This window comes from Enterobacter sp. 6722112, assembly GCF_058661685.1.
This window is the reverse complement of the sequence record NZ_JBZWGR010000007.1, coordinates 3,091,113-3,148,783: the sequence shown is the minus strand read 5'-3', so window position 1 is coordinate 3,148,783 and position 57,671 is coordinate 3,091,113. Positions and strand designations below refer to the sequence as shown.

At 55.1% G+C, this 57,671-nt stretch carries 53 protein-coding genes and 2 pseudogenes (1 of these 55 only partly in view); 42 read left to right on the top strand and 13 right to left on the bottom strand.

Translation table 11 applies throughout. The features are described 5' to 3' along the window. Positions 1-265: 265 nt before the first annotated feature. The 5 genes and pseudogenes from rpoE to AC4OVU_RS16405 form a co-directional block, all read left to right on the top strand. Entirely contained in the window at positions 266-841 is a 576-nt protein-coding gene (gene rpoE, locus AC4OVU_RS16425; protein WP_006176728.1) for an RNA polymerase sigma factor RpoE, read from the top strand. A gap of 31 nt (positions 842-872) precedes the next feature. Next, positions 873-1,523, top strand: coding sequence for an anti-sigma-E factor RseA (rseA, locus tag AC4OVU_RS16420; RefSeq protein WP_015572138.1), 651 nt, complete (start codon positions 873-875; stop codon positions 1,521-1,523). After that, entirely contained in the window at positions 1,523-2,476 is a 954-nt protein-coding gene (rseB, locus tag AC4OVU_RS16415; protein ID WP_003860717.1) for a sigma-E factor regulatory protein RseB, read from the top strand. The genes rseA and rseB overlap by 1 nt, the downstream gene beginning before the upstream one ends. Continuing rightward, entirely contained in the window at positions 2,473-2,949 is a 477-nt protein-coding gene (rseC, locus tag AC4OVU_RS16410) for a SoxR-reducing system protein RseC (RefSeq protein WP_006811609.1), read from the top strand. The genes rseB and rseC overlap by 4 nt, the downstream gene beginning before the upstream one ends. Positions 2,950-3,427: 478 nt before the next feature. Continuing rightward, positions 3,428-3,889 (top strand): annotated as a pseudogene (locus AC4OVU_RS16405) (phage tail fiber protein); the annotation flags it as partial. Here the strand turns inward: AC4OVU_RS16405 and AC4OVU_RS16400 are convergent. After that, positions 3,855-5,015, bottom strand: coding sequence for a tyrosine-type recombinase/integrase (locus AC4OVU_RS16400; protein ID WP_258364715.1), 1,161 nt, complete (start codon positions 5,013-5,015; stop codon positions 3,855-3,857). The pseudogene AC4OVU_RS16405 and the gene AC4OVU_RS16400 overlap by 35 nt on opposite strands. Before the next feature lie 377 nt (positions 5,016-5,392). Here AC4OVU_RS16400 and AC4OVU_RS16395 point away from each other — a divergent pair, with 377 nt between their 5' ends. Beyond that, on the top strand, positions 5,393-5,941 hold the full coding sequence (locus AC4OVU_RS16395; RefSeq protein ID WP_129541656.1) for a recombinase family protein: 549 nt from the start codon (positions 5,393-5,395) through the stop codon (positions 5,939-5,941). 116 nt (positions 5,942-6,057) lie between these two features. Further along, positions 6,058-6,480, top strand: a complete 423-nt coding sequence (locus AC4OVU_RS16390; RefSeq protein WP_006811569.1) for a hypothetical protein — start codon at positions 6,058-6,060, stop codon at positions 6,478-6,480. Positions 6,481-6,666: 186 nt separating this feature from the next. Here the strand turns inward: AC4OVU_RS16390 and AC4OVU_RS16385 are convergent, their stop codons facing one another. Beyond that, complete coding sequence (locus tag AC4OVU_RS16385; RefSeq protein WP_487249846.1) at positions 6,667-6,759, bottom strand: hypothetical protein; 93 nt, start codon at positions 6,757-6,759, stop codon at positions 6,667-6,669. A gap of 479 nt (positions 6,760-7,238) precedes the next feature. On the opposite strand from AC4OVU_RS16385, the gene AC4OVU_RS16380 reads away from it, so the two are divergent. From AC4OVU_RS16380 to acpS, 10 genes are all read left to right on the top strand, one after another. Further along, a complete protein-coding gene (locus AC4OVU_RS16380; protein WP_110292911.1) occupies positions 7,239-9,251 on the top strand; it encodes a flagellin N-terminal helical domain-containing protein in 2,013 nt (670 codons plus the stop codon). Positions 9,252-9,395: 144 nt separating this feature from the next. Beyond that, complete coding sequence (locus AC4OVU_RS16375; protein ID WP_491928751.1) at positions 9,396-10,097, top strand: RNA-guided endonuclease InsQ/TnpB family protein; 702 nt, start codon at positions 9,396-9,398, stop codon at positions 10,095-10,097. 830 nt (positions 10,098-10,927) lie between these two features. After that, a complete protein-coding gene (locus tag AC4OVU_RS16370; protein ID WP_165768118.1) occupies positions 10,928-11,101 on the top strand; it encodes a hypothetical protein in 174 nt (57 codons plus the stop codon). A 204-nt stretch (positions 11,102-11,305) separates the two neighbouring features. Then, positions 11,306-13,111, top strand: a complete 1,806-nt coding sequence (lepA, locus tag AC4OVU_RS16365) for a translation elongation factor 4 (protein WP_003860714.1) — start codon at positions 11,306-11,308, stop codon at positions 13,109-13,111. Between the two features lie 15 nt (positions 13,112-13,126). After that, positions 13,127-14,101 carry a signal peptidase I gene (lepB, locus tag AC4OVU_RS16360; protein ID WP_006811565.1) on the top strand — a complete coding sequence of 325 codons (975 nt, stop codon included), beginning with the start codon at positions 13,127-13,129 and terminating at the stop codon, positions 14,099-14,101. 223 nt (positions 14,102-14,324) lie between these two features. Further along, the gene (gene rnc, locus AC4OVU_RS16355; protein ID WP_003860711.1) at positions 14,325-15,005 is read left to right on the top strand and encodes a ribonuclease III; all 681 of its coding nucleotides are present in this window, start codon (positions 14,325-14,327) and stop codon (positions 15,003-15,005) included. Then, entirely contained in the window at positions 15,002-15,907 is a 906-nt protein-coding gene (era, locus tag AC4OVU_RS16350) for a GTPase Era (protein WP_003860709.1), read from the top strand. Before rnc ends, era begins: the two co-directional genes overlap by 4 nt. A 17-nt stretch (positions 15,908-15,924) precedes the next feature. After that, positions 15,925-16,632 carry a DNA repair protein RecO gene (recO, locus tag AC4OVU_RS16345; RefSeq protein ID WP_015572142.1) on the top strand — a complete coding sequence of 236 codons (708 nt, stop codon included), beginning with the start codon at positions 15,925-15,927 and terminating at the stop codon, positions 16,630-16,632. A gap of 75 nt (positions 16,633-16,707) precedes the next feature. Beyond that, entirely contained in the window at positions 16,708-17,439 is a 732-nt protein-coding gene (gene pdxJ / locus AC4OVU_RS16340; RefSeq protein ID WP_047745893.1) for a pyridoxine 5'-phosphate synthase, read from the top strand. Further along, a complete protein-coding gene (gene acpS / locus AC4OVU_RS16335; protein WP_015572144.1) occupies positions 17,439-17,819 on the top strand; it encodes a holo-ACP synthase in 381 nt (126 codons plus the stop codon). The genes pdxJ and acpS overlap by 1 nt, the downstream gene beginning before the upstream one ends. On the opposite strand, the gene AC4OVU_RS16330 is transcribed toward acpS, so the two are convergent. Together AC4OVU_RS16330 and AC4OVU_RS16325 are read right to left on the bottom strand one after the other, a co-directional pair. Further along, positions 17,816-18,076 carry a YfhL family 4Fe-4S dicluster ferredoxin gene (locus AC4OVU_RS16330; protein ID WP_110292909.1) on the bottom strand — a complete coding sequence of 87 codons (261 nt, stop codon included), beginning with the start codon at positions 18,074-18,076 and terminating at the stop codon, positions 17,816-17,818. The two genes, acpS and AC4OVU_RS16330, sit on opposite strands and share 4 nt — an antisense overlap. A 56-nt stretch (positions 18,077-18,132) precedes the next feature. Then, the gene (locus AC4OVU_RS16325; RefSeq protein WP_110292908.1) at positions 18,133-18,981 is read right to left on the bottom strand and encodes a MurR/RpiR family transcriptional regulator; all 849 of its coding nucleotides are present in this window, start codon (positions 18,979-18,981) and stop codon (positions 18,133-18,135) included. A 118-nt stretch (positions 18,982-19,099) separates the two neighbouring features. On the opposite strand from AC4OVU_RS16325, the gene murQ reads away from it, so the two are divergent. The 4 genes from murQ to tadA are packed head-to-tail and all read left to right on the top strand — an operon-like array spanning position 19,100 to position 22,573. Next, complete coding sequence (gene murQ / locus AC4OVU_RS16320) at positions 19,100-19,996, top strand: N-acetylmuramic acid 6-phosphate etherase (RefSeq protein ID WP_015572145.1); 897 nt, start codon at positions 19,100-19,102, stop codon at positions 19,994-19,996. A 9-nt stretch (positions 19,997-20,005) separates the two neighbouring features. After that, positions 20,006-21,370 (top strand): PTS transporter subunit EIIC, encoded by a 1,365-nt coding sequence (locus AC4OVU_RS16315; RefSeq protein ID WP_015572146.1) that lies wholly within the window; start codon positions 20,006-20,008, stop codon positions 21,368-21,370. Between the two features lie 3 nt (positions 21,371-21,373). Further along, the gene (gene yfhb, locus AC4OVU_RS16310; protein WP_017383550.1) at positions 21,374-22,009 is read left to right on the top strand and encodes a phosphatidylglycerophosphatase C; all 636 of its coding nucleotides are present in this window, start codon (positions 21,374-21,376) and stop codon (positions 22,007-22,009) included. Positions 22,010-22,033: 24 nt separating this feature from the next. Further along, positions 22,034-22,573, top strand: a complete 540-nt coding sequence (gene tadA / locus AC4OVU_RS16305) for a tRNA adenosine(34) deaminase TadA (protein WP_022649032.1) — start codon at positions 22,034-22,036, stop codon at positions 22,571-22,573. Here tadA and mltF read toward each other — a convergent pair. Continuing rightward, a complete protein-coding gene (gene mltF, locus AC4OVU_RS16300; protein WP_110292907.1) occupies positions 22,461-24,011 on the bottom strand; it encodes a membrane-bound lytic murein transglycosylase MltF in 1,551 nt (516 codons plus the stop codon). The genes tadA and mltF overlap by 113 nt on opposite strands. Before the next feature lie 267 nt (positions 24,012-24,278). Between mltF and purL the strand changes: the two genes are divergently transcribed. The 5 genes from purL (at position 24,279) to glnB (ending at position 32,634) form a co-directional block, all read left to right on the top strand. Beyond that, positions 24,279-28,166, top strand: a complete 3,888-nt coding sequence (gene purL, locus AC4OVU_RS16295; RefSeq protein WP_110292906.1) for a phosphoribosylformylglycinamidine synthase — start codon at positions 24,279-24,281, stop codon at positions 28,164-28,166. A 532-nt stretch (positions 28,167-28,698) separates the two neighbouring features. Beyond that, entirely contained in the window at positions 28,699-30,132 is a 1,434-nt protein-coding gene (gene qseE / locus AC4OVU_RS16290) for a two component system sensor histidine kinase QseE/GlrK (RefSeq protein WP_003860691.1), read from the top strand. Next, entirely contained in the window at positions 30,129-30,881 is a 753-nt protein-coding gene (gene qseG / locus AC4OVU_RS16285) for a two-component system QseEF-associated lipoprotein QseG (protein ID WP_015572149.1), read from the top strand. Before qseE ends, qseG begins: the two co-directional genes overlap by 4 nt. Next, on the top strand, positions 30,878-32,215 hold the full coding sequence (gene glrR, locus AC4OVU_RS16280; RefSeq protein ID WP_015572150.1) for a two-component system response regulator GlrR: 1,338 nt from the start codon (positions 30,878-30,880) through the stop codon (positions 32,213-32,215). Before qseG ends, glrR begins: the two co-directional genes overlap by 4 nt. 80 nt (positions 32,216-32,295) lie before the next feature. Continuing rightward, positions 32,296-32,634, top strand: coding sequence for a nitrogen regulatory protein P-II (gene glnB, locus AC4OVU_RS16275; protein ID WP_003860685.1), 339 nt, complete (start codon positions 32,296-32,298; stop codon positions 32,632-32,634). Positions 32,635-32,714: 80 nt separating this feature from the next. Here glnB and hmpA read toward each other — a convergent pair whose 3' ends face one another. Further along, complete coding sequence (gene hmpA / locus AC4OVU_RS16270) at positions 32,715-33,905, bottom strand: NO-inducible flavohemoprotein (protein ID WP_017383546.1); 1,191 nt, start codon at positions 33,903-33,905, stop codon at positions 32,715-32,717. Between the two features lie 304 nt (positions 33,906-34,209). Here hmpA and glyA point away from each other — a divergent pair, with 304 nt between their 5' ends. After that, positions 34,210-35,463, top strand: a complete 1,254-nt coding sequence (gene glyA / locus AC4OVU_RS16265; RefSeq protein WP_110292905.1) for a serine hydroxymethyltransferase — start codon at positions 34,210-34,212, stop codon at positions 35,461-35,463. Positions 35,464-35,516: 53 nt separating this feature from the next. On the opposite strand, the gene AC4OVU_RS16260 is transcribed toward glyA, so the two are convergent. Next, the gene (locus AC4OVU_RS16260; RefSeq protein ID WP_032649105.1) at positions 35,517-35,939 is read right to left on the bottom strand and encodes a DoxX family protein; all 423 of its coding nucleotides are present in this window, start codon (positions 35,937-35,939) and stop codon (positions 35,517-35,519) included. Between the two features lie 172 nt (positions 35,940-36,111). Between AC4OVU_RS16260 and AC4OVU_RS16255 the strand changes: the two are divergent. Further along, positions 36,112-37,289: pseudogene (locus tag AC4OVU_RS16255) on the top strand (3-phenylpropionate MFS transporter). Here the strand turns inward: AC4OVU_RS16255 and csiE are convergent. After that, positions 37,290-38,567 (bottom strand): stationary phase inducible protein CsiE, encoded by a 1,278-nt coding sequence (gene csiE / locus AC4OVU_RS16250; RefSeq protein ID WP_032649100.1) that lies wholly within the window; start codon positions 38,565-38,567, stop codon positions 37,290-37,292. 125 nt (positions 38,568-38,692) lie between these two features. Here csiE and AC4OVU_RS16245 point away from each other — a divergent pair, with 125 nt between their 5' ends. Both AC4OVU_RS16245 and AC4OVU_RS16240 read left to right on the top strand, forming a co-directional pair. After that, a complete protein-coding gene (locus tag AC4OVU_RS16245) occupies positions 38,693-39,331 on the top strand; it encodes a DUF1007 family protein (RefSeq protein ID WP_110292904.1) in 639 nt (212 codons plus the stop codon). Next, positions 39,322-40,302 carry a nickel/cobalt transporter gene (locus tag AC4OVU_RS16240; protein WP_017692914.1) on the top strand — a complete coding sequence of 327 codons (981 nt, stop codon included), beginning with the start codon at positions 39,322-39,324 and terminating at the stop codon, positions 40,300-40,302. The genes AC4OVU_RS16245 and AC4OVU_RS16240 overlap by 10 nt, the downstream gene beginning before the upstream one ends. Positions 40,303-40,363: 61 nt before the next feature. Here the strand turns inward: AC4OVU_RS16240 and suhB are convergent, their stop codons facing one another. Further along, positions 40,364-41,167 carry an inositol-1-monophosphatase gene (gene suhB / locus AC4OVU_RS16235; protein WP_003860668.1) on the bottom strand — a complete coding sequence of 268 codons (804 nt, stop codon included), beginning with the start codon at positions 41,165-41,167 and terminating at the stop codon, positions 40,364-40,366. Between the two features lie 132 nt (positions 41,168-41,299). On the opposite strand from suhB, the gene trmJ reads away from it, so the two are divergent. The 11 genes from trmJ to sseB all read left to right on the top strand — a co-directional run bounded on the left by trmJ (position 41,300) and on the right by sseB (position 50,095). Continuing rightward, positions 41,300-42,025 (top strand): tRNA (cytosine(32)/uridine(32)-2'-O)-methyltransferase TrmJ, encoded by a 726-nt coding sequence (trmJ, locus tag AC4OVU_RS16230; protein WP_058685888.1) that lies wholly within the window; start codon positions 41,300-41,302, stop codon positions 42,023-42,025. 236 nt (positions 42,026-42,261) lie between these two features. Beyond that, a complete protein-coding gene (gene iscR / locus AC4OVU_RS16225; RefSeq protein WP_022649018.1) occupies positions 42,262-42,753 on the top strand; it encodes a Fe-S cluster assembly transcriptional regulator IscR in 492 nt (163 codons plus the stop codon). A 117-nt stretch (positions 42,754-42,870) separates the two neighbouring features. Then, positions 42,871-44,085 carry a cysteine desulfurase gene (gene iscS, locus AC4OVU_RS16220; protein WP_110292902.1) on the top strand — a complete coding sequence of 405 codons (1,215 nt, stop codon included), beginning with the start codon at positions 42,871-42,873 and terminating at the stop codon, positions 44,083-44,085. Between the two features lie 24 nt (positions 44,086-44,109). Next, the gene (iscU, locus tag AC4OVU_RS16215; RefSeq protein WP_003860661.1) at positions 44,110-44,496 is read left to right on the top strand and encodes a Fe-S cluster assembly scaffold IscU; all 387 of its coding nucleotides are present in this window, start codon (positions 44,110-44,112) and stop codon (positions 44,494-44,496) included. Between the two features lie 13 nt (positions 44,497-44,509). Beyond that, complete coding sequence (gene iscA, locus AC4OVU_RS16210) at positions 44,510-44,833, top strand: iron-sulfur cluster assembly protein IscA (RefSeq protein WP_003860659.1); 324 nt, start codon at positions 44,510-44,512, stop codon at positions 44,831-44,833. 76 nt (positions 44,834-44,909) lie between these two features. Continuing rightward, positions 44,910-45,425, top strand: a complete 516-nt coding sequence (gene hscB, locus AC4OVU_RS16205; RefSeq protein WP_110292901.1) for a co-chaperone HscB — start codon at positions 44,910-44,912, stop codon at positions 45,423-45,425. 14 nt (positions 45,426-45,439) lie between these two features. Then, the gene (hscA, locus tag AC4OVU_RS16200) at positions 45,440-47,290 is read left to right on the top strand and encodes a Fe-S protein assembly chaperone HscA (protein ID WP_023295152.1); all 1,851 of its coding nucleotides are present in this window, start codon (positions 45,440-45,442) and stop codon (positions 47,288-47,290) included. Between the two features lies 1 nt (position 47,291). Further along, a complete protein-coding gene (gene fdx / locus AC4OVU_RS16195) occupies positions 47,292-47,627 on the top strand; it encodes an ISC system 2Fe-2S type ferredoxin (protein WP_003860652.1) in 336 nt (111 codons plus the stop codon). Position 47,628: 1 nt separating this feature from the next. After that, positions 47,629-47,829, top strand: coding sequence for a Fe-S cluster assembly protein IscX (iscX, locus tag AC4OVU_RS16190; protein ID WP_003860650.1), 201 nt, complete (start codon positions 47,629-47,631; stop codon positions 47,827-47,829). Between the two features lie 61 nt (positions 47,830-47,890). After that, positions 47,891-49,177 (top strand): aminopeptidase PepB, encoded by a 1,287-nt coding sequence (pepB, locus tag AC4OVU_RS16185; RefSeq protein WP_039270192.1) that lies wholly within the window; start codon positions 47,891-47,893, stop codon positions 49,175-49,177. A 141-nt stretch (positions 49,178-49,318) separates the two neighbouring features. After that, positions 49,319-50,095 carry an enhanced serine sensitivity protein SseB gene (gene sseB / locus AC4OVU_RS16180; protein WP_023325069.1) on the top strand — a complete coding sequence of 259 codons (777 nt, stop codon included), beginning with the start codon at positions 49,319-49,321 and terminating at the stop codon, positions 50,093-50,095. 17 nt (positions 50,096-50,112) lie between these two features. Here the strand turns inward: sseB and AC4OVU_RS16175 are convergent, their stop codons facing one another. The 4 genes from AC4OVU_RS16175 to AC4OVU_RS16160 form a co-directional block, all read right to left on the bottom strand. Continuing rightward, positions 50,113-50,883 carry a MurR/RpiR family transcriptional regulator gene (locus AC4OVU_RS16175; RefSeq protein WP_017692918.1) on the bottom strand — a complete coding sequence of 257 codons (771 nt, stop codon included), beginning with the start codon at positions 50,881-50,883 and terminating at the stop codon, positions 50,113-50,115. Next, positions 50,883-51,728 (bottom strand): 3-mercaptopyruvate sulfurtransferase, encoded by an 846-nt coding sequence (gene sseA / locus AC4OVU_RS16170; protein ID WP_017383536.1) that lies wholly within the window; start codon positions 51,726-51,728, stop codon positions 50,883-50,885. The genes AC4OVU_RS16175 and sseA overlap by 1 nt, the downstream gene beginning before the upstream one ends. 89 nt (positions 51,729-51,817) lie before the next feature. After that, positions 51,818-53,185 (bottom strand): 6-phospho-alpha-glucosidase, encoded by a 1,368-nt coding sequence (locus AC4OVU_RS16165; RefSeq protein ID WP_032671866.1) that lies wholly within the window; start codon positions 53,183-53,185, stop codon positions 51,818-51,820. A 12-nt stretch (positions 53,186-53,197) separates the two neighbouring features. Further along, positions 53,198-54,742: a PTS transporter subunit EIIC gene (locus AC4OVU_RS16160; protein ID WP_110292900.1), complete on the bottom strand. Its 1,545-nt coding sequence runs from the start codon at positions 54,740-54,742 to the stop codon at positions 53,198-53,200. A 286-nt stretch (positions 54,743-55,028) separates the two neighbouring features. Between AC4OVU_RS16160 and AC4OVU_RS16155 the strand changes: the two genes are divergently transcribed. Next, positions 55,029-57,671, top strand: the 5' portion of a protein-coding gene (locus AC4OVU_RS16155; protein WP_110292899.1) for an alpha-2-macroglobulin family protein. The gene runs 2,310 nt beyond the window's last position; only the first 2,643 of its 4,953 coding nucleotides appear in the window; it begins with the start codon at positions 55,029-55,031; its stop codon lies beyond the right edge, outside the window.

The following is a 57,671-nucleotide window of genomic DNA, read 5'->3' as shown; positions in this document are numbered from 1 at the left end:
TCAGATTTTGTGGTGAAATAAAGCCTGTGTTGCGTTACTCTTCTGACGATAAAGTTGATGATTCTTGTCAGAAAGCGGGTGCGTATCGTGAACAGACTTATAATGAGAGAAAATGAACGGTCTGCGGCGCGATGAACAAAAACAAAGGCGTTACGGAACTTATTGAAGAACAGACACTCTAATTCGGTGCTTGCTCAAAGTGCAATGTTGTTAGAGTGGCGTTTCGATAACGCGTGGAATTTGGTTTGGGGAGACATTACCTCGGATGAGCGAGCAGTTAACGGACCAGGTCCTGGTTGAACGGGTCCAGAAGGGAGATCAGAAAGCTTTTAACCTACTGGTGGTGCGCTACCAGCATAAGGTAGCGAGTCTGGTTTCCCGCTATGTACCGTCAGGCGATGTTCCTGATGTGGTGCAAGAGTCTTTTATTAAGGCCTATCGCGCGCTGGATTCATTCCGGGGGGATAGTGCTTTTTATACCTGGCTGTATCGTATTGCAGTCAATACGGCTAAGAATTATTTGGTTGCTCAGGGCCGTCGTCCGCCTTCAAGTGACGTTGACGCTATCGACGCAGAAAACTTCGAAAGTGGCGGCGCGCTGAAAGAAATTTCGAACCCTGAGAACTTAATGTTGTCAGAAGAACTGAGACAAATCGTTTTTCGCACGATCGAGTCGCTCCCGGAAGATTTACGCATGGCAATTACGTTACGGGAGCTGGATGGCCTAAGCTATGAAGAGATAGCCGCCATCATGGATTGTCCGGTCGGCACGGTTCGTTCACGAATTTTCCGTGCGCGAGAAGCCATTGATAATAAAGTTCAACCGCTTATCAGGCGTTGACGATAGCGGGATACTGGAAAAGGTATTAGGCATGCAGAAAGAAAAACTTTCCGCTTTAATGGATGGTGAAACGCTGGATAATGAGCTGCTCGATGAGTTGTCTCATTCTCCCGAAATGCAACAGACCTGGGAGAGCTATCATCTTATCCGCGACTCTCTGCGCGGTGATACCAGCGAGGTTCTCCATTTCGATATCTCAGCACGCGTTATGGCGGCCATTGAGAACGAACCTGTTCATCAGACCACGCCGCTGATTCCTGAAGCGCAGCCTGCACCTCACCAATGGCAGAAAATGCCGTTCTGGCACAAGGTGCGTCCATGGGCCAGCCAGCTCACCCAAATGGGGGTCGCTGCGTGCGTATCGCTTGCAGTTATCGTTGGGGTCCAGCACTATAATACTCAGTCTGAAGCCAATCAGCAGCCTGAAGCGCCAGTGTTCAATACGCTGCCGATGATGGGTAAAGCCAGCCCGGTTAGCCTGGGCGTACCGGCAGATGCCTCCGCAAGCGGCGGACAGCAACAGCAGGTACAGGAGCAGCGCCGTCGCATTAATGCGATGTTGCAGGATTACGAGTTGCAGCGCCGTCTGCACTCCGAGCAGCTTCAGTTTGAGCAGGCCCAAACCCAGCAGGCTGCTGTGCAGGTGCCAGGAAACCAAACTTTAGGAACGCAATCGCAGTAATGAAGCAACTTTGGTTCGCCATGTCTTTGATGGCGGGTAGCCTGTTCTTCTCTGCTAACGCCTCGGCTGATGTTTCATCCGGGGCGTTGTTGCAGCAAATGAATCTGGCCAGCCAGTCACTCAATTACGAGTTGGCATTTATCAGCATCAATAAGCAGGGTGTCGAATCGTTACGCTATCGCCACGCCCGCCTTGATAACCAGCCGCTCGCCCAGCTTTTACAGATGGATGGCCCGCGTCGGGAAGTGGTCCAGCGTGGGAACGAAATCAGCTATTTCGAGCCTGGCCTTGAGCCGTTTACGCTCAATGGTGACTACATCGTTGACTCCCTGCCGTCGCTCATTTACACCGATTTTAAACGTCTCGCCCCCTACTATGATTTTATCTCGGTGGGGCGAACGCGTATTGCCGACAGGCTGTGCGAAGTGATCCGCGTTGTTGCGCGGGATGGGACACGTTACAGCTATATCGTCTGGATTGACGCAGAGACGAAGCTGCCGATGCGCGTTGATCTGCTCGATCGCGACGGTGAGACGCTGGAGCAGTTCCGCGTGATCTCCTTCGATGTGAACAGTCAGGTTGGCAACAGCATGCAGAATCTGGCCAAAGCCAGCCTGCCGCCTTTGCTTTCCGTGCCTGCCGGCGATTCTGTCAATTTTAACTGGGTACCATCCTGGATCCCGCAAGGGTTCAGCGAAGTTTCCAGCAGCCGTCGCCAGCTCCCAACCATCGAAACACCAGTTGAGTCGCGACTCTATTCCGATGGGCTGTTTAGCTTCTCGGTGAATATCAATCGCGCTACGGCGAACAGTTCCGAACAGATGCTCCGTACCGGTCGCCGGACGGTCAGCACGACGGTGCGCGATAATGCGGAAATTACCATTGTCGGTGAATTACCGCCGCCAACGGCAAAACGTATTTCAGACAGCATTAAATTCAGGGCTGCGCAATGATTAAAGAGTGGGCCACGGTCGTATCCTGGCAGGATGGCGTAGCGCTTGTCAGCTGTGACGTTAAAGCATCATGCAGCAGCTGCGCTTCGCGAGCCGGTTGCGGCAGCCGCGTGTTGAATAAGCTGGGGCCGCAAACGTCGCACACTATTGCTGTGCCGAGCGATCAGCCGCTGGTGGCAGGGCAAAAAGTGGAGCTGGGCATCGCTGAAGGTAGCCTGCTCACTTCCGCCATGCTGGTTTACCTTTCTCCGCTGGCAGGTCTGTTCGTGATGGGCGGGGTTTTCCAGATGCTGTTCGGCACAGATTTGGCCGCCATGTGCGGTGCCGCTTTGGGCGGCGTGGGCGGGTTCTGGCTTGCTAAAGGCGTTTCCCCAAGGCTTGCCGCCCGGGAAGCGTGGCAGCCCGTTATCCTCAGCGTTGCACTGGCACCCGACCAACTTCGTGTTGAGACGCTCTCTTCTGAGGCCCGGTAATCTGCCGGGCTTTATTATTATTTACATCGCAATAAAGAAAACGCCGTCTCTTCGCGCTATACCTGGCTCTAAGTGCATTTCCAGCTGACGAGGATGTAGTGTAGAATGCTGCGTTTTCGCACTGAAAAACGTCGGTTTGGGAACATCGGCAACTAAAGATGTAGGAATAGAAAACGGGCAAGTGCTTACGTCAAGTTATGACGGCACCGGTTGCTTTGGTGCCGGAGCTCTTACTGTTCTGAACGGAGATGCCAATATTGTTAATTTCGGTCGATACAATTTTTACAGGCAGTCAGGAGCGGCAGGTTACAACTATTTTGGAAACTGGGGAGTAGGCTTAGGGTTAACGTACAGCTCTGATGGTACAGGTTCTAATACAACAAGATTTAATATGTTTATCCGCACTGATGGTGAAATTCACTTTAACAAAATAAACAATTCTAGCCAGCAGTGGCGCGCAATAGTAAAGACCTCACTTAACACAACAGTCGATAGCAATGGGTTCCTCAAAACGGCCTCACCAGTCGTTAAGGTTTTCAGCGACGGTAGATATCAGACTAATCTCGAATCAGAAGGCTGCACCGTAACCCGTCTGGCCACAGGTGAATATCTGGTAGAAGGCTGTGAGGGGCTGAACTCCGACGCTGCATGGGGCGGCATTGACGGCGGTTTTGACATACCTACCGACCGCAACAAGCAGCCCCTCATCTGGCTCGATTATGAGGTTCATGCTGACGGTTCGGTGTTAGTGAAAACATATCACCGCACGCATCCTGTAGCGCCAGAGTTCGCCAGGAACGAGCTGCAGGGTATCAATGAAGGCGACCCTGTCGACATCCCTTCTGACCAATTTGTCTCTGTACGTGTTCAAATGCCGCAAAACAGCATCTGGAATCAGTGTGCGGCTATGGCTGAAGTTCCTGACTCATCCGCTGATTAAAGGCAGAATCATTAGGCATATCCAGGCGAACATCGATCCAGCTGTTCACCGGTACGTCCATCGGTTCCCCTTTCGTTTTGACGATCTCCCCGTCATCGCCCAGCAGGTATTTTCGCTTAAACAGGCGGATTGTCAGCCCGCCGCTGTCGGTTTGCTCGTCCTCAACCACGCCCAGTTCTCCCATGCCGCCGGGGTCCATCGGTGGCAGTAGCTGCCATCCCTCGGATGCCAGGCCTGCCGAACCAGCCAGCACGTAAACGCCCACCTCGAGGCGAGAAATGGTTATTCCCTCTGCCTCAGCGTTCGCCGTCCCACAGCCGCACCAGAAAAAACCGTCCTCTGCTATATCAGCGCGCTGACATTCATCCTGGCTTTTCACAACACGGGCAACCGGAGAAGCGGCTTTTAACGTGCACGCCCATATCAGTGACAATTTATAGAGGATCTTGTTTCGCTCAATGAGTCGGGAATCCTCAATGGCTCGCCAGACAATCGCCAGTTCTTTACGGTCCAGGGTTCGCTCACCCATTTGTTTCTGGATGCCGAAATCACGCCCAGACATTTCTGACAGCGGGTTAACTTCCAGCAGCTGCCGTTTCACTGCCCAGGAATAACACTGTCGGCCGTTGCTGATCACGCGCCGGGTGATCTCGCTGTAACCCTGGGCCAATCTGTCCAGGACAGTGAGCCAGTTGTGTAACGTGAGCTGATGCGCAGGGTATTTCCCGAGCTTGGGGAAAACGTGCAGTTCAAACGAGCGGAGGACCTGCCCGGCTGATTCTTTCTGAATGCAGACCATTGAGTGCCATTCACGGAACAGCTCTTCGAAGGTGTACTGGCTATTAATCTTGGCTTTGTCGAGGCTTTGCCTGATCCTTGGGTTTTCGCCACGGGCAAGAATAGCGGCCCACTTAGCCACTTCATCGCGCGCAGCCTTTAAACCGAACTCCGGATAGCTGCCGATCGTCATCTTGTCCTGTTTACCCAGGAAGCGGAATCGGTAGAAAAAAGTAACGGCCCCCTTTTTGGAGATACGTACCCACAGACCATCACGGTCTGCCTTTTCTTCAACTTTGTCTCGTTCGCGCCCAAGGCACGACTTTAGATAACTATCTGAAATAGCCATGATTTGTCCCTGCGTGTGTCCATCAGAACGGGGGGTTATGTGTCCATCATAGGATATGGACGCACTGGTGGACACAAAAACCATGACTTATGATGTCGTAGGTTGACTGTACATGCAAACAGTATAATTTTTGGAAAGGCTGATTTGATGGGGATCTTGAGGCGTTTTTGTCGGAGGTTTGCGGAGGCTGGCGGGGTATCAATTATCGATGTGAGCAATGATCGAAAAGTTACGTATGTTCTTCATATAGTTAAATAATTATGCCTTACGAATTCCTGGAGGCCGCTGTTCTTAGCCTGACGTTTTATAGATTGCCACGAGGCGGCATGGCCGATAACTTCACCTGATTTTTTTGCAGAATTTATTGGGTGAAAAATATGCAAATTGGCTATGTAAGGGTGTCAACAAATGAGCAAAATACTGATCTTCAGCGGCAAGCACTCGAACGCGCAGGATGTGAACAGATTTTCGAAGAAAAAATGAGCGGAACAGTGGCAAACCGGCCAGCACTCAAAAAGCTTCTTAGGGCATTGAATGAGGGGGATACGCTGGTGGTCTGGAAGCTGGATCGCCTTGGGCGCAGCATGCGAAATCTGGTGCTGCTGGTGGACGAACTCCGGCAGCGCGGTATCCACTTTAAGAGCCTCACGGACAGTTTTGATACATCAAGCCCGATGGGGCGCTTCATTTTTCATATCATGTCAGCCCTGGCCGAGATGGAGAGGGAGTTAATCGTGGAACGCACCCGGGCAGGACTGGCGGCAGCCCGGGAGAAAGGGCGCATAGGCGGCAGAAGGCCGAAGTTAACCCCTGAGCAATGGGCGCAGGCTGGCAGGCTGATCGCAAACGGAATGGACAGAAAGCAGGTGGCGATTATTTACGACGTTGCGGTGTGCACCTTGTATAAAAAATTTCCGGCGCGGTAGGGGTAGAGGAAAAAAATATTGAACATTTAATCCAATTTTCGTAATAAAGTATTGAAATAATGTAATAAAGTTGTTGAAATTTTGGTAAGCGGTTGGGTTGAGCATTGGGGGTATTCATGGCAAAAACAGATTCTATTACACCTGAAGAGTTTAGGGCTATTCACTTTGAATTGTCTAAAATCTCATCAACATGGGCAGACTTATGGTTAACATTGTTTTCTCTCCGTGCTGAAGGCAGCAGGGTGATTACTATTAGATATTCCGATATCGAAGATGACATGCTGCACTTGGCTGGAACTCCAAAATTTGAGCCACGAACAATTAGATTAAATTTATTGCTTTCTAAGTTAATTGCGTACAGAAAGGATTGCAATCCTTCTGATATTTATGTTTTCCAGAGTAGATCAAATCGAGTTAAAGGGTTAGCTAGGCCTGTGACTGTAATAGCAATGAATAATGCCTTAAAACAAGCATCCAAATATGTAACAAGGAAAAACATCACCATGAAAAGTGCTTTAAGGGTAATCGGAAGGAACTAGTTGGACGAGGGTTCATACACTAAATACCCACCTGTTTATGGAAAGTTAGGACGATGGTCAATGATCACGTCCTTTATCAAGTCATTATTCTCCCTGATGATTTTCGATTTACTACTCGATTGGATGTAAGATATGTACATGCATGAATCTTAGGAGGGATTTCGAGTAAGTAAAATGAGATCCTGATCAGAATAAATCAAACCTGGCATTGAGTAGAGTAAATAATAAAGCAGCGCATGCAAGATTTAATAGTATAACAAAACGGGCAGAAACATTCACTGAACAAATCTCCTGATCATGTATTAGACAGAGAATGACTGTAATGTAAAACCATCTTACATACACCTACTAAAAAAGACAGATAAAACAAGGTGCCATCCGATGAGATAGCTAAGCATTTGCGCCTTGGATAGGTCTTACCATCGGAGCATCGGGTTATGCTCGCTTGTTGAGTGCTGAGAAATGAAGAGATTAGAGGTTTATAAGAGGGAGCCAGTTTGTCAAACGAGATAGTTTATTTACGATGCTCAACTTATTGAATTATATGGCTTTATTATGGTGGATTGAAGGGCGTTAAGACGAACTTATCACAAGCATACAGTTCTGTTTTGCTTGGGGCCTGAAAGCAGATGGGGACGGTTTTCACTTTTTCTTCTAAAGGTCCAGAATACTTTGCCGATAGTGAACATAGCGGCGCAGGAGCCAAATGGTGGAAGCCGTAAACTTAATTTAAGTTCAGTCAAATAGGAATTACTATCATGGCACAAGTCATCAATACCAACAGCCTCTCGTTGCTCACTCAGAACAACATCAACAAAAACCAGTCTTCAATGTCTACTGCCATTGAGCGTCTGTCTTCCGGTCTGCGTATCAACAGCGCAAAAGATGATGCTGCTGGCCAGGCGATTGCCAACCGCTTCACCTCTAACATCAAAGGTCTGACTCAGGCTGCGCGTAACGCCAACGACGGTATCTCCGTTGCACAGACCACTGAAGGCGCATTGTCTGAAATCAACAACAACTTACAGCGTATCCGTGAGCTGACTGTTCAGTCTTCTACTGGTACTAACTCTGAATCCGATCTGAACTCAATCCAGGACGAAATCAAATCCCGTCTGGACGAAATTGACCGCGTATCCGGCCAGACCCAGTTCAACGGCGTGAACGTGCTGGCAAAAGACGGTTCCATGAAAATTCAGGTTGGTGCGAACGATGGTGAAACCATCACAATTGACCTGAAAAAAATTGATTCCTCTACTTTAAACCTGACTGGATTTAACGTTAACGGTAAAGGTGAAGTAGCGAATACCAAAGCAACAGCTGACGATCTGAAATTAGCTGGTTTTACTAAAGGCACTACAGATGCGAATGGTGTGACTGATTATAAGAACACCATTGCTAACAGTAAGGCATCAGCTTCTGATTTATTAGCAAATATCTCAGATAAATCCGTTATCACTGGCGGCGGCGCAAATGCGTTCGGTGTGGCTGCAACCGCAGGTTACAAATATGACGCGGCAAGCAAATCATACAGCTTCGATGCGACAGGCGCAGATTCAGCAAAGACACTAAGCATTATTAACCCAAATACAGGGGATTCTTCTCAGGCAACGGTTACGATCGGTGGTAAAGATCAGAAAGTTAACATCTCCCAGGATGGTAAAATCACTGCGGCAGATGATAACGCGACGCTGTATTTAGATAAGCAAGGTAACCTGACGAAAACCAATGCGGGTGGCGATGCTGCTGCAACTTGGGACGGATTAATTTCAAACAGCGACTCGACTGGCGCAGTTCCTGTTGGTGTTAAGACTAAAATCATTCTTACGTCCGGTGCTGCTTCCGGGATGTCTGTGAGTTCAGAAGGTGCCGGCAGTCAGACTTCAACAAATGCCCAGATTCTGGCGGATGGCGCATTTGCTGCCAAAGTGAGCATCGACGGTGGCGCGGCAACCGATATTATGGTTGCTAATAATGGTAATATCACTGCGGCTGACGGTAGTGCGCTTTATCTTGATGCAACAACTGGTGGCTTCACTGCTACTGCAGCGGGGAATACAGCTGCAACATTAGACGCATTAATTGCTAATGGTAAAACAGCGACTATGACCGTCGCATCAGGTACCAGTCAGAACACTGTTTATAGCACTACTGGCAGCGCTGACTTCACCAGCCTGGCTAAAGTTGACACTGTTAATATCACCAATGCACATGTAAGTGCTGAAGGCATGGCCAACCTGACTAAAGGTGCAAACTTCACCCTTGATCTGGGTGGTACAGGTACAGCCACTCACACCGTTACCGCAGGTGTTGTTAAAGATGCTGCCAATGACGATGTTTATGTTGACGACGGTGCGCTTTCCAGCGAGCCGACAAAAGATGTGACCTACTTTGAACAGAAGAACGGTGCTATCACCAACAGCACTGGCGGTACCATTTATGAAACTGCTGATGGTAAGTTGACCACCGAAGCTACCACCGCTTCCACCTCTACTGCCGATCCACTGAAAGCGCTGGACGATGCAATCAGCCAGATCGACAAATTCCGTTCTTCCCTGGGTGCTGTACAAAACCGTCTGGTTTCTGCAGTAACCAACCTGAACAACACCACTACCAACCTGTCTGAAGCGCAGTCCCGTATTCAGGATGCGGACTATGCGACCGAAGTGTCCAACATGTCCAAAGCGCAGATCATCCAGCAGGCTGGTAACTCCGTGCTGTCCAAAGCTAACCAGGTTCCTCAGCAGGTTCTGTCTCTGCTGCAAGGCTAATTTCAAATTAAGTGTCAAAGCCCCATATATGTGGGGCTTTTTATTGGTTGAATAAGGTCGTTAAAAGTAGTCAAATCCTTTAATCAACGCTCGCACGATGATTTAGCATTTAACCAGTTTCGCTCCGTTTACACAGGTCCAGTTGTGATTAAAAAACAGGCATTCAAATTTTTGCTTGAACCTAACAAAGGTCAGTTATCAGACTTTTTGGCCTTTGCTGGCTCCTGTCGTTTTGTTTACAACAAAGGCCTTGCTCTTCTTAACGAGAATTACCGTTCTGGTAAAAAATTCATAGGCTACATTCAGCTGGCTTCTGAATTGGTTGAATGGAAGAATGAAGAGAGCCTTTCTTGGTTGAAAGAAGCCCCTTCTCAGTGTTTACAGCAATCGTTAAGAGATTTAGACAGAGCATTCAGAAACTTTTTTACCGGCAAATCACAATATCCAAAGTTTAAAAAGAAAGGTCGGCATGATTCTTTCCGTATACCATGCCAAAGGGTTAGAGTAGATCAAGAAAAAAAATTGGTATCTCTTCCTAAAGTCGGCTGGGTAAAGTATCGCAAGAGTCGTGAAATCATTGGTGATTTAAAAAACGCAACTATTTCCCTGAATCAGGGGAAGTGGTATATCAGTTTTAATACAGAGCAAACAGTCCCTGATCCAATACACCCCTCTGATATCAAATCTACAATTGTACTTAATAATGTGGATAGCGTTCATCTGTCATCTGGGGGCGGCGGTGATAACACTTACCAAGCGGAAGAAAAGAAAAAATTAATCCGTCTTAATAAAACACTTGACCAGAAGAAAGAAACACAGCCAAAATTGGCTAAAAACCAAAGGTAAAATTGACAGAGTAAAATCAAAGGCAGCAAGGATAAGACTCGATAATATCCATAAAGCAACCACGGCAATTTGTAAAAATCACGCAGTTGTTGAGGTTGTGAACTTGATGGATTCTGTATCTGCCAAGAACGATAAGACTCTGAGTATGAGATACGAATTTGTCAGGCAGTTGATATACAAACAAGAGTGGCTGGGTGGTGAAATTATTCGCCGAGAAAGTAAACTCTTGTAACGGTTTTTTTCCGTGATGATGTTGTACTATGTGATGAATTTTAAGCGGCAGGGCATGTCGTTTATGCTTGTGGAGGAAGGTTAATTCAACTTCCGTTGAAGCAAGAATCTCTTGATTGTTATTGAGAATGTCAACGTCTGGTCCAATACTTTACAAGCGGAAGTATATAAGTGTGTTGAAATGGATTTGCGAGTTTTCGGTTGTGAAAGCTAAAAGCTAACTCAAAACGTAATTTATAAACTACTCGGTATCTCAACTAGTACCTCCCCTCAGTGATTCTTGAAAATAGGCTTAAAACTTACTGGGTCAGCGACAGACTCAGGTTACCAAGCTTGTTTACAAAATAGAATTACTTGACTGCTCTATTGGCTGTGTACGGAACAATGAGTGAAAATTGAAGTATAGGAGCAATTTACGAGGCAGAAAAAGAAGATAAAAAAAGCTGAGTAAAACATGCAATATCCTTAATAGAACGAGTAAAGTAAACTGCCGCCCGTCTTATGCAAAACGGGCGGCGAATGGCCGGTGATGGGGCGATAGTAAGAGTTGCAGAGCGAGCTTCGAAACTGATAAAGGCTTTGCGGTAATCGAACCTGTAATGAAGAAGACGCCAAGTGATGTGTTGTTGATTCTGTGCGACTGCCACACACAGTTTGCCAATCTGATGGGGCTGTCACTCATGACAGATGATGGCGAAGCGAGCGAAGGTGCTGCTCTGGAAGGGGGAGGTGCTTGGCAGAGTGACGTTCTTCATCAACCGCGCGCTGGGTGATGATGACTGCCCAACAATTTAATTTACATTGCTTAACTGTAGGCACTCGTTATCACTCAATGAACAGGAGATCGTATGCTGACGATTTGGGCGCTACAGTGTAATATGCATGCCAGTCGTTGATGGGGTAGTTACTGTGGAGTGTCCACCGCTGTGTCCATCAAGAAGATTTAATCCGCATAGCGAGTAAATAAATCCATACATATGAAGAACATAAGAAATTTCTCCATCATTGCTCACATTGACCACGGTAAGTCGACGCTGTCTGACCGTATTATCCAGATTTGCGGTGGCCTGTCTGATCGTGAAATGGCAGCCCAGGTTCTGGACTCCATGGACCTGGAACGCGAACGCGGTATTACCATCAAAGCGCAGAGCGTGACGCTCGACTATAAAGCTTCCGATGGTGAAACCTATCAGCTGAACTTTATCGACACCCCAGGGCACGTTGACTTCTCTTATGAAGTGTCACGCTCGCTGGCGGCCTGCGAAGGCGCGCTGCTGGTGGTGGATGCCGGGCAGGGCGTAGAGGCCCAGACGCTGGCAAACTGCTACACCGCCATGGAAATGGATCTCGAAGTGGTGCCGGTTCTGAATAAAATCGACCTGCCAGCCGCCGATCCTGAGCGCGTAGCGGAAGAGATTGAAGACATCGTCGGTATTGATGCGACCGATGCAGTGCGCTGCTCGGCGAAAACCGGTGTCGGTGTTCCGGACGTACTGGAACGTCTGGTGCGTGATATTCCGCCGCCGGAAGGCGACCCGGATGCGCCGCTACAGGCGCTGATCATCGACTCCTGGTTTGATAACTACCTCGGCGTTGTCTCGCTGGTGCGTATTAAAAACGGCACAATGCGTAAAGGCGACAAAATCAAGGTCATGAGCACCGGCCAGGTCTACAACGCTGACCGTCTGGGCATCTTCACGCCAAAACAGGTTGACCGTACCGAACTGAAATGCGGCGAAGTGGGCTGGCTGGTCTGTGCCATTAAAGACATCCTCGGCGCGCCGGTGGGTGATACCCTGACCGGTGCACGTAACCCGGCAGATAAAGCGCTGCCAGGCTTCAAAAAGGTGAAACCGCAGGTTTATGCGGGTCTGTTCCCGGTCAGCTCTGACGATTACGAAAACTTCCGCGATGCGCTCGGAAAGCTGAGCCTCAACGATGCCTCCCTGTTCTACGAGCCAGAAAGCTCAACGGCGCTGGGCTTTGGCTTCCGCTGTGGCTTCCTCGGTCTGCTGCACATGGAGATCATTCAGGAACGTCTGGAGCGTGAATACGATCTGGATCTGATCACCACCGCCCCGACGGTTGTCTACGAAGTAGAAACCACCTCGAAAGAGGTGATCTACGTCGACAGCCCGTCCAAGCTCCCGCCGCTGAATAATATTCAGGAACTGCGCGAGCCAATCGCAGAGTGTCACATGCTGCTGCCGCAGGAGTTCCTCGGTAACGTGATCACCCTGTGTATTGAGAAGCGTGGCGTGCAGACCAACATGGTTTACCACGGTAACCAGGTGGCGCTGACCTATGAAATTCCGATGGCAGAAGTGGTGCTCGACTTCTTCGACCGTCTGAAGTCTACCTCCCGTGGCTATGCGTCGCTGGACTACAACTTCAAACGCTTCCAGGCCTCGAACATGGTTCGTGTGGACGTGCTGATCAACGGCGAGCGTGTGGATGCGCTGGCGCTGATCACCCACAACGATAACGCACCGTACCGTGGTCGTGAGCTGGTTGAGAAGATGAAAGATCTGATCCCGCGTCAGCAGTTTGACATTGCGATTCAGGCGGCCATTGGTAACCACATCATTGCCCGTTCAACCGTGAAGCAGCTGCGTAAAAACGTTCTGGCTAAGTGCTACGGCGGCGACGTCAGCCGTAAGAAAAAGCTGTTGCAGAAGCAGAAAGAAGGTAAGAAGCGTATGAAGCAGGTCGGTAACGTTGAGCTGCCGCAGGAAGCATTCCTTGCCATCCTTCATGTTGGTAAAGACGGTAACGGTAAATAACCTTAAGGAGTTGGCATGGCGAACATGTTTGCCCTGATCCTGGTCATCGCTACCCTGGTGACAGGTCTGTTGTGGTGCCTCGATAAGTTTATCTTCGCCCCAAAACGCCGTGAACGTCAGGCTGCCGCGCAGGCAGCCACGGGCGATGCGCTGGACGCGAAAACCCTGAAAAAAGTCGGCCCAAAACCGGGCTGGCTGGAAACAGGGGCATCGGTATTCCCGGTGCTGGCGATTGTGCTGGTGGTGCGTTCATTTATCTATGAACCGTTCCAGATCCCGTCAGGATCGATGATGCCAACGCTGCTGATCGGTGATTTCATTCTGGTTGAGAAGTTTGCCTATGGCATCAAAGATCCGATCTATCAGAAAACGCTGATCGAAACGGGTCATCCGAAACGTGGCGACATCGTGGTGTTTAAATATCCGGAAGATCCGCGGCTGGATTATATTAAACGCGCGGTAGGTCTGCCGGGCGATAAAGTGACCTACGATCCGGTGGCGAAAGAGGTGACCATTCAGCCAGGCTGTAGCTCTGGCACCGCATGTGAAAATGCGCTGCCAGTCACTTACTCCAACGTTGAGCCAGCTGATTTTGTGCAGACCTTCGCCCGCCGTAACGGCGGTGAAGCGACCAGCGGATTCTTCCAGGTGCCAAAAGGTGAAACCAAAGAGAATGGCATTCGTCTGGTTGAACGCAAAGAGACGCTGGGCGATGTTACTCACCGCATTCTGACCGTGCCCATCGCACAGGATCAGCTGGCAATGTACTACCAGCAGCCAGGCCAACAGCTGGCGACCTGGATTGTGCCGCCGGGACACTACTTCATGATGGGTGACAACCGCGATAACTCTGCGGACAGCCGTTACTGGGGCTTTGTGCCGGAAGCGAATCTGGTCGGTAAAGCAACCGCTATCTGGATGAGTTTTGAGAAGCAGGAAGGCGAGTGGCCGACCGGCGTTCGCCTGAATCGTATTGGCGGAATTCATTAATTTTCGTCAAAAATAACACGTAGCGGCTTTTATTCGCCGCTACGTGAATTATTTCAGCGATAAATCTCTTTGAACTAACGACATCCCCTGTCGTTGTGTATAGAATATTCCCCCGAAGTTTAAGGTTGGCCCTGCAAGGGTGCCACGGCACACGAAACCGCGTTGGTTTTCTCAGGTCGGTTTCGTGTGCTGCATTTTTGACGCATTCATTTATTGGTATCGCATGAACCCCATCGTAATTAATCGGCTTCAACGGAAGCTGGGCTACACTTTTCATCATCAGGAGTTGTTGCAACAGGCATTAACCCATCGCAGTGCCAGCAGCAAACATAATGAGCGTCTCGAGTTTTTAGGTGACTCTATTTTAAGTTTCGTGATTGCAAATGCGCTTTATCATCGTTTTCCGCGTGTGGACGAAGGTGATATGAGCCGCATGCGCGCCACGCTGGTGCGCGGCAATACCCTCGCTGAAATCGCACGCGAATTTGAGCTGGGTGAATGCCTGCGTCTGGGGCCAGGTGAGCTGAAAAGTGGTGGTTTCCGTCGTGAATCCATCCTTGCCGATACGGTCGAGGCATTGATCGGTGGCGTGTTCCTGGACAGCGATATCCAGACCGTAGAAAAGCTGATCCTTAACTGGTATCAGACCCGCCTGGACGAAATCAGCCCGGGCGATAAACAAAAAGATCCTAAAACGCGTCTGCAAGAATATTTGCAGGGTCGTCATCTGCCGCTGCCATCCTATCTGGTGGTGCAGGTGCGTGGCGAAGCCCACGATCAGGAATTTACCATCCATTGCCAGGTCAGTGGCCTGAGTGAACCGGTGGTCGGCACGGGTTCAAGCCGTCGTAAGGCTGAACAGGCTGCCGCCGAACAGGCGTTAAAAATGCTGGAGCTGGAATGAGCATCGACAAAACCTATTGCGGATTTATTGCCATCGTCGGACGTCCGAACGTTGGCAAATCCACCCTGCTGAATAATCTGCTTGGGCAGAAGATTTCTATCACCTCGCGTAAGGCGCAGACCACGCGTCACCGCATTGTCGGTATCCATACTGAAGGCGCGTATCAGGCGATCTACGTCGATACCCCGGGCCTGCACATGGAAGAGAAGCGCGCCATCAACCGTCTGATGAACAAGGCGGCGAGCAGCTCCATCGGCGACGTAGAGCTGGTGATTTTCGTTGTGGAAGGCACCCGCTGGACGCCGGACGACGAAATGGTCCTGAACAAGCTGCGCGACGGCAAAACGCCGGTGATCCTCGCAGTCAATAAAGTGGACAACGTGCAGGAAAAAGCCGATCTGCTGCCGCACCTGCAATGGCTGGGCAGCCAGATGAACTTCCTGGACATCGTCCCGCTGTCTGCGGAAACGGGTCTGAACGTTGATACCATCGCGGGTATCGTGCGCAAGCATCTGCCGGAAGCGACTCATCACTTCCCGGAAGACTACATCACCGATCGCTCTCAGCGTTTTATGGCGTCTGAAATCATCCGTGAGAAGCTGATGCGTTTCCTGGGCGCTGAACTGCCGTACTCTGTGACGGTGGAGATCGAGCGTTTCCAGAGCAACGAGCGTGGCGGCTACGATATTAACGGTCTGATCCTCGTTGAGCGTGAAGGGCAGAAGAAGATGGTGATCGGCAATAAAGGCGCCAAGATCAAAACTATCGGAATCGAAGCCCGTAAAGACATGCAGGACATGTTTGAAGCACCGGTTCACCTGGAACTGTGGGTGAAAGTGAAATCTGGCTGGGCCGATGATGAGCGTGCGCTGCGCAGCCTCGGTTACGGCGAAGATCAGTAACCTAAGACGACGAGCATATGGATGGATGGCAGCGCGCCTTTGTCCTGCATAGTCGTCCCTGGAGCGAAACCAGCCTGATGCTGGACGTCTTCACGGAAGAGTCCGGTCGCGTGCGCCTTGTTGCCAAAGGCGCACGTTCCAGACGTTCTAATCTGAAAGGTGCCTTGCAGCCTTTCACCCCGCTGCTGGTCCGCTTTGGCGGGCGAGGGGAAGTCAAAACCCTGCGCAGTGCTGAAGCCGTCTCCCTGGCGCTTCCTCTTTCTGGTATCACGCTCTACAGCGGTTTGTATGTTAACGAACTCATCTCACGGGTTCTTGAACATGAGACCCGCTTCTCTGAACTTTTCTTTGATTACCTGCACTGTATTCAGGCACTTGCTGGCGCAACCGGCACCCCTGAGCCTGTTCTGCGTCGTTTCGAACTGGCGCTGCTCGGGCACCTTGGTTACGGCGTCGATTTTCTGCACTGTGCGGGAAGCGGAGACGAGGTAGAAGACACCATGACCTATCGCTATCGTGAGGAAAAGGGCTTTATTGCCAGTGTCGTCGTCGATAACAGCACCTTTACCGGGCGCCAGCTCAGAGCACTGTATGAACGCGAGTTCCCGGACGCCGACACCCTGCGTGCGGCAAAACGCTTTACCCGAATTGCGCTCAAGCCGTATCTTGGGGGCAAACCTTTAAAGAGCCGCGAATTATTCAGGCAGTTTATGCCGAAACGCTAATGTTTTACCCCTCACCCCAGCCCTCTCCCGGAGGGAGAGGGAGAAGGTAAATGAACAAAAATACCGAGGATTGTCATGGCTGAATTACTGTTAGGCGTCAACATCGATCACATCGCCACGTTACGTAATGCACGCGGTACCGCGTATCCCGATCCGGTTCAGGCGGCGTTTATCGCTGAGCAGGCTGGCGCCGACGGCATTACCGTTCACCTGCGTGAAGATCGTCGCCACATCACCGACCGGGACGTGCGCATCCTGCGTCAGACGCTGGACACCCGCATGAATCTGGAGATGGCGGTCACCGAAGAGATGCTGGCGATTGCCTGCGAGACCAAACCGCATTTCTGCTGCCTGGTGCCGGAAAAGCGTCAGGAAGTGACCACCGAAGGCGGTCTGGATGTGGCCGGGCAGCTCGACAAAATGCGCGATGCCTGCAAACGCCTGGCGGATGCCGGTATCCTGGTTTCTCTGTTTATCGACGCCGATCTCACCCAGATTAAAGCCGCTGCCGACGTGGGTGCGCCGTATATTGAAATTCACACCGGCTGCTATGCCGATGCCGAAAACGATGCAGCGCAGGCGAAAGAGCTGGAGCGAATCGCCAAAGCGGCAACCTACGCCGCGAGCCTGGGACTGAAGGTTAACGCCGGTCACGGCCTGACCTATCACAACGTAAAAGCCATCGCTGCCCTGCCGGAAATGCACGAGCTGAACATCGGCCACGCCATCATTGGCCGCGCGGTGATGAGCGGTCTGAAAGAAGCGGTTTCCGAGATGAAGCGCCTGATGCTGGAAGCGCGTCAGTAATGGCTATTCTGGGCTTAGGCACCGACATCGTTGAAATAGCTCGCATTGAAGCGGTGATCGCCCGGAGTGGCGATCGCCTCGCAAGACGCGTGCTGAGCGATAACGAATGGGCTATCTGGGAGGCGCATCAACAGCCGGTGCGCTTTCTGGCAAAGCGTTTCGCGGTAAAAGAGGCGGCGGCGAAAGCGTTCGGCACGGGCATTCGTAACGGCCTGGCGTTTAACCAGTTTGAAGTGTTTAACGATGAGCTGGGTAAGCCACGTCTGCGTTTATGGGGCGAGGCGCTTAAGCTGGCGGAAAAGCTGGGCGTGGCGCACATGCACGTAACGCTTGCAGATGAACGCCACTACGCCTGTGCGACGGTGATCATCGAGAGTTAAATTTTGTCCGCATGGTGCATCAGGACAAACTTATCCCACAGCTGTTCTTCGTTCTCGGCGTGTGCCGGATCTTTTAAGATCGTATTGGGAATGGGGCACACCTTCTGGCAGGTCGGCGTCTCATAGTGGCCGATGCATTCGGTGCAGCGGTCGCTGTTAATCTCATAAATGCTGTCGCCCATCGAAATCGCCTCGTTCGGGCATTCGGGTTCGCACATATCGCAGTTGATGCATTTTTTGGTGATTAACAGCGCCATCAGGAAATTCTCAGAAACATCACAAACAGGGCGGGCATTATACGCTCATTCGTTGTTCAGACCAGTTTTTTTACCAGCTCTTCGCTGTGACGAATACGCTCTGGCGCACGCTCCAGATCCTGCTGAACCAGCGCCATAAACAGCAGGTCCGTCAGCATCATCTGCGCACTCGTCGACGAAATCGCCGCACTGCGAGTGGCCTGTTCCTCGGCGATGGTATACAGACAGCGGGTGGCCCGCTGCTGGAGCGCATTCGGGCTGAAGCCAGTAATCGCCAGAATTTTTCCTCCTACGCGCAGGGCTTCGTCGGTAGCCATATTAATTTCACGGCGCTCGCCGGAATAGGAGATGGCCAGCAGTAAATCGTCAGGATCCATGGCCTGCATGGTCGCCAGCAGCGCGTGCATATCCTGTTCAACGATGGCGTTATAGCCGATTTTTGTCAGCTTCCAGCCAAAGTTACGCGCAACCAGTCCGGAGGCGCCGATCCCGGTCAACACAATACGCCGCGCGTCGCGAAGCATGGCTACGCTTTCCAGCAGCTTCTCTTCCGTGTTCACATCCAGCGTGGCATGCATTGCCGCCACGTTCTCTTTGATCAGCTTTTCGCCGACCAGACGCATCGGATCGTCGCCGCGGATCTGGTTATGCACCGGCATTGACTGCGGATTAGGGTTGCTTACCAGTGCTTCACTGATCGCCAGTTTTAGCGCCGGAAAGCCTTTATAGCCTATCTTTTGGGCAAATTTCACCACGCTCGACTGGCTCACCCCGGCTTCGCCTGCCAGCTGCTGGGAGCTGAGGTGTCGCGCGCGATCGGGCTGGGAAAGTAAATAATCCGCCAGCTTTTTGTCACTCTGGGCAAACCCTGCGTAGCGCTGGCGAATACGAATTAAACAGTTCATACGGTCTCCTGGCGAAAATGTGATTACCCGCGCAAATACGAATTTTGCTCGCCTGAATGAATTTTATATTCCATTATAGTGCGTTTATTATGAATTAAAAATTCCAGAGGTAAATAACATGAATCTAGGCTCTCTTGTTTCTGAAACGCGTAACCCGCAAACCATGGATCTTGATGCACTGTCCACGCTGGAGCTGGTAAACCGCTTTAATCAACAGGATACCCTCGTCGCGCTGGCAGTCAAAGAGACATTGCCCGAGGTGGCGAAAGCCGTAGACGCCGCTGCCGACGCTCTGAAAGCAGGAGGACGCATTATTTACATGGGGGCGGGTACCAGTGGGCGCCTCGGTGTGCTGGATGCCTCAGAGTGTCCCCCGACCTTTGGCGTTCCGCACGGTCTGGTCGTTGGCCTGATTGCCGGTGGCCCCGGCGCGCTGCTGAAAGCGGTGGAAGGGGCAGAAGACAATAAACAGCTTGGGGAAGACGATCTCAGGGCGCTGAACCTGACCGCGCAGGATCTGGTCGTCGGGCTGGCGGCTTCTGGTCGTACGCCGTACGTCATTGGTGGGCTGGAATACGCCAGACAGACGGGATGTACCACGGTGGCCATCTCTTGTAACCCGGGTTCGCCGATTGCGCAGGTGGCCGCCATTGCCATCTCTCCGGTCGTCGGGCCGGAAGCGCTCACCGGCTCCACGCGCCTGAAATCGGGAACCGCGCAGAAGCTGGTGCTCAATATGATCTCCACCGGCGCGATGGTGAAATTCGGCAAGGTCTACCAAAACCTGATGGTGGATATGCAGGCCACCAACGTCAAGTTGGTGGACAGAGCCTGCCGCATGGTGATAGAGGCGACAGGGGCAGGTCGGGAAGAGGCGGAAGCGGTACTCAAACAGACCGATTACGACGTCAAACCCGCCATTCTGATGATATTAACCGGGCTGGATGCAGCCGCGGCCAGAGCCAGGCTCGAAGCCCATCACGGGTTTTTACGGGCGGCATTAGAACACCAATAAGAGGCGTGTATGGACAAAACAGCAGCGCTCGCCAGCGACATCCTGCTTGGGATCGGTGGGGAAAAAAATATTCAGCGTCTGGAAAACTGCATGACGCGTGTACGCGTCGAGGTGCACAACGACGAAAAGCTTGATTTAACGCGCCTGAAGCAGCTCCCCGGCGTGAGCGGGTACGTTAAACAGGGGCAACAGCACCAGCTGATTGTCGGTCCGGGCAAAGCGGCGCAGGTGGTTGATGCCATGCGCGCCCTGATGACGGGCAGTGAAACGGCTCCCGCCTTTGACGACGCGGAACGCACCAAAGCGCAGGCGAAAGCCAAATACAAAGCCCCCATGAGCGATGCGCTGCGCCAGCTGGCAAACGTCTTTATTCCTCTGATCCCGGCGTTTATCGCATCGGGGCTGATCACCGGGATTATCAATATCCTCAAGCGTCCGGATATTGTCGGGAATTTCGCCACCCAGTATCCGAACCTGCTGGGTATTCTGGCGATTTTCGGCAGCGCGGTGTTTGCCATCATGAACATTCTGGTGGGGGTAAACACGGCCAAAGTGTTCGGCGGCTCGCTGGCGATGGGCGGCGTAATGGCGGGTATCCTCTCCAGCCCGCAGCTGGCGCAGATTACGCTGTTTGGCGAGGCGCTTCAGCCAGGCCGCGGTGGGGTGATTGCCGTGCTGCTGGTGGTCATTCTGATGTGCTGGATCGAGAAAAAGCTGCGCGCGTTGCTGCCAGGCTCGATTGAGCTGATCCTCAACCCGCTGCTGACCACATTGATTACCGGGAGCGTGGCGATTGTGGCGCTACAACCGTTAGGCGGCGCGATCTCTGAAGCCATCGCCCACGGCGCGTCTCTGGCGATCGATCGCGGCGGGCTGCTGGTGGGGGCCGTGCTGTCCGGGACCTTCCTGCCGTTAGTGCTGACCGGTCTGCATCAGGGGCTGGTGCCGATCCATGTCGAACTGGTACAGGCGCACGGCTATAACGCACTGCTGCCGATCCTGTCGATGGCGGGCGTTGGGCAGGTCGGCGCGGCCATCGCGGTGCTGATGAAAACCCGCAACGCGCGTCTGAAAAAGGTTATTAAAGGGGCGCTGCCGGTCGGGTTACTCGGTATCGGCGAGCCGCTGATTTTCGGCGTGACCTTGCCGCTGGGTAAGCCGTTCCTGGCCGCCTGTCTCGGTGGCGCGGTGGGCGGGGCGTTAATCAGCTACTGGAAAGTGGCGACCGTCATTACCTTCGGGATCTCCGGTTTACCGCTGGCATTAACCATCGTGACCGGAAAAGTGATGCTCTATCTGTTAGGCTATCTGGTAGCGGTGATCGCCGGGTTCCTGTTTACCTGGCTGTTAGGATTCAACGACCCAGAGGAGTAAGGTTTGGCCAGTCACGAGCGTCGCGTTGTCTTTTTTGATCTGGATGGAACGCTGCATCAGCAGGATATGTTCGGCACCTTTATGCGCTACCTGCTGCGGCGCCAGCCCCTTAACGCGTTGCTGGTATTACCCCTGTTACCCGTTATTGGTATCGCGCTGCTGGTGAAAGGCCGTGCAGCGCGCTGGCCGATGAGCCTGCTGCTCTGGGGATGCACGTTTGGTCATAGCGAAGCGCGCCTTAAGCAGCTCGAACAGGATTTTGCGCACTGGTTTCGCGGGCACGTCGCCGCGTTTCCCGTGGTACAGGCGCGCCTGACCAGCTATCTCGACGCCAACGATGCCGATATCTGGCTGATTACCGGCTCCCCGCAGACGCTGGTGGAGCATGTCTATTTTGATACGCCCTGGCTGCCGCGCGTGAATCTTATCGCGACACAAATCGCGCGCGGCTACGGCGGCTGGGTGCTGACTATGCGCTGCCTCGGACATGAAAAAGTGGTGCAGCTGGAGAAACGCATCGGTACGCCGCTGCGTCTGTACAGCGGCTACAGCGACAGCAAGCAGGACAACCCGCTGCTCTATTTTTGCCAGCACCGCTGGCGCGTCACGCCTCTGGGCGAACTTCAGCAACTCGAATAGTCTTATCTGTACCGGCTGTGTATAATGCCGCCCGCTTTTCGACTGGAGTATCAGCCCTTGTCCAACCCTGAACACAATCATGAATACTGGATGCGCCATGCGCTGGCGCTGGCTCAGCGCGCCTGGGAAGAGGGCGAAGTGCCCGTGGGCGCGGTACTGGTCCATAACAATCAGGTGATTGGGGAAGGGTGGAACCGTCCGATTGGCCGTCACGATCCTACCGCGCATGCTGAAATTATGGCGCTGCGTCAGGGCGGACTGGTGCTGCAAAACTATCGTCTGCTTGATACCACCCTGTATGTCACCCTTGAACCGTGCGTAATGTGCTCCGGGGCGATGGTGCACAGCCGAATCGGTACGCTGGTGTTTGGCGCGCGGGATGAAAAGACGGGCGCTGCTGGTTCACTGATGGACGTACTTGGGCATCCGGGGATGAACCACCAGGTGAAAACTATCGGCGGGGTACTTGCACCAGAATGTTCGGGTCTGTTAAGTGACTTTTTTCGAATGCGTCGCCAGCAGAAAAAGCAACAAAAGGCAGAATTGAAACCGCAGGATGATTAAGCTCGTCCGGTGCGACCACCGGATAGCTTTCAGCCAGCTGTTGCGCCTCGGCCGCCTCTTTTTCTTTCTCCAGCAGATATCCCACCAGGCTTATCTGATACTTACGAATATTTTCCACATAGGCATACGCTTCATGCCCGCGCGCATAGCCGTACGTCAGCTTCTGGTACCACTGTTTCTGGCTAAGCAGCGGCAGGCGCTGTTTTACATCTGACCAGCTGTCCGGGTTACCTTTGGTTTTCGCCGTCAGCGCCCGCGCGTCGAGCATGTGCGCATAACCCATGTTATAGGCGGCCAGCGCAAACCAGATACGCTCCCCTTCCGGGACCGTCTCCGGCACTTTCGCCATCATATCCTGTAAATACTGCGCGCCGCCGCTGATACTCTGTTCCGCATCGGTCCGGTCGCTGATGCCGAGGCTCTGGGCGGTATTTTTGGTCAGCATCATCAACCCGCGCACGCCCGTGGGGGAGGTGGCCTGAGCATCCCAGTGCGATTCCTGGTAGGAAATCGCCGCCAGCAGCTTCCAGTCAATCTCCTGGGCGTACTTCTCAAACAGCGGTTGCAGATCCGGCAGCACGCTGTCCACCGCGCGCAGGAAGGTGCGGGTGTCAACGTAATCAAAATCGTCTCCGTGACCGAGATATTTCTCTTCCAGGCGCGCCAGGGTGCCGTCTTCATTGATGGAATTAAAGAAATCGAGCATAGCCGCAGAGACGGTTTGATCGTCGTCCAGCTGGGTAAACCAGGTCACCGGCTGTTCGTCGGTCACATCCAGCGCCACGGCAATTTCAGGATGAACGCGCTGGAAAAGGCTGATCGCCACCGAATCAGCAATGGTATAGGCCAGCTTTTTATCTTTTACCTGCTCCAGCAATTCGGTCGTGCCGAGTTTAGGATCGACCGTCCAGCTGAGGTTCGGGTATTTTTTCTCTTTCAACGCCAGCAGATCGTCAATCACCACATGGCCTGGCGCAATGGTCAATTGCTGGTCGGTGATGTCGGCCAGTGAGCGCGGGCGCAGGCTACCCACACGATAAACCACCTGCTGCGACACGGAGTAATAGGTCGGGCCCGGCTGATAGTTTTTGCTGCGTTCGCTGTTGTACACCAGACCTGCGGCGAGAATATCGGCACGGTCATGGTCCAAATCATCAAACAGCTGGTTGATGTTCTGCCGCACGGTAACTTTCAGCTTCACGCCCAGATAGTCCGCAAACAGCTGTGCCAGTTCGTAATCAAGACCGATGGTTTTACCGTTGATATCGTCGTAAATAAGCGGGGATGAGAGGGTACTGACGCGCAACTCCCCCCGCTCCTGAATGGCGGCGATACGGTTTTCGGCCTTGCCGAACCAGGGGATAGACGGCCAGAGGGCCACTGCCAGCAGCAACGTAACAATGCCGATGAGCAGATAATTAATCTTTAATTTTTTCAATTAGTTAATTCTCTGCGACGCCGGTTGCCTCAGTGTGCTGTAGTCATGTTAAGAGTAGAGTTTGCCATTGATTGAGCGGCATTTTGCGCAAAGTAGCGCCAGTTGGCAACCAATTAGAGAGACAGGTCACATCTATTGTTAAACATAAAGGATGATTTTATTTCGACGCAAACGGTTTCGTCGGCGCTCAGGATTCTCTATAATGACGCCCGTTTTCCCCCCTTGCGCACACTGTAAGCGCCCCGGCGCTTCGAAGACGAGAGACTTATGATGGAAATTCTGCGTGGTTCGCCTGCACTGTCTGCCTTCCGTATTAACAAACTGCTGGCACGTTTTCAGGCGGCCGACCTTCCGGTAAGCAATATTTACGCTGAGTATGTCCATTTTGCTGACCTGAACGCCCCCCTGAATGCAGAGGAGCGCGTACAGCTGGAACGCCTGCTTAAATATGGCCCAAGCCTGAGCAGCCATACGCCGACCGGCAAATTAATCCTCGCCACGCCACGCCCTGGCACCATCTCCCCCTGGTCTTCCAAAGCCACCGACATCGCTCACAACTGCGGCCTGAGCCAGATTAACCGTCTGGAGCGCGGTGTGGCGTACTATGTGGAAGCGTCAACCCTGAGCGACGCGCAGTGGCAGGTGGTTGCCGCAGAGCTGCACGACCGCATGATGGAGAGCGTGTTTGATTCTCTGGATGATGCGCAGAAACTGTTCTCCCACCATCAGCCTGCGCCGGTACAGAGCGTGGATTTGCTGGGGCAGGGGCGTCAGGCGCTGATCGACGCAAACCTGCGTCTTGGTCTGGCGCTCGCAGAAGATGAAATCGACTACCTTCAGGATGCATTCGTTAAGCTGAATCGCAACCCGAACGACATCGAACTGTATATGTTCGCGCAGGCCAACTCCGAGCACTGCCGCCACAAGATTTTCAACGCCGACTGGATTATCGACGGCGAACAGCAGCCGAAGTCGCTGTTCAAAATGATCAAAAACACCATGGAGCAAACCCCTGACCACGTGCTGTCTGCCTATAAAGACAACGCCGCGGTGATGGAAGGTTCCGAGGTGGGCCGCTTCTTCGCCGACCGCGAAGCGGGGCGCTATGACTTCCACCAGGAGCCTGCGCATATCCTGATGAAAGTGGAAACCCACAACCACCCGACGGCGATCTCCCCGTGGCCGGGTGCAGCGACCGGCTCCGGCGGTGAAATCCGTGACGAAGGTGCGACCGGTCGCGGCGCGAAACCAAAAGCGGGTCTGGTCGGTTTCTCCGTTTCCAACCTGCGTATTCCGGGCTTTGAGCAGCCGTGGGAAGAAGACTTCGGCAAGCCAGAGCGCATTGTCACCGCGCTGGATATCATGACCGAAGGCCCGCTGGGCGGCGCGGCGTTCAACAACGAATTTGGTCGTCCGGCGCTGAACGGTTACTTCCGTACCTACGAAGAGAAAGTGGACAGCCACAACGGCGAAGAGCTGCGCGGCTACCACAAACCGATCATGCTGGCGGGCGGGATCGGCAACATTCGCGCCGATCATGTGCAGAAAGGCGAGATCGTCGTCGGCGCGAAGCTGATCATGCTCGGCGGCCCGGCAATGAACATCGGTCTGGGCGGCGGGGCAGCCTCGTCTATGGCCTCCGGCCAGTCTGATGCGGATCTCGACTTCGCATCCGTGCAGCGCGACAACCCGGAAATGGAGCGCCGTTGTCAGGAAGTGATCGACCGCTGCTGGCAGCTGGGCGATGCCAACCCGATTCTGTTCATCCACGACGTGGGCGCGGGTGGACTCTCTAACGCCATGCCTGAGCTGGTGAGCGACGGCGGTCGCGGCGGACGCTTCAACCTGCGCGATATCCTGAGCGATGAGCCGGGCATGAGCCCGCTGGAGATCTGGTGTAACGAATCCCAGGAGCGCTACGTGCTGGCGGTTGCCGCCGATCAGCTGCCGCTGTTTGACGAGCTGTGCCGCCGCGAGCGCGCGCCGTATGCGGTCATCGGTGAAGCGACCGAAGAGCAGCACCTTTCCTTAAGCGACACCCACTTTGACAACCAGCCGATCGATCTGCCGCTGGACGTGCTGCTCGGCAAAACGCCGAAGATGACCCGCGACGTGCAGACTCGCAAAGCGGCGGGCAAAGCGCTGGATCGCCAGGGCATCACCGTGGCAGAAGCGGTTAACCGCGTGCTGCACCTGCCTGCCGTGGCAGAGAAAACCTTCCTGGTGACCATCGGCGACCGTACCGTGACCGGTATGGTGTCGCGCGATCAGATGGTCGGCCCGTGGCAGATCCCGGTCGCTAACTGCGCTGTGACCACCGCGAGCCTCGACAGCTACTACGGCGAAGCGATGGCGCTGGGCGAACGCACACCAGTGGCGCTGCTGGACTTCGCCGCTTCTGCCCGTCTGGCGGTCGGTGAAGCGCTGACCAACATCGCCGCGACGCAGATTGGCGATATCAAACGCATCAAACTTTCCGCGAACTGGATGGCCGCTGCCGGTCACCCGGGCGAAGATGCCGGCCTGTACGAAGCGGTGAAAGCGGTGGGTGAAGAGCTGTGTCCTGCGCTCGGCCTGACCATTCCGGTGGGTAAAGACTCCATGTCGATGAAAACCCGCTGGCAGGAAGGTAACGAGCAGCGCGAGATGACCTCTCCGCTATCGCTGGTGATCACCGCGTTTGCGCGCGTGGAAGACGTGCGTCATACCGTTACGCCGCAGCTTTCCACTGAAGATAACGCCCTGCTGTTGATTGACCTCGGCAAAGGCCATAACGCGCTGGGCGCCACCGCGCTGGCGCAGGTTTACCGCCAGCTCGGCGATAAGCCAGCCGACGTGCGCGATGTCGCCCAGCTGAAAGGCTTCTACGACGCAATTCAGGCGCTGGTGGCGCAGCGTAAGCTGCTGGCCTACCACGACCGTTCCGATGGTGGCCTGCTGGTGACGCTGGCAGAGATGGCCTTCACCGGTCACTGCGGCGTTGAAGCAAACATTGCAACGCTTGGCGAAGACCGCCTGGCGGCGCTGTTTAACGAAGAGCTTGGCGCGGTCATTCAGGTACGCGCCGCAGATTGCGACGCGGTGGAAGCGATTCTGGCGCAGCACGGTCTGGCAGACTGCGTACACTATCTCGGTAAAGCGGTGCAGGGCGACCGCTTCGTGATTGAAGCCGACGGCCACGCGGTGTTCAGCGAAAGCCGCACCACGCTGCGTATGTGGTGGGCGGAAACCACCTGGCAGATGCAGCGCCTGCGTGACAATCCGGAATGCGCCGATCAGGAACACAACGCGAAGGCGAACGACAACGATCCTGGCCTGAACGTGAAGCTCAGCTTCGACATTAACGAAGACATTGCCGCGCCGTACATTGCGACCGGTGCGCGTCCGAAAGTAGCCGTGCTGCGCGAGCAGGGCGTTAACTCCCACGTTGAGATGGCGGCGGCCTTCCACCGGGCGGGCTTTGACGCCATCGACGTCCACATGAGCGACCTGCTGGCCGGGCGTACCGGGCTGGATGATTTCCAGGCGCTGGTCGCCTGCGGGGGGTTCTCCTACGGCGACGTCCTGGGCGCGGGCGAAGGTTGGGCGAAGTCCATCCTGTTCAATAGTCGCGTGCGTGACGAGTTCGAAACCTTCTTCCATCGTCCGCAGACGCTGGCGCTGGGCGTGTGTAACGGCTGTCAGATGATGTCTAACCTGCGCGAGCTGATCCCGGGCAGCGAAGCCTGGCCGCGCTTTGTGCGTAACCAGTCTGACCGCTTCGAAGCGCGCTTCAGCCTGGTAGAAGTGACCCAAAGCCCGTCTCTGCTGTTGCAGGGAATGGTCGGTTCACAGATGCCAATCGCGGTTTCGCACGGTGAAGGTCAGGTTGAAGTGCGTGATGCAGCGCACCTGGCTCAGCTTGAAAGCAAAGGACTGGTGGCGCTGCGCTTTGTTGATAACTTCGGCAAGGTCACCGAAACCTATCCGGCTAACCCGAACGGTTCGGCAAATGGCATTACCGCGGTCACCAGCGAAAGCGGTCGGGTGACGATCATGATGCCGCACCCGGAACGTGTCTTCCGTACCGTGAGCAACTCCTGGCACCCGGAAAACTGGGGCGAGGACAGCCCGTGGATGCGCATTTTCCGCAACGCGCGTAAACAACTGGGTTAAGTTTCAACGCCCTGACTGTAGGCCCGGTAAGCGCGAGCGCCACCGGGCTTTTTTGTACCTGTCGCAAAATCGCGACAATCCTCTGGGTTGAATGTCTCCAATAAGAGACATTTAACTTATTGATTTATATATGTCAGGACGGGTTCCCGTTAAGGTGTTGCTTAATAGCGACACTTAGCCTGGAAATTATTCACCTGACAATCAATGCATTTTAATAATAAAACGATTATTAATCATAAGGATAGTATCAATTTTTGCAATCTGGCACGCGCGTTGCATAATAGTAACCAGTGGCTCATTCACCTTCTTATGTCAGCCCCTTCGGGACGTGCTACATAAACTTCGAATGACGCACAAAAAGGTGCCTGCCGTCCAACTACTGATTATTGCAATGCTTTATCAGGCCAGGGCGAAACGTCGAGTTAGGCACCGCCTTATTCCATGACAAAGCCGGGTTTTTACCCGGCTTTGTTGTATCTGAAGGGCAGACTCAGTTACGCTCTCCTCAAACCCGGATGATGAGAGTAATGTGTTGAAACGCTGGCCCGCTTTCCCTCGCTCCCTGCGACAGCTCGTTATGATGGCCTTCCTGCTGATCCTGCTACCTTTGCTGGTTCTGGCGTGGCAGGCATGGCAAAGCCTGAATGCGTTAAGTGCCCAGGCGGCCCTGACTAACCGCACCACGCTTATTGATGCCCGCCGTAGCGAGGCAATGACCAACGCCGCGCTGGAGATGGAGCGTAGCTATCGCCAGTACTGCGTGCTGGACGACCGCACGCTGGAGAGGGTCTATCAGAACCAGCGTAAACGCTACAGCGAAATGCTGGATGCCCATGCCGGGGTCTTGCCGGATGACAAACTCTATCAGGCGCTGCGTCAGGATCTGAACGATCTGGCGCAGCTCCAGTGCAAAAACAGCGGTCCTGATGCCGCCGCCGCCGCCCGACTTGAAGCCTTCGCGAACGCCAATACTGAGATGGTGCAGTCCACCCGTACGGTTATCTTTTCCCGTGGCCAGCAACTCCAGCAGGAGATTGCCGAGCGCGGCCAGTTCTTCGGCTGGCAGGCGCTGGTGCTGTTCCTCGTCAGCCTTGGGCTGGTACTGCTCTTTACCCGCATGATTATCGGCCCCGTAAAGGGGATCCAGCGGATGATTAACCGCCTGGGGGAGGGCAAATCTCTCGGGGATACAGTTGTTTTTAAAGGCCCGCGCGAGCTGCGCTCGGTCGGTCAGCGTATCATCTGGCTTTCTGAACGCCTGGCGTGGCTGGAATCGCAGCGTCATCAGTTCCTGCGCCATATCTCACACGAACTCAAAACACCGCTGGCCAGTATGCGTGAAGGCACGGAGCTGCTGGCAGACGAAGTAGCGGGGCCGTTAACCCCTGAGCAAAAAGAGATCGTGGCGATTCTGGATGCCAGTAGCCGCAATTTACAAAAACTTATTGAACAACTGCTGGACTATAACCGCAAGCTGGCGGATGGTGCTGTGGTGCTTGAAAGCGTTGAGATTGAACCGCTGGTGGACATGGTGATCTCCGCCCATAGCCTGCCAGCAAGAGCTAAAATGATGCATACCCAGGTGGATCTCAATGCGCCTTCCTGCCTGGCAGAGCCGATGCTGTTAATGAGCGTACTGGATAATCTTTATTCCAATGCGGTGCACTATGGTACTGAATCCGGTACCATTTATATCAGAAGCAATAACAACGGTTCGCGGGTATTTATTGACGTAGCGAATACGGGAAGCCCGATTCCGGATGATGAAAAAACGATGATCTTTGAGCCCTTCTTCCAGGGGAGTCATCAGCGAAAAGGTGCGGTAAAAGGAAGTGGTCTGGGGCTGAGTATTGCCCGCGACTGCATACGACGCATGCAGGGTGAGCTTAACATCGTGAGTGATGAACGCGCCGATGTCTGTTTTCGTATCGAACTGCCTCTTGAGCCGGAAAAATCAATGAAATGAATAATAACCTGGTGAGTATGTCACACGTCTTTTACCGCGCACTGCGCGCGGTGTTTTCCAGTAAAAATGTGCGCCTGAGCCTGCCCTGCTTACTGCTGGCCGGCTGTGTAACCCATGCGCCGAAAAGTGCAATTAGCCACAAACAGGAAGATAAATGGCCGCAAAAACAGCTGGCCGATTTCCTTTCAACACGTTGCGATGATATCTGGAACCTGTCGGGGCGTGATGTTGAATCCAATCCGCTGTTCTGGCTGCGCGGAATAGACTGCGCCCAGCGGCTGGCGCCCGCCGAGGCCCGTGCCCAGGCGGCGATGCTGGTGGACGATACCTGGCAGGACGCGTTTAAACGTGGGATCGTGATGGCGGATGCCAGAATCACGCCTGTCGAACGCCGCGCCAACGTGACGCGGCTGGATACTTACGTGATCAATATTCCCCCGCAGGTGCGCCCGGTCTATCAGCTCTGGCGGGATGGACAAACCCTGCAATTACAACTGTCTGAAGAGCGTTTCCGCTACAGCAAATTGCAGCAGTCGAGCGACAGCGAGCTTGATGCGCTTCGCCAGCAGCAGGAGTCGCTGCGCGAGCAGCTGGAAACCACCACCCGCAAGCTCGAAAATCTGACCGATATCGAAAGACAGCTCTCGACGCGTAAGCCGGCAGGCAGCTATCTGCCCGATGGGTCGAAAGGCAACTCTGCCACGACGCCAGACAGTGAGACGCCGAAACAAGAGGATGTGAAGCCATGACAAGCCGTAAACCTGCCCATCTGTTACTGGTGGATGACGATCCCGGGCTGTTAAAGCTGCTGGGAATGCGTCTGGTCAGCGAAGGCTACAGCGTGGTCACCGCTGAAAGCGGGCAGGAGGGGCTGAAAGTGCTCAGCCGCGAGAAAATCGATCTGGTGATCAGTGATTTGCGCATGGATGAAATGGATGGCCTGCAACTGTTCACGGAGATCCAGAAGCAGCAGCCCGGGATGCCGGTGATTATCCTCACCGCTCACGGATCTATTCCTGATGCGGTGGCCGCGACGCAGCAGGGGGTATTCAGCTTCCTCACCAAACCAGTGGATAAAGACGCCCTCTATAAAGCAATCGACAGCGCCCTTGAGCATGCGGCGCCATCCGGCGACGACGCCTGGCGTGAATCCATCGTGACGCGTAGCCCTGTGATGCTGCGCCTGCTGGAACAGGCGCGGATGGTGGCGCAATCCGACGTTAGCGTGCTGATCAACGGCCAGAGCGGGACCGGGAAAGAGATCCTGGCCCAGGCTATCCACAACGCCAGCCCGCGCAGTAAAAATGCCTTTATTGCCATCAACTGTGGCGCGCTGCCGGAACAGCTGCTTGAGTCTGAGCTCTTCGGCCATGCCCGCGGCGCCTTTACCGGAGCGGTGAGCAGCCGTGAAGGGCTGTTCCAGGCGGCTGAGGGGGGCACGCTGTTTCTTGATGAAATTGGCGATATGCCCGCGCCGTTGCAGGTCAAACTGCTGCGCGTGTTGCAGGAGCGAAAAGTGCGTCCGCTTGGCAGCAACCGCGATATCGATATCAACGTGCGTATTATTTCCGCTACCCATCGCGATTTACCCAAGGTGATGGCGCGCAACGAGTTCCGTGAAGATCTTTACTATCGACTGAATGTCGTCAACCTGAAAATCCCGGCGCTGGCCGAGCGTGCGGAAGATATCCCACTGCTGGCAAATCACCTTTTGCGCCAGGCCGCTGACCGCCACAAACCATTCGTGCGCGCGTTCTCCACCGATGCGATGAAACGCCTGATGACCGCAAGCTGGCCGGGCAACGTACGCCAGCTGGTGAACGTGATTGAGCAGTGCGTGGCGCTGACGTCATCGCCGGTGATCAGCGATGCGCTGGTGGAGCAGGCGCTCGAGGGGGAAAACACGGCCTTACCGACGTTTGCGGAAGCGCGAAACCAGTTCGAGCTGAACTATCTGCGTAAGCTGCTGCAAATCACCAAAGGCAACGTGACCCACGCGGCGCGCATGGCCGGGCGTAACCGTACCGAGTTTTATAAATTGCTCTCACGTCACGAGCTGGAAGCGAACGATTTTAAAGAGTAATACCGCAAAATTCGCCTGAATATGATACTGTGAGCAACCGATTACGAGGCTGCTTACTGGCAAGAGTTTAAGGACCCACCATGAAAAAGATTGATGCGATTATTAAACCTTTCAAACTGGATGATGTACGTGAAGCGCTGGCAGAAGTAGGCATCACCGGGATGACCGTAACTGAAGTGAAAGGTTTTGGTCGTCAGAAGGGCCACACCGAGCTATACCGTGGCGCAGAGTACATGGTGGACTTTCTGCCGAAAGTGAAAATCGAGATCGTGGTGAGCGATGATATCGTCGATACCTGTGTGGATACCATCATCCGCACGGCGCAGACCGGTAAAATTGGCGACGGGAAAATCTTCGTCTTTGACGTGGCGCGCGTGATCCGTATCCGTACCGGCGAAGAAGACGACGCGGCGATTTAACATTCTTGCCGGGTGGCGCTGCGCGTACCCGGCCTACAAAACCCTTCGTAGGCCCGTGCAAGCGCAGCGCCGCCGGGCGATTACAGCACTTTATGCGGGCCGAAACATTCGTAATGAATGTTGTCTTTATTCACGCCCAGGTCTACCAGCTGCTTCGCGGCATACTGCATAAACGCTACTGGCCCACAAACGTAGAACTGCATCCCCGGTGCGCTGAACGCCCCTTCATGCTGCCCTAAATTCATCAGGCCTTCGCTGTCGAAACGAGCCGCTGCGCGGTCTGCCTCCGTCGGCAGGCGATACCAGGTATGCGCGGTGAAACGCGGCAGGGTCGCTCCGAGCGCTTTGACTTCATCCGCAAAGGCGTGCACATCACCGTTCTCCGCCGCGTGGAACCAGTTAACCTGCGCGCTGTGGTTTGCTTTCGCCAGCGTATCCAGCATCGCCAGCATTGGCGTCTGACCTACGCCTGCGGAGATCAACGTCACCGGGGTATTCGTTTCAACGGCCATAAAGAAATCGCCCGCCGGTGCCGCCAGATGGACCACGTCGCCCACGCTGGCTTCGTTATGCAGCCAGTTGGATACCTGACCGCCTTCCTCACGTTTAACCGCAATGCGATAGCCTTTGCCGTCTGGCTTGCGGGTCAGGGAGTACTGGCGAATCTCCTGGTGCGGGAAGCCTTCAGGCTTCAGCCAGACGCCCAGATACTGGCCCGGCTGGTAATCGGCAACCGGCTGACCGTCCACTGGCTCAAACTCAAAGCTGGTGATCAGTGCGCTGCGCGGGGTTTTCTCGACGATGCGGAAGGCGCGCGTGCCTTCCCAGCCGCCATTCTTGCTGGCGTTTTCGCTGTAGATCTGCGCTTCACGGTTGATGAATACGTTTGCCAGTACGCCATAGGCCTTACCCCAGGCATCCAGTACTTCCTGGCCCGGGCTGAACATTTCGTCCAGGGTTGCCAGCAGGTGACTGCCGACGATGTTGTACTGCTCAGGTTTGATCTGGAAGCTGGTGTGCTTCTGGGCGATTTTTTCCACCGCAGGCAGCAGAGCCGGCAGGTTTTCGATGTTGCTGGCATAGGCGGCAATAGCGTTAAACAGCGCTTCGCGCTGATCGCCGTTACGCTGGTTGCTCATGTTGAAAATCTCTTTGAGCTCCGGGTTATGCGCGAACATGCGATCGTAGAAATGGGCGGTCAGTTTAGGACCCGTTTCAACCAGCAGGGGGATTGTGGCTTTCACGGTAGCGATGGTTTGGGCGTCGAGCATAGCAGCTTCCTTCTGATGTTACTTTAATGATGTATTTTAGATGCATCTTATAAAAATACCCCTGCAATGTAAATGGTTCTTTGCATCGTGAAAAATATGCATCACAAAGCTGAAAAGAAATCCGTTGAAAATGGCGAGAGCTTTATTGCTCAAACCCTTGCGTGGCGTGGAGGTAAACGTTTGCGTAAAATCGTTTGTCAAGACCTGTTATCGCAGAACTATTCAGTTATACTGTTGCCCGTCGTCCAACAGGACTGCCTTTTCAGGCCAAAAATTTACTTGTTAGCTGAGTCAGGAGATGCGGATGTTAAAGCGTGAAATGAACATTGCCGATTATGATGCCGAACTGTGGCAGGCTATGGAGCAGGAAAAAGTACGTCAGGAAGAGCACATCGAACTGATCGCCTCCGAAAACTACACCAGCCCGCGCGTAATGCAGGCGCAGGGTTCTCAGCTGACCAACAAATATGCTGAAGGTTATCCGGGCAAGCGCTACTACGGCGGTTGCGAATACGTTGATATCGTTGAGCAGCTGGCGATTGACCGTGCGAAAGAACTCTTTGGCGCTGACTACGCGAACGTCCAGCCGCACTCTGGCTCTCAGGCTAACTTCGCTGTTTACACCGCGCTGTTGCAGCCGGGCGATACCGTTCTGGGTATGAACCTGGCGCAGGGCGGCCACCTGACTCACGGCTCCCCGGTTAACTTCTCTGGCAAACTGTACAACATCATCCCTTACGGTATTGATGAGTCCGGTAAAATTGACTACGAAGACATGGCGAAGCAGGCCAAAGAGCACAAGCCGAAGATGATCATCGGTGGCTTCTCTGCTTACTCCGGCATCGTTGACTGGGCAAAAATGCGTGAAATCGCTGACAGCATCGGTGCGTACCTGTTCGTCGACATGGCGCACGTTGCCGGTCTGATTGCGGCAGGCGTTTACCCGAACCCGGTTCCACATGCGCACGTTGTGACCACCACTACCCACAAAACCCTGGCGGGTCCACGCGGTGGTCTGATCCTGGCGAAAGGCGGTGACGAAGAGCAGTACAAAAAGCTGAACTCCGCCGTGTTCCCAAGCGCCCAGGGCGGCCCGCTGATGCACGTTATCGCCGCGAAAGCCGTCGCGCTGAAAGAAGCGATGGAGCCAGAGTTCAAGGTTTATCAGCAGCAGGTTGCTAAAAACGCCAAAGCGATGGTGGAAGTGTTCCTGAACCGTGGCTACAAAGTGGTCTCTGGCGGGACTGAAAACCACCTGTTCCTGCTGGACCTGGTTGATAAGAACCTGACCGGTAAAGAAGCTGACGCAGCCCTCGGTCGCGCCAACATTACCGTCAACAAAAACAGCGTGCCAAACGATCCGAAGAGCCCGTTCGTGACTTCCGGTATCCGTATCGGTTCTCCGGCCGTAACTCGCCGTGGCTTTAAAGAAGCGGAAGTGAAAGAGCTGGCGGGCTGGATGTGTGACGTTCTGGACAACATCAATGACGACGCGGTTATCGAGCGCGTTAAAGGTAAAGTTCTGGACATCTGCGCACGCTTCCCGGTGTACGCATAATTCTCTGCGTCGCAGAACTGAAAAAGGCCGCTCATGCGGCCTTTTTTTATGGGCTAACGTCGGTCGAGGGAGATGGCCCCCGGCCCGGTAATCGCCAGCAAAATAAAGCCGCCAGCGATACTCACATTTTTGTAGAAGTTAATCATATTTGGCAGAACAGCATCGCCCGTCATATCCCAGTAGTGGTGACCAATCACCGCCGTTCCCAGCGTATAGAAGACAAAGATCACCGCGAGGGGGCGGGTGAAAAAGCCCAGCACGATCAGAATCGCGGCGGGGACTTCCATCACCACCGCAACAATGGCGGCCAGCATGGGCATGGGGGCGCCGAGCGACGTCATATACTGAACGGTGCCGCTAAACCCCGTCAGCTTGGGATAACCGAAAATAATAAACAGGACCACAATAGCAATGCGGGCAATTAAAAGCAGGAAAGAACGAGAGGAGCCGAAATCGAAATAACGTAAGCTGTTCATGGCAAACGACCTCTTCAGGCGATGTTCTTTAAACGTAATACAATTTTGCCGCTCTCGCCATACGCCGACCGGCTGTCCATGATGTTAATTTATCGTTAATTTATAGCGCGCTAACGACTTGCTAAAATCAGGGATTAACGCCAGACTATCGCCTCCATTTCGGGAGGGATTCATGGTCTTGCATTCCACGCGCTGGCTGGCGCTCAGCTATTTCACCTATTTCTTTAGTTACGGTATTTTTTTGCCTTTCTGGAGCGTCTGGCTCAAGGGAATTGGTCTGACGCCTGAGACCATTGGCATCCTGCTGGGCGCGGGGCTGGTGGCACGTTTCCTGGGTAGCCTGCTGATTGCGCCCCGCGTCAGCGATCCCTCCTTACTGATTAAAGCGGTGCGAATTCTGGCCCTGCTGACGCTGGTCTTTGCGGCCTGCTTCTGGGTCAGCCATCAGTTTGCCTGGCTGATGGTGGTAATGGTTGGCTTTAATCTGTTCTTCTCCCCGCTGGTGCCGCTGACGGATGCCCTGGCGAACACCTGGCAAAAGCAGATCACCATGGACTATGGCCGCGTGCGCCTGTGGGGATCGATTGCCTTCGTGATCGGCTCTGCGCTGGTCGGGAAACTGGTCAGTCTCTATGACTATCGTGCCATTCTGGCGCTGTTAACGCTCGGCATCGCCTCGATGCTGCTCGGTATGTTGCTGCGTCCGTCGGTGATGCCGCAGGGCGAAAGCCGCCATCAGGAGAGCGCCGGCTGGCCCGCCTGGCGCTCGCTGGTGGCGCAAAGCTGGCGTTTCCTGGCCTGCGTCTGTCTGCTCCAGGGGGCACATGCGGCCTATTACGGCTTCAGCGCCATCTACTGGCAGGGGGCGGGCTACTCGGCTTCAGCGCCATCTACTGGCAGGGGGCGGGCTACTCGGCTTCTGCGGTAGGCTACCTGTGGTCGCTCGGCGTGGTGGCGGAGGTCATTATCTTCGCGCTGAGCCAAAAACTTTTCCGTCGTTTCGGGGCGCGTGACCTGCTGCTGCTTTCCGCCGTTTGCGGCGTGGTGCGCTGGGGCATCATGGGCTGGACGACTGAGCTGCCGTGGCTGATTGTGGCGCAAATTCTGCACTGCGGAACCTTCACCGTGTGCCATCTGGCGGCGATGCGCTACATCGCGGCGCGAGAGGGTGGGGACGTTATTCGTCTTCAGGCGGTCTATTCAGCGGTGGCGATGGGCGGCAGTATTGCGGTGATGACCGTATTTGCCGGTTTCCTCTATCAGCACCTGGGGCACGGTGTGTTCTGGGTGATGGCGCTGGTCGCTTTACCTGCCATCGTCATCCGCCCAAAGGTGGCTGCTCGCTCGTAACTATGATTCGAGCATAACGCGAATATGTTCCTGCTGCTGCGTGTTCAGGGCCTCAACGGCATGAATGAGCGGCGGCGAGAACAGCGGCAAGGCGGTTGGATAAGGCGTAATGACCAGCGCCGCCTCGCGGGGGGCGCCCTCCTTCTTAAACGCCTCCAGGCTAAGATAACGAATATTGAGCGGCAGCAGCGTCAGCTCGCGAAGCTGCTGCTCAATTAACGCTTCGCAGGCTTTATCTTCCCCCGTTAACAGGACCACCTGTTTTTCATGCAGGTCGGTCTCTTGCATCAGCCAGGCACCAAAAATCACCGCCACCAGAGCCATCTCTTCACCGGAGAATCGCAGACCAAATTCGGCTTCCAGCTCAAACAGCGCCTCTTTAGTGGTGCGCAGCAGCCGGGGGTATAAACGGTGGATCTCTTCCGGCAGGCTGTTGTCGATGCCGATGTCAAATAAGGAGCGGTCCAGCGCCTGAGCCAGATGAATATAAAGCTGATCGGTCAGCCCTTGCTCATCGCTGAAGTTCATCCCGGTTTGTGCCCGGAAACGGGCAATCATACGCACGATGGCGCGACGCAGGCGCTGATCCTGCTGGTGTTTATCCATCACCGGGTCGGGTGTGCGAAGCATCATAAACAGCAGCGCCAGGAACAGCTGTTCATCGCTGTGCGTTCCCTGCGGGACGCGCCGTTTCCAGTGGCGGACAATTTCCTGCGCCGTAAAGTATTCCCCTCGGGACTGCGTCCAGCTGCGCTGAACGGGCGAAAATTCTGGCGTATTGCCCAGATGATGCTGAATCAGACAATATTGCAGATAAAGCTGTAAAAACTGTACGTCGCGGGACTCAAACTGGCGCTGAAGCTTGCGCGCACAAAAGTTGATAAGCGCCCGAAGGTTCGCATCGTCATAAAGCGGGCGGGCAATGCCGTGCTGTTTAAGCGCGGTTTTTAAGGCAGGGGTAAACTGTTGGGCGACAAAATGTGGACAGAGCCGAAGCGCCCTGCGCAGCCAGTGCAGCAGGCACAAACGTTGATTCAGGGCGGACCCCTCAATGCGGTAGCAGCCATCATGGTGCGTGACAATATCAAGCCGATGATAGCGCTGGATTTCATCGCGCGTCTCGGCTATATCTTGCCGTGCCATGACGTCGTCCACGCCGTTGGCAGCGATTATGCTCTGTGCGGTGACGGCAGCATCGGGCAGGTAAAGCATCAAAAGCACCTGGCAGCGGCGCTGCGAACTGGAAAGCACAGATGGAATTTCAAGCGTCGTCATCATCTGTCGGGTATCCAGTGTGAATGTTTGATAAGAATAGCTAAAGGATGGGCGCTGAAAAGCGCACCGGCAGGCCTTTCACTCAGGATTGCTGGCGAACATCACAGAATTTTTGACGTGAGGAACAGATGCAAATAGTTAAACAAAGCGCGGTAGCGTTATTTTTGGCGGTTTTCACTTTTGCCGCCGGCGCACATCCTCACAGTTTTATCAGCCTGAAAACCGAACTGGTGACGGACGGCACGCAGCTCAGCGGCCTGAAAATGCGCTGGACGATGGATGAAATCACCTCCGCCGACCTGCTGTACGATGCCGGAAACGCAAAGCCCGGCGATGAGATCTGGAAAAAGCTGGCGGCGGAAGTGATGGCCAACGTGCTGGGTCAGCACTACTTCACCGAGTTCTGGCACAACGGACAAAAGGTGAAATTTCTCAACCGTCCCACGGTGTACGGTATGACCCGCGACGGACATCAGGCGGTGCTGACCTTTATCCTTCCGCTGGCGCACCCTCAACCGTTGGCCGGGCAGAAGTACACGTTTTCCACGTTTGACCCAACCTACTATGTCGATATGCATTACGCCCAGGACAGCGACGTGCAGTTGCCGGAAAATTTGCAAAAAATCTGCAAAATTGCCGTGCACACCCCGAAACCCAGCGAAGAGATGCTGAACTTTGCCGTTTCTCTTGATAAAGAGGATGCGCCCCCCGAAGACATGGAGTTAGGTAAACAGTTTGCGCAGGAGGTGACGTTACAATGTCAGTGATCTCCTCTCCCGTCAGTAAGCCGCGTCGCTGGCTGCACCTCTGGCCTCTGGCGCTCTTTTTGTTGTTAGCGGTTGGCGGCGCGCTCTGGCTGTGGCAGGCATGGCCGCAGGTGATGATGAAAAGCATCCTCTGGCAGCGGGAAGTTAATCAGCAGATGAGCGGTCTGCTGAAAGCCGTGGCGGAAAATCCGACCAAAGCGGGCGGCGCTCTTCTGGCGTTCAGCTTTATCTATGGCGTGCTGCATGCCCTGGGACCGGGGCACGGCAAAATCGTCATCACGACCTGGCTTGCCACGCATCCGTCGAAGCTGAAATCGAGTATCGGCCTGACGCTGGCTTCTTCTTTACTTCAGGGCGGTGTGGCGATTGCGCTGGTCGTGGTCGTCCTTTCGCTGCTACAGCTGCCGGCCCGCCAGCTGCATATGAGCAGCTTCTGGCTGGAGAAGGGGAGTTACGCGCTGGTAGGCGTGCTGGGGCTGATCCTCTGCTGGCGGGCGCTGAAAAAATTGCGCGCGTTGCTGCGAAAACCAAAATTCAAATCCTTTACACCGCATCACGTTCACCATGAAAACTGCGGGTGCGGGCATCAGCATCTGCCGACGCAGGAACAATTACAGAACAGTGAGGACTGGCGTGCGCGCCTGATGATTGTTCTCTCAATGGGGATGCGTCCGTGCTCGGGCGCAATCATGGTGCTGTTGTTCAGCAAAGTGACAGGCGTATTTGGCTGGGGCATGCTCTCGGCGCTGGCGATGGCGGCGGGAACGTCTCTGACGATCTCTTCGTTAGCCCTGCTGGTGCACAGCTTCCGTCAGCTGGCGGTAAAACTCAGCGGCAATAAAACGCCGGTATTGTGGCGACAGGTTGGCTGGACAACGCTTGCGCTGGCGGGCGGGGTGATTCTGCTGGTGGCTGCGGTTACGATGTGGATGAGCGCGGTGCCGGTGGGAAGGGGGTTGCGGCCTTTCTAGCCGTATCTGAGGCGTGTTGTAAGCCCGGTAAACGTAGCGCCACCGGGCTTAACAGACTGAATTAACGCTTCAGCGCATCGCTCAGTTCATCACGCATGTTTGCCAGCATGGCTTTAACAACGCGCGGGTTACCTGCAACGATGTTGCCGGTAGACATATAGTTATGGCCGCCGGTGAAGTCGCAAACAATCGCGCCAGCTTCACGAGCGATCAGCTCGCCCGCCGCGAAGTCCCACGGCTTCAGAGACAGCTCAAAGTAACCGTCAACGCGGCCGGTCGCGACGTAGGCCAGATCCAGTGCAGCAGAGCCGGTGCGACGGAAGTCCGCGCATTCGGTGAACAGCTTGCCCAGGATATTCATATAAGTGGTTGCGTGCTGCTTCGCCTTGAACGGGAAGCCGGTCGCCAGAATCGTGCCGTCCAGATCGCGTGCATTGCTGCAACGCAGACGGTAGCCGTTCAGCTGCGCGCCCTGACCGCGGGTCGCGGTGAACAGTTCGTTACGCATTGGATCGTAAACAACGGCGACTTCAGTACGGCCTTTGATGCGTACTGCGATAGACACAGAGAAGTGTGGCAGGCGTTTGACGAAGTTGGTGGTGCCATCCAGTGGATCGATAACCCATTGAACATCCTGATCGGTACCTTCATGTTCACCGCTTTCTTCGGTGATGATGGTGTGCTGCGGGTAAGATTTGCGGATCGTTTCGATAATAATCGCTTCTGCGGCTTTATCTACGTTCGTCACGAAATCATTGCTGCCTTTCTGGCTGGTTTCTACGGAGTCTGGGGTTTCGTAGTGTTTGGCAATTACATTACCCGCCTTGCGCGCTGCGCGCACGGCGATGGTCAGCATCGGATGCATCGGTCTCTCTCACTGGATGTTAAAGAACAGGAAAATCGGCGCAGAGTATAGCAGCGGGATCGGATTATGTCTCTCGTTTATGATAATATGCCCGAATATTCTTCAGACACTGAATCCAGACATTTAAAAATTATGCTGCAAAACATTCGAATCGTGCTGGTCGAAACATCGCACACCGGCAACATGGGCTCTGTGGCCCGCGCTATGAAAACCATGGGCTTAACGAACCTGTGGCTGGTGAATCCGCTGGTGAAACCAGACTCTCAGGCTATTGCTCTGGCGGCCGGCGCCAGCGACGTGATCGGGAATGCGCAGATCGTGGACACCCTGGATGAAGCCCTGGCCGGTTGCAGCCTGGTGGTGGGGACCAGCGCGCGCTCCCGTACGCTGCCCTGGCCGATGCTGGACCCGCGCGAATGCGGCCTGAAAAGCATCTCAGAAGCGGAACAGGCGCCGGTTGCGCTGGTGTTTGGCCGTGAACGTGTTGGCCTGACCAACGAGGAATTACAGAAGTGCCACTATCACGTGGCGATTGCCGCCAACCCGGAATACAGCTCGCTGAATCTGGCGATGGCGGTGCAGGTGATTGCCTATGAAGTGCGCATGGCATGGCTGGCGACGCAGGAGAAACCGGTCGAACCTAAAGAAGAGACGGCCTACCCGCTGGTGGACGACCTCGAGCGCTTCTACGGTCATCTGGAGCAGACGCTGCTCGCTACCGGCTTTATCCGTGAAGGCCATCCAGGCCAGGTGATGAACAAGCTGCGCCGTATGTTCACGCGCGCGCGCCCGGAAAGCCAGGAGCTGAACATCCTGCGCGGGATTCTGGCGTCGATTGAGCAGAAGAATAAGGAATAGTGTCGTCTGTTCGCCGGGTGGCGCTGCGCTTACCCGACCTACAAAGCCCGTAGGCCCCTGCAAGCGCAGCGCCGCCGGGCAAAAAAAACGGCACAGAAGGTTAAATACCTGACTAAAACAGTCAAGTAAATAGTTGACCAATTTAGTCAGGAATGTCAGACTTGGCCCTGCTATGCAATACCCCCATTTTACAATAAAAAACCCCGGGCAGGGGCGAGTTTGAGGTTAAGTAAGACATGAGACTGACATCTAAAGGGCGTTATGCCGTGACCGCGATGCTGGACGTTGCGCTCAACTCCGAAGCGGGCCCGGTTCCGTTGGCTGATATTTCTGAACGACAAGGGATCTCCCTCTCTTACCTGGAACAGCTGTTCTCCAGACTGCGTAAAAATGGACTGGTGTCCAGCGTTCGTGGCCCGGGCGGCGGTTATCTGCTGGGTAAAGACGCGGGCAGTATTGCGGTTGGCGAAGTGATTAGCGCGGTTGACGAATCCGTTGACGCGACCCGTTGCCAGGGTAAAGGCGGCTGTCAGGGCGGCGATAAATGCCTGACCCACGCGCTGTGGCGCGATCTGAGCGACCGTCTGACCGGCTTCCTGAACAACATCACCCTGGGTGAACTGGTTAATAACCAGGAAGTTCTGGATGTCTCTGGTCGTCAGCATAGTCAGGATTCACAGCGCAGCACCCGTTCGCAGGACGCCATCGACGTTAAACTGCGCGCGTAATTAAAAAGATAAGTATTCAGAATCAGGCCGGGGTGGTCACACCCCGCGTACTCGGTCGTACATCCAGCCGGTTGCCTGATTCCTTGCATTGAAGCGATGTACGGAGTTTATAGAGCAATGAAATTACCGATTTATCTCGATTACTCCGCAACCACGCCGGTGGACCCGCGTGTTGCCGAGAAAATGATGCAGTGTCTGACCCTGGACGGAAACTTTGGTAACCCAGCTTCCCGTTCTCACCGTTTTGGCTGGCATGCTGAAGAGGCGGTTGATATCGCCCGTAATCAGATTGCTGACCTGGTTGGTGCCGATCCGCGTGAAATTGTTTTCACCTCCGGCGCGACCGAATCCGACAACCTGGCGATCAAAGGTGCTGCCAACTTTTATCAGAAAAAAGGCAAGCACATTATCACCAGCAAAACCGAACACAAAGCCGTGCTGGACACCTGCCGTCAGCTGGAGCGTGAAGGGTTCGAAGTGACTTACCTGGCGCCGCAGAGCAACGGGATCATCGACCTGAAAGAGCTCGAAGCGGCCATGCGTGATGACACCATTCTGGTTTCCATCATGCACGTTAACAACGAAATCGGCGTTGTGCAGGACATCGCAACCATCGGCGAAATGTGCCGTGCGCGCGGCATCATCTACCACGTGGATGCGACCCAGAGCGTGGGCAAACTGCCTATCGACCTGAGCCAGCTGAAAGTGGACCTGATGTCCTTCTCCGGTCACAAAATCTATGGTCCGAAAGGTATCGGCGCGCTGTACGTTCGTCGTAAGCCACGTATCCGCATCGAAGCACAGATGCACGGCGGTGGTCACGAGCGCGGCATGCGTTCCGGTACGCTGCCTGTACACCAGATCGTGGGCATGGGCGAAGCGTATCGCATCGCGAAAGAAGAGATGGAAACCGAGATGGCACGCCTGCGTACGCTGCGTAACCGTCTGTGGGACGGCGTGAAAGATATGGAAGAAGTGTATCTGAACGGCGATCTCGAGCAGGGCGCGCCAAACATCCTCAACATCAGCTTCAACTATGTTGAAGGCGAGTCGCTGATCATGGCGCTGAAAGACCTGGCGGTTTCTTCCGGTTCTGCCTGTACGTCTGCAAGCCTGGAGCCATCCTACGTGCTGCGCGCGCTGGGTATGACTGACGAGCTGGCACACAGCTCTATCCGTTTCTCTTTAGGTCGTTTTACTACCGAAGAAGAGATTGACTACACCATCAAACTGGTTCGTAACTCCATTGGCCGTCTGCGCGACCTTTCTCCACTGTGGGAAATGTTCAAGCAGGGCGTGGATCTGAACAGCATTGAATGGTCACATCACTAATCGGTACATAAGGAGAATTCAATCATGGCATACAGCGAAAAAGTTATCGATCATTACGAGAACCCGCGCAACGTTGGCTCTTTTGACAACAGCGATGAATCTGTCGGTAGCGGCATGGTCGGTGCACCGGCATGTGGCGACGTGATGAAGTTGCAGATTAAAGTCAACAATGAAGGTATCATTGAAGACGCGCGCTTCAAGACCTACGGCTGCGGTTCTGCTATCGCTTCCAGCTCCCTGGTCACCGAATGGGTGAAGGGCAAGTCTCTGGACGAAGCACAGGCAATCAAGAACACGGATATTGCTGAAGAACTCGAACTGCCGCCGGTGAAAATTCACTGCTCAATTCTGGCAGAAGACGCGATCAAAGCCGCCATTGCGGATTACAAAAGCAAACGTGAAGCAAAATAATTGAGGTTTGAGTATGTCGATTACCCTTAGCGACAGCGCTGCCGCGCGAGTAAGCTCTTTTCTGGCGAACCGTGGTAAAGGCTTTGGCCTGCGACTGGGCGTACGTACCTCCGGCTGTTCTGGTATGGCTTACGTACTGGAGTTTGTTGACGAACCGGCGTCTGATGACACCGTGTTTGAAGACAAGGGCGTGAAGGTGGTGGTCGATGGCAAAAGCCTGCAATTCCTCAACGGCACTCAGCTGGACTTCGTAAAAGAAGGCCTGAACGAAGGGTTCAAATTCACGAACCCGAACGTCAAAGACGAGTGTGGTTGCGGCGAAAGCTTCCACGTTTAACCGCGCGTCATCCGAAACCCCACCGTGGCTTTGCTACGCGTGGGGTTTGTTCTAACAGGCTACCCCTGAGATTGTTATGGATTACTTCACTCTCTTCGGACTACCCGCTCAATACCCGATCGATCTCCAGGCGCTGACGGTCCGTTTTCAGGATCTCCAGCGTCAGTACCATCCGGATAAATTCGCCAGCGGGACGCAGGCAGAGCATCTGGCTGCGGTATCACACTCCGCAACCATCAACCAGGCCTGGCAAACGCTGCGTCATCCGCTGGCGCGTGCAGAATATCTGCTCTCGCTTCACGGTTTCGATCTGGCGAGCGAACAGCATACCGTGCGCGACACCGCCTTTCTGATGGAACAGCTGGAGCTGCGCGAAGAGCTGGATGAAATTGAACAGGCTAAAGACGAAGCACGCCTGGAAAGCTTTATCACGCGCGTAAAGGGCATGTTCGATACCCGCCATCAGCAGATGGTGGAGCAACTGAACAACGAGACCTGGGACGTGGCGGCAGACACTGTGCGCAAACTCCGTTTTCTCGATAAACTGCGAAGCAGTGCTGAACAACTCGAAGAAAAGCTGCTCGATTTTTAATTTCGGAAGCAATTATGGCCTTATTACAAATTAGTGAGCCTGGCTTAAGCGCCGCACCGCACCAGCGTCGTCTGGCGGTCGGTATTGACCTGGGCACCACCAATTCTCTCGTGGCGACCGTGCGTAGCGGCCAGGCGGAAACGCTGGCTGACGAGCAGGGGCGCCATCTGCTGCCTTCCGTGGTCCACTACCAGCAGCAGGGTCACGCGGTCGGGTTTGATGCCCGCGCTAATGCCGCACGCGATCCGGCCAACACCATCAGCTCGGTTAAGCGCATGATGGGCCGCTCGCTGGCTGATATCCAGACCCGTTACCCGCATCTGCCGTATCAGCTACAGGCCAGCGAAAACGGCCTGCCGATGATCGCGACGTCTGCCGGTCTGCTGAACCCGATTCGCGTTTCCGCTGACATCCTCAAAGCGCTGGCGGCGCGCGCCACGGCGACGCTTGGCGGCGATCTGGACGGCGTGGTAATCACCGTTCCGGCCTACTTCGACGATGCACAGCGTCAGGGCACCAAAGACGCCGCGCGTCTGGCGGGCCTGCATGTGCTGCGTCTGCTGAACGAACCGACGGCGGCGGCCATTGCCTACGGCCTCGATTCCGGTCAGGAAGGGGTGATTGCGGTTTACGATCTCGGCGGCGGGACGTTTGATATTTCAATCCTGCGCCTGAGCCGCGGCGTGTTCGAAGTGCTGGCGACCGGCGGGGATTCCGCGCTCGGCGGCGATGACTTCGACCATCTGCTGGCAGACTACATCCGCGAGCAGGCGGGCATCAGCGATCGCAGCGATGCGCGCGTACAGCGTGAACTGCTGGATGCTGCCATCGACGCCAAAATCGCCCTGAGCGACGCGCAATCGGTCACGGTTAACGTTGCGGGCTGGCAGGGTGAGATCACCCGCAATCAGTTCAGCGAACTGATCGCGCCTCTGGTTAAGCGTACCCTGCTGGCCTGCCGTCGCGCATTGAAAGATGCGGGCGTGGAGGCCAGCGAGGTGCTGGAAGTGGTCATGGTTGGCGGCTCAACCCGCGTGCCGCTGGTGCGCGAGCGCGTGGGCGAATTCTTTGGCCGCACGCCGCTGACCTCTATCGACCCGGACAAAGTGGTTGCCGTGGGCGCCGCTATCCAGGCCGATATCCTGGTCGGCAACAAGCCGGACAGCGAAATGCTGCTGCTGGACGTCATCCCGCTGTCTCTGGGTTTAGAAACCATGGGCGGCCTGGTGGAGAAAGTCATTCCGCGTAACACCACCATTCCGGTGGCGCGCGCGCAGGAGTTTACTACCTTCAAAGACGGCCAGACCGCGATGTCCATCCACGTGATGCAGGGCGAACGCGAGCTGGTGCAGGACTGCCGCTCTCTGGCGCGCTTTGCGCTGCGCGGCATTCCGGCGTTGCCGGCGGGCGGGGCGCATATTCGCGTCACTTTCCAGGTGGATGCGGACGGCCTGCTGAGCGTCACGGCGATGGAAAAATCCACCGGCGTGGAATCGTCCATCCAGGTGAAGCCGTCCTACGGCCTGACCGATGGCGAAATCGCCTCCATGATTCAGGACTCAATGAGCTACGCCGAGCAGGATGTGAAGGCGCGTATGCTGGCCGAACAAAAAGTGGAAGCCGCACGCGTGCTGGAAAGCCTGAACGGCGCACTCGCTGCCGATGCCGCGCTGTTAAGCGCCGCTGAGCGCCAGATGATTGACGACGCTGCCGCGCGCTTAAGCGCAGTCGCCGAAGGCAATGACGCTGACGCAATAGAAGAAGCCATTAAAAACGTTGATAAACAAACCCAGGACTTCGCTGCTCGCCGCATGGACAAATCTGTCCGCGTCGCGCTGAAAGGCCAGTCCGTGGACGAGGTTTAATATGCCAAAGATTGTAATTTTGCCTCATGCGGACCTCTGTCCGGATGGCGCTGTTCTGGAAGCGAAGACCGGTGAAACCATTCTCGATGTAGCCCTGCGTGCAGGTATCGAAGTGGAACACGCCTGTGAAAAATCCTGTGCCTGCACAACGTGCCACTGCATCGTGCGTGAAGGTTTCGACTCGCTTGCAGAGAGCACCGAAGACGAAGACGACATGCTGGACAAAGCATGGGGTCTGGAGCCCGACAGCCGCTTAAGCTGCCAGGCCGCGGTGACCGATGAAGATCTGGTCGTAGAGTTCCCACGTTACACCATCAACCACGCACGCGAGCATTGATATGGGACTGAAGTGGACAGACAGCCGTGAAATCGGCGAGGCGCTCTACGACGCGAACCCGGATCTCGATCCGAAGACCGTACGATTCACCGATATGCATCAGTGGATTTGCGATCTGGAAGATTTTGACGACGATCCAAACGCATCCAATGAAAAAATTCTGGAGGCGATTCTGTTAGTCTGGTTAGATGAAGCAGAATAGATAACATAAACGGGCTGCCTTCAGGCGGCCCGTTTGCTAGTTGCTAATAAGGATAAATAAAATGACCGAAGCGATGAAGATTACGCTCTCCACGCAGCCAGCCGACTCACGCTGGGGCGAAAAAGCCACCTACAGCATCAACAACGACGGTATTACCCTGCACCTGACGGGCAATGATGATTTGGGCCTGATCCAGCGCGCCGCGCGTAAAATTGACGGCCTTGGCATTAAGCATGTGTCGCTGGAAGGCGAAGGCTGGGACACCGACCGCAGCTGGGCGTTCTGGGCAGGCTACAAAGGCCCGAAAGGCACCCGCAAAATCGAGTGGGCGAACCTCGACGAAGCCAGTCAGAAAGAGCTGGAAAGCCGCCTGCAAATTATCGACTGGGTGCGCGACACCATCAACGCCCCGGCGGAAGAGTTAGGCCCTGAGCAGCTGGCGCAGCGCGCCGTCGACCTGCTGTGCGGCGTGGCGGGCGACAAGATGTCTTACCGCATCACCAAAGGTGAAGACCTGCGCGAGCAGAACTACATGGGCATCCACACCGTGGGCCGTGGCTCCGAGCGTCCTCCGGTCCTGCTGGCGCTGGATTACAACCCAACCGGCGATAAAGAAGCGCCGGTCTTTGCCTGTCTGGTCGGAAAAGGCATCACTTTCGACACCGGCGGCTACAGCCTGAAGCAGAGCGCGTTCATGGACTCCATGAAGTCCGACATGGGCGGTGCGGCCACCATCACCGGCGCGCTGGCGTTCGCCATCACCCGTGGCCTGAACAAGCGCGTGAAGCTCTACCTGTGCTGCGCGGACAACATGGTGAGCGGCAACGCCTTCAAGCTGGGCGACATCATTCGCTACCGCAACGGTAAAAACGTTGAGGTGATGAACACCGACGCCGAAGGCCGTCTGGTGCTGGCCGATGGCCTGATCGACGCCTCTGCGCAGAAGCCGGAGCTGATTATCGACATGGCAACCCTGACCGGCGCGGCGAAAACGGCGCTGGGTAACGACTATCACGCCCTGTTCAGCTTCGACGACAAGCTGGCCGATCGCCTGCTGGCCAGCGCGGCGGCGGAAAACGAACCGTTCTGGCGTCTGCCGCTGGCCGAGTTCCACCGCAGCCAGCTGCCGTCCAACTTCGCCGAGCTGAACAACACCGCGAACGCAGCGTACCCGGCGGGGGCAAGCACCGCAGCAGGCTTCCTGTCTCACTTCGTTGAGAACTACCATGAAGGCTGGCTGCACATTGACTGCTCCGCAACCTACCGTAAAGCGGCGGTTGAGCAGTGGTCTGCGGGTGCGACCGGTCTGGGCGTGCGTACCGTGGCGAACCTGCTGACGGCTGAGTGATCTTTTTTGCCGGGTAGCGCTACGCTTACGCGCGCCTTCGGAGTCATCATATTGCCCGGCGGCGCTGCGCTTGCACGGGCCTACGGTTTTGTAGGCCGGGTAAGCGAAGCGCCACCCGGCGTTTTTTGAAGTAGCCAAACTATGTCAGAAACCAAAAACGAATTAGAAACCCTGCTGGAGCAGGCGGCGACCGAACCCGCCCACCGTCCGGCCTTTTTCCGCACGCTGCTGGAATCCACCGTCTGGGTGCCGGGCACCGCGGCGGAAGGGGAGCAGGTTGTCGAAGACAGCGCGCTGGATCTGCTGCACTGGGAGAAAGACGACGGCACCTCGGTGATCCCGTTCTTTACTTCGCTCGAGGCCTTGCAGGAAGCGGTAGAAGACGAACAGGCGTTCGTGGTGATGCCGGTGCGCACGTTGTTCGAAATGACCCTGGGGCAGACGCTGTTCCTCAACGCCAAACTGCCGACCGGGAAAGAGTTTACTCCGCGCGAAATCAGCCACCTGATTGGTGACGAGGGCAACCCGCTCAGCACTCAGGAGGTGCTGGAAGGGGGCGAAACGCTGCTGCTGTCTGAAGTGGCCGAGCCGCCCGCGCAGATGATTGACTCCCTGACCACGCTGTTTAAAACCATCAAGCCGGTAAAACGCGCGTTTCTCTGCTCCATCAAAGAGAGCGCTGACGAAAAGCCTGTTCTGCTGATAGGGATTGAGGCCGACGGCGATATCGACGAGATCATCCAGGCAGCGGGAAGCGTGGCAACCGACACCCTGCCGGGCGATGAGCCGATTGATATCTGTCAGGTGAAGAAAGGTGAGAAGGGGATCAGCCACTTTATTACCGAGCACATCACCCCGTTCTACGAGCGTCGCTGGGGCGGCTTCCTGCGCGATCTCAAGACCAACCGCATTATCTGATTACGGCGGGGTGACCTTCACCCCGTTGCTTCCAGCAGCAGTAAATCCATCAGCAGCACCAGATTCGACTCAAACGACGTTACCCCTGCGGCTTCGGCGGCGAAATGTACCGCTTCGTCATAGAGGGCAAAATGCACGTCCGCCATACCCGCCAGCGTATTGGCCGACGCGCGGGTAAACGCGACGATCGTCATGCCGACGTTTTTGGCGATCCGCGCTTTATCCAGTACCTGCTCCGTTTCGCCGCTGCGTGAAACGGCAATAAACACCTGATAGCGCGCGGCGTTGCTGAGAAAAATATTCCGGCTGTCTCCCGGCCCGGAGATGAACGCCGTTTTTCCCAGCACCTGCAACTTCTTGGTCAGGTACTCGGCAAAAAGGTACGAAAACCCGGCGCCGTAGAGAAAGAAGCTCTCTTTCTGGCGCAGCAGGCTGGCAAACTGCTGGCGTTTGTCCTGAGTGACCCACTGGAAGGTCTGCTGATAGTTGGCAACGAACCGGGTAAAAAGCCCGGGCATTTCCGCATGTTGCTCAGGCTGTACGGTGATATGCGGCGTGTCAGAAAGCAACTGCTTGCAGTGCCAGATAAACTCGCTAAAGCCGCTAAACCCCAGCTTCTGACACAGCCGCATAATCGTCGCGGTAGAGACAAATGTCGCCTGCGCCAGCTCGCGCACCGTGATGTTGCCCACCAGCAATGGATGCTCAGTGAGGTGGGCGAGGACGCGATACTCCGCGCGGGTCAGCGACGATCCGCGCGTTAACAGCGTTGCCAGGCGGTTATCCATTATTTCGCCGGTTCAACCGGCAGATCGTCCCGTGCACCCCATTCACTCCAGGCGCCGTCGTACAGAGTCACGTCATTCGCGCCAAGGGTTGCCAGCGCCAGGATCACCACGCAGGCCGTCACGCCGGAGCCGCAGCTGGCAATAACCGGACGATGCAAATCCACGCCCTGACGTTCAAAAATGGCACGCAATTCATCGGTGGTTTTCAGCTCGCCTTCAAACACCAGATCGCCCCACGGTACGTTCAGCGCCCCCGGGATATGTCCGCGTTTCAGTCCCGGACGCGGCTCGTCCGCTTCTGCGTTGAAACGTGGAGCGGGACGCGCATCGACGATTTGCGCCGTGTTTTCGTGGCTCACGACCAGCACGTCGGTCAGGCGCTTGACCACGTTAGCGTCAAACGTGGCATCAAATTCCCCTTCCGGCAGCGTGACGTCACCCTGCTGAAGCGGTAGTTCGTCGCGCTTCCAGCCTGCAAGTCCGCCCGCCAGAATCGATACCTTTTCCACGCCGAAGTTTTTCAGCATCCACCACGCTCGCGGCGCGGAAAACAGATTACCTTCATCGTAAACAACAAGATGTTTATCTTTGCTGATGCCCAGCTCGCGCATCGCCACGGAAAACGCTTCCGGGCGAGGCAGCATGTGCGGCAGGGGAGAGGTGTGATCGGAGAGGGCTTCGATATCAAAAAATACCGCGCCAGGCAGGTGCCCTGCACGGTATTCAGCGGGAACGTCACGATGCTCCTGGCCCGGAGGGGCCATGCGCGCGTCGATAATCTGAACTTCCGGGTCGTCGCCGTGCTCAATCAGCCAGTCGGCAGCGACAAAATATGAGGTGGACATGGTTGCCTCCATTCTTTTCCGTAAAAAAGGATTGTCGGTGTTTTTTCTGACACCGACAAGCTAACCACGTTCAACTCGCGAGCAAGCCCCTATTTTTTCACCGCTTCACCGTCCTGCCAGGCCTTTTGCAGCGCAGGCCAGTAGTCGCGGTTGGCTTCGATCATCTCATCCAGAATCGCTTTCGCGTGCTCCATGGTCGGCACGGTGCGGTTCAGAGTAAACGCCTGCAACGCTTTCTCGTAGCTGCCTTCGATGGTTGCCTCAACCAGCAGCTGTTCAGAGGCCAGCTGCTGTTGCAGGAGCGTCTGGTGGAACAGCGGCACTTGACCCACGCGGACAGGCTCCGGCCCTTCGGAGGTGATATAGGCAGGCACTTCCACCACCGCATCGTACGGCAGGTTGGTAATCGCCCCGCGGTTTTCCACCATCACCAGATGGCGTTGGCGCAGGTTGAACGCCAGTGAGCAGGCGACATCGACGATAAATTCGCCGTGAACACCTACGTGGAAGGCGTCCGGTAAAATTCCGGTGCGCTGGTACTCTTCGGCGGCGGCAAACAGCTTTTTCTCACGCCCGTTCATCACTTCGTTGGCGCGGGTATAGTCAGGGTTCTGATGCTCCACAATCTGGTTTGGCATCAGGTAGTACTGTAGATACGGGTTCGGCAGGTACTCCGGGAAGTTATCCATAATCGGCTTGATGTTGCGCCAGGTTTTCACCCACGACGGATCCGAGTGCTGCGGGTCGGTTTTCGCGGCATCTTCCGTCAGCAGGCCAAACTTCGCGATATGTTTACGCAGCTCCGGCAGCTTGTCCTCGCCGTCCACCCGCACGCGGGTAAACCAGCCGAAATGGTTGAGGCCAAAATAGTCCACCTCCAGTTTATGGCGATCCACGCCCAGAATGGCGCCCATATTGCGCATCGCGGCAACCGGCATATCGCAGATGTTCAGCACGCGTGCGTTGGGGCGCAGGCGACGCACGCCCTCAGCGACAATCGCCGCCGGGTTGGAGTAGTTCACGATCCACGCCTTTTCGTGCGCGTAGCGTTCCACCCGATCGATCAGCTCTACCATCGGCAGGATCGTACGCAGGCCATATGCCAGCCCGCCGGGTCCGCAGGTTTCCTGGCCGACCACCCCGTGGCGCAGCGGGATCTTTTCATCCTGCTCGCGCATTTTGTACTGTCCGACGCGCATCTGGGCAAAAACAAAATGCGCGCCGCTGAAGGCCACTTCCGGATCGCTGGTGACGGTGAATTTGATGCTCTGGCTGTGGTCGCGAATAACCTTCTCCACCACGGGCGCAATGGTGTTCTGGCGCGCCTCGTCAATGTCATACAGGCGGATCTCTGCCAGAGGGAAATCATGCAGACGTACCATCAGGCTTTTCACAATACCTGGCGTGTAGGTGCTACCGCCGCCGGCAATCGACAGAATAAATGGGGATGTAAACATCTTTAGCTCCTTTCAGAGAAACGTCTCAACGGCTTCTCGCATTTTTTTGACATGCAGCCCGTAGACCACCTGAACGTTGTTACCTTGTTTGATAACCCCTTTCGCGCCGGTCGCTTTCAGGCGCGGTTCGTCGATGATGTCGACGTCCTTCACCGTGACGCGTAAGCGGGTGTAGCAGTTATCCACTACCTCTATATTTTCCCGACCGCCCAGACCCACCACGATGGATTCGCCCAGCTCGTCGTTATTGCCCTTCGCCTGGTACTCCTGCTTGTTGTAAAGGCGTGTCTCCTGGTCCTCATCTTCACGCCCCGGCGTTTTCATGTTGAAGCGCAGGATCAGGAAGCGGAATACCACGAAATAAAGGGCGAACATGATCAGCCCGACCACGATGTACATGGGCCAGTTGGACTTCTCCGTGCCGAGCGGCAGGTTGTAGAGGATGAAATCGATAATCCCGTTGGCGCCGATGGCGTGAACGCCAAACAGCGAGAACAGCATCATGCCGATGCCGGTCAGCACCGCATGCACCACGAACAGCAGCGGGGCGACGAACAGGAAGGAGAATTCAATCGGCTCGGTTACGCCGACCAGCAGCGAGGTCAGCGCCGCCGGGATCAGAATCGCTTTCGCAATCGCTTTACGCTCTGGCTTCGCGGTCATGTACATCGCCAGCGCGGCGGCAGGAAGGCCGAACATCTTGCTGATGCCGCGCGCATCCCACACCACGGTACTGCTGAGCTGCTTCACGTCCGGGCAGGCCATCTCGGCGAAGTAGATATTGCGCGCGCCCTGATAGGTTGCGCCACACACCTCCTGCGTACCGCCCAGTTCGGTATACAGGAACGGCGTATAGACCAGATGATGCAGGCCCGTCGGCACCAGAATGCGTTCAAGGAAACCGTAGATCGCTACGCCAAACGGACCGGACCCTTTGATCGCCAGCGCCAGAGCGCTTATTCCATGCTGTGCGTACGGCCAGAGTTCGCTCATGACCACGCCGAGCAGCATAGAGACAGGCAGCATCACAATCGCGACAAAGCAGTGGCCGGAGTAAATCGCCATCGCGCCGTTAAACTGGACACCGGAATATTTGTTGTACAGATAACCGGAGAGCGCCCCGGTCAGGATCCCGGCGAAAACGCCCATCTCCAGCACCTGGACGCCCAGCACCATGCTTTGTCCGGCGGCTTTCATCTGTTCCGCAGGGGCCAGTTCTCCCTGAAGCTGTAACGTCACGTTCATCGCGTTAATGAATACGATAAAGGTCACCAGCCCAATCAGCGCCGCGTAGCCTTTGTCTCGTGTTGCCAGTCCAATGGGGATCCCGACGGCAAACACCAGCGCCAGGTTGACCAGCACCGACACGGCAGATTTGGCGATCAGCTGGCCGACACTCTGGATCAGCGGGTGGCCGAGAAACGGCAGGTACTCGGCCAGATTGCCGTTACCCAGTACATTCCCGAAGGCGATAAACAGACCGACGATGGGTAAGATAAGTACAGGTCCGTAAAGTGATTTTCCGAAATTTTGTAGGGCGTTCACGGCTCGTTTCATGGCTTTCTCTCTTATTGAACCGCGCACTCGGGGTGCGTCATGGTCATAAAACTAGCAGGCCTGATGCGAGCTTATCCAGCTATCTTCTTGTTTTAAAAACAAATGACGCAAAAGGTAACATGTTACGTTATGCGCTGTGATCGCCGTTCCATCACGGTTTGGCTGCGTGATGCCATTCTGCGAGGTGCTTTCCAGATTATAAAATTGGACTTTTTGTATTAACGAAACTTGCGGATAATACTTATCCGGACGATGACCAACAGGCCCCTCAGGCCAGGGACACAGGATGAAACCGTTTCGCTTAGCTGCGATCTCTCTCGCGCTGCTCACCACCTTTACGCTTGTCGGCTGTGATAACAGCGACGACAAACCTCAGGCCGCTGCCCCCGCAGCGTCTACTGCATCAGAACAGAAAACCCCGGCAAAACCGGATCCTGAAAAGCTGGCTAAGCTGGCCGCGCAGAGTCAGGGCAAGGCGTTGACGCTGCTGGATGCCTCTGAAGTGCAACTCGACGGCGCTGCGACGCTGGTTCTGACCTTCTCTGTACCGCTGGATCCCAGCCAGGATTTTGCGAAAACGGTGCATGTGGTGGATAAAAAAAGCGGCAAAGTGGACGGCGCCTGGGAACTGGCCCCCAATCTGAAAGAGCTGCGCCTGCGCCATCTGGAGCCGAATCGTAATCTGGTCGTCACCGTCGAACGTAATTTGCTGGCGCTGAACAAAGCGACATTTGGCATCGACTATGAAAAAGCGATCACCACCCGGGATGTTGAACCGACGGTCGGATTCGCCAGCCGCGGATCGCTGCTGCCGGGTAAGGTGGTGGAAGGGTTGCCGGTGATGGCGCTCAACGTCAACAATGTGGATGTGAACTTCTATCGCGTGAAGCCGGAGTCGCTGGCCTCGTTTGTCAGCCAGTGGGAGTACCGTAACTCGCTGACCAACTGGGAATCTGACAACCTGCTGAAGATGGCGGAACTGGTCTACACCGGCCGTTTCGACCTCAACCCGGCGCGCAATACGCGTGAAAAACTGCTCCTGCCGCTCAAAGATATTAAGCCGCTCCAGCAGTCTGGCGTCTATATCGCCGTGATGAATCAGGCTGGTCACTATAACTACAGTAACGCCGCGACGCTCTTTACCTTAAGTGATATTGGGCTGTCCGCTCACCGTTATCATAACCGCCTGGACATCTTCACCCAGAGTCTTGAAGACGGTGCGGCGCAGTCAGGTGTGGCCATTACCCTTCTGAACGATAAAGGGCAGACCCTGGCCGAGGCGAACAGCGACGCCGATGGTCATGCGAAACTGGAAACCGATAAAGAAGCCGCGCTGATCCTGGCCAGTAAAGATGGCCAGACGACGCTTCTCGACCTCAAACTTCCGGCGCTGGATCTGGCGGAGTTTGATATCGCCGGTAACCCGGGTTACAGCAAACAGTTCTTTATGTTTGGCCCGCGCGATCTCTATCGTCCGGGTGAAACGGTGATCCTGAACGGCCTGCTTCGCGACAGCGATGGCAAACCGCTTCCCGATCAGCCGGTAAAACTTGACGTGCTGCGCCCGGACGGACAGGTGGCGCGTACGGTCGTTGTGCAACCTGAGAACGGCCTTTATCGCTTCAACTTTCCGCTCGATAGCGGCGCCCAGACCGGCATGTGGCATATTCGCGCGAATACGGGCGATAACCAGCAGCGCATGTGGGATTTCCACGTCGAAGATTTTATGCCTGAGCGTATGGCGCTGAATCTGACCGGGCAAAAAACGCCGGTTTCCCCGCAGGATAATGTCGACTTTAACGTTGCTGGCTATTACCTGTATGGCGCGCCGGCTAACGGTAATTCTCTGCAAGGCCAGCTTTTCCTGCGTCCGCTACGTGACGCGGTGCCTGCGCTGCCTGGCTTCCAGTTCGGTGATATTGCCGAGGAGAACCTGAGCCGTAGTCTGGATGAAGTGCAGCTTACGCTGGACGAACAGGGGCGTGGGCAGGTTACCACCGAAAGCCAGTGGAAAGAGGCGCACTCGCCGCTGCAACTGATTTTGCAGGCCAGCCTGCTGGAATCAGGTGGGCGTCCGGTAACGCGACGCGCCGAGCAGGCTATCTGGCCAGCGGCTGAACTTCCGGGGATCCGCCCACAGTTCGCCAGCAAGGCCGTTTACGACTACCGTACCGATACCACCGTCAATCAGCCGATTGTCGATGAAAACGGCAACGCCAGCTTTGACATCGTCTATGCCGATGCCAGTGGGGCGAAAAAAGCGGTATCCGGTTTGCAGGTGCGTCTGATCCGTGAGCGTCGCGACTACTTCTGGAACTGGTCCGAGAGTGAGGGCTGGCAGTCTCAGTTTGATCAAAAAGATCTGGTTGAGGGCGAGCAGGAGCTAAACCTCAAGGCCGATGAAACCGGTAAAGTCACCTTCCCGGTGGAGTGGGGCTCATACCGTCTGGAAGTGAAAGCCCCTGATGACATGGTCAGCAGCGTGCGCTTCTGGGCGGGGTACAGCTGGCAGGATAACAGCGATGGCACGGGCGCTGCTCGCCCGGATCGTGTGACGCTGAAACTGGACAAGCCATCCTATCAGCCAGGCGATACCATCAACCTGCATATTGCAGCGCCGGCCGCAGGCAAGGGCTATGCAATGATTGAATCCAGCGAAGGACCGCTGTGGTGGAAAGAGATCGACGTGCCAGCAAACGGTCTGGATCTCGCCATTCCGGTGGATAAGGACTGGAAACGTCACGATCTCTACCTCAGCACGCTGGTGGTTCGTCCTGGCGATAAATCCAAATCCGCCACGCCAAAACGGGCGGTTGGCCTGCTGCATCTGCCAATGGGGGACGAAAATCGTCGCCTGGCCATCGCACTGGATAACCCGCAAAAAATGCGTCCGAACCAGACGCTTTCTGTGAAAGTGAAAGCCAGCGTA

Bases quoted from the DNA above. Each gene is read 5' to 3' on its own strand.
- pepB (WP_039270192.1), top strand. From the start codon at position 47,891: ATGACCGAAGCGATGAAGATTACGCTCTCCACGCAGCCAGCCGACTCA.
- iscA (WP_003860659.1), top strand. From the start codon at position 44,510: ATGTCGATTACCCTTAGCGACAGCGCTGCCGCGCGAGTAAGCTCTTTT.
- AC4OVU_RS16325 (WP_110292908.1), bottom strand. From the start codon at position 18,981: ATGAACTGTTTAATTCGTATTCGCCAGCGCTACGCAGGGTTTGCCCAG.
- AC4OVU_RS16245 (WP_110292904.1), top strand. From the start codon at position 38,693: ATGCAAATAGTTAAACAAAGCGCGGTAGCGTTATTTTTGGCGGTTTTC.
- acpS (WP_015572144.1), top strand. From the start codon at position 17,439: ATGGCTATTCTGGGCTTAGGCACCGACATCGTTGAAATAGCTCGCATT.
- tadA (WP_022649032.1), top strand. From the start codon at position 22,034: ATGCCGCCCGCTTTTCGACTGGAGTATCAGCCCTTGTCCAACCCTGAA.
- trmJ (WP_058685888.1), top strand. From the start codon at position 41,300: ATGCTGCAAAACATTCGAATCGTGCTGGTCGAAACATCGCACACCGGC.
- AC4OVU_RS16260 (WP_032649105.1), bottom strand. From the start codon at position 35,939: ATGAACAGCTTACGTTATTTCGATTTCGGCTCCTCTCGTTCTTTCCTG.
- rseC (WP_006811609.1), top strand. From the start codon at position 2,473: ATGATTAAAGAGTGGGCCACGGTCGTATCCTGGCAGGATGGCGTAGCG.
- hscA (WP_023295152.1), top strand. From the start codon at position 45,440: ATGGCCTTATTACAAATTAGTGAGCCTGGCTTAAGCGCCGCACCGCAC.
- rseB (WP_003860717.1), top strand. From the start codon at position 1,523: ATGAAGCAACTTTGGTTCGCCATGTCTTTGATGGCGGGTAGCCTGTTC.
- iscS (WP_110292902.1), top strand. From the start codon at position 42,871: ATGAAATTACCGATTTATCTCGATTACTCCGCAACCACGCCGGTGGAC.
- AC4OVU_RS16175 (WP_017692918.1), bottom strand. From the start codon at position 50,883: ATGGATAACCGCCTGGCAACGCTGTTAACGCGCGGATCGTCGCTGACC.
- rpoE (WP_006176728.1), top strand. From the start codon at position 266: ATGAGCGAGCAGTTAACGGACCAGGTCCTGGTTGAACGGGTCCAGAAG.
- hmpA (WP_017383546.1), bottom strand. From the start codon at position 33,905: ATGCTCGACGCCCAAACCATCGCTACCGTGAAAGCCACAATCCCCCTG.
- glrR (WP_015572150.1), top strand. From the start codon at position 30,878: ATGACAAGCCGTAAACCTGCCCATCTGTTACTGGTGGATGACGATCCC.
- glyA (WP_110292905.1), top strand. From the start codon at position 34,210: ATGTTAAAGCGTGAAATGAACATTGCCGATTATGATGCCGAACTGTGG.
- rnc (WP_003860711.1), top strand. From the start codon at position 14,325: ATGAACCCCATCGTAATTAATCGGCTTCAACGGAAGCTGGGCTACACT.
- purL (WP_110292906.1), top strand. From the start codon at position 24,279: ATGATGGAAATTCTGCGTGGTTCGCCTGCACTGTCTGCCTTCCGTATT.
- qseG (WP_015572149.1), top strand. From the start codon at position 30,129: ATGAATAATAACCTGGTGAGTATGTCACACGTCTTTTACCGCGCACTG.
- rseA (WP_015572138.1), top strand. From the start codon at position 873: ATGCAGAAAGAAAAACTTTCCGCTTTAATGGATGGTGAAACGCTGGAT.
- AC4OVU_RS16165 (WP_032671866.1), bottom strand. From the start codon at position 53,185: ATGTTTACATCCCCATTTATTCTGTCGATTGCCGGCGGCGGTAGCACC.
- sseA (WP_017383536.1), bottom strand. From the start codon at position 51,728: ATGTCCACCTCATATTTTGTCGCTGCCGACTGGCTGATTGAGCACGGC.
- murQ (WP_015572145.1), top strand. From the start codon at position 19,100: ATGAATCTAGGCTCTCTTGTTTCTGAAACGCGTAACCCGCAAACCATG.
- recO (WP_015572142.1), top strand. From the start codon at position 15,925: ATGGATGGATGGCAGCGCGCCTTTGTCCTGCATAGTCGTCCCTGGAGC.
- iscR (WP_022649018.1), top strand. From the start codon at position 42,262: ATGAGACTGACATCTAAAGGGCGTTATGCCGTGACCGCGATGCTGGAC.
- csiE (WP_032649100.1), bottom strand. From the start codon at position 38,567: ATGATGACGACGCTTGAAATTCCATCTGTGCTTTCCAGTTCGCAGCGC.
- AC4OVU_RS16390 (WP_006811569.1), top strand. From the start codon at position 6,058: ATGGCAAAAACAGATTCTATTACACCTGAAGAGTTTAGGGCTATTCAC.
- AC4OVU_RS16370 (WP_165768118.1), top strand. From the start codon at position 10,928: ATGAAGAAGACGCCAAGTGATGTGTTGTTGATTCTGTGCGACTGCCAC.
- AC4OVU_RS16330 (WP_110292909.1), bottom strand. From the start codon at position 18,076: ATGGCGCTGTTAATCACCAAAAAATGCATCAACTGCGATATGTGCGAA.
- sseB (WP_023325069.1), top strand. From the start codon at position 49,319: ATGTCAGAAACCAAAAACGAATTAGAAACCCTGCTGGAGCAGGCGGCG.
- era (WP_003860709.1), top strand. From the start codon at position 15,002: ATGAGCATCGACAAAACCTATTGCGGATTTATTGCCATCGTCGGACGT.
- fdx (WP_003860652.1), top strand. From the start codon at position 47,292: ATGCCAAAGATTGTAATTTTGCCTCATGCGGACCTCTGTCCGGATGGC.
- AC4OVU_RS16380 (WP_110292911.1), top strand. From the start codon at position 7,239: ATGGCACAAGTCATCAATACCAACAGCCTCTCGTTGCTCACTCAGAAC.
- iscX (WP_003860650.1), top strand. From the start codon at position 47,629: ATGGGACTGAAGTGGACAGACAGCCGTGAAATCGGCGAGGCGCTCTAC.
- AC4OVU_RS16315 (WP_015572146.1), top strand. From the start codon at position 20,006: ATGGACAAAACAGCAGCGCTCGCCAGCGACATCCTGCTTGGGATCGGT.
- AC4OVU_RS16240 (WP_017692914.1), top strand. From the start codon at position 39,322: ATGTCAGTGATCTCCTCTCCCGTCAGTAAGCCGCGTCGCTGGCTGCAC.
- lepB (WP_006811565.1), top strand. From the start codon at position 13,127: ATGGCGAACATGTTTGCCCTGATCCTGGTCATCGCTACCCTGGTGACA.
- AC4OVU_RS16160 (WP_110292900.1), bottom strand. From the start codon at position 54,742: ATGAAACGAGCCGTGAACGCCCTACAAAATTTCGGAAAATCACTTTAC.
- lepA (WP_003860714.1), top strand. From the start codon at position 11,306: ATGAAGAACATAAGAAATTTCTCCATCATTGCTCACATTGACCACGGT.
- suhB (WP_003860668.1), bottom strand. From the start codon at position 41,167: ATGCATCCGATGCTGACCATCGCCGTGCGCGCAGCGCGCAAGGCGGGT.
- pdxJ (WP_047745893.1), top strand. From the start codon at position 16,708: ATGGCTGAATTACTGTTAGGCGTCAACATCGATCACATCGCCACGTTA.
- AC4OVU_RS16395 (WP_129541656.1), top strand. From the start codon at position 5,393: ATGCAAATTGGCTATGTAAGGGTGTCAACAAATGAGCAAAATACTGAT.
- hscB (WP_110292901.1), top strand. From the start codon at position 44,910: ATGGATTACTTCACTCTCTTCGGACTACCCGCTCAATACCCGATCGAT.
- glnB (WP_003860685.1), top strand. From the start codon at position 32,296: ATGAAAAAGATTGATGCGATTATTAAACCTTTCAAACTGGATGATGTA.
- iscU (WP_003860661.1), top strand. From the start codon at position 44,110: ATGGCATACAGCGAAAAAGTTATCGATCATTACGAGAACCCGCGCAAC.
- AC4OVU_RS16400 (WP_258364715.1), bottom strand. From the start codon at position 5,015: ATGGCTATTTCAGATAGTTATCTAAAGTCGTGCCTTGGGCGCGAACGA.